General features: G+C 71.2%; 55 protein-coding genes and 1 tRNA gene (2 of these 56 running past the window's edge). 28 read left to right on the top strand and 28 right to left on the bottom strand.

The window, feature by feature from the left end:
* Positions 1–366 carry the 3' end of a helix-hairpin-helix domain-containing protein gene (locus IE325_RS31430; protein WP_229912136.1) on the top strand. It extends 1764 nt beyond the left edge of the window, so 366 of the gene's 2130 nt are visible here — the last part of the coding sequence; its start codon lies beyond the left edge, outside the window; it ends in the stop codon at positions 364–366.
* 76 nt (positions 367–442) lie between these two features.
* On the opposite strand, the gene IE325_RS31425 is transcribed toward IE325_RS31430, so the two are convergent.
* A complete protein-coding gene (locus tag IE325_RS31425; RefSeq protein ID WP_190073505.1) occupies positions 443–1117 on the bottom strand; it encodes a hypothetical protein in 675 nt (224 codons plus the stop codon).
* 47 nt (positions 1118–1164) lie between these two features.
* Between IE325_RS31425 and IE325_RS31420 the strand changes: the two genes are divergently transcribed.
* The gene (locus IE325_RS31420) at positions 1165–1353 is read left to right on the top strand and encodes a DUF5703 family protein (RefSeq protein WP_007380901.1); all 189 of its coding nucleotides are present in this window, start codon (positions 1165–1167) and stop codon (positions 1351–1353) included.
* 81 nt (positions 1354–1434) lie between these two features.
* On the opposite strand, the gene IE325_RS46880 is transcribed toward IE325_RS31420, so the two are convergent.
* The 3 genes from IE325_RS46880 to IE325_RS31405 all read right to left on the bottom strand — a co-directional run bounded on the left by IE325_RS46880 (position 1435) and on the right by IE325_RS31405 (position 4077).
* Entirely contained in the window at positions 1435–2226 is a 792-nt protein-coding gene (locus tag IE325_RS46880) for a chaplin (RefSeq protein ID WP_190073504.1), read from the bottom strand.
* A 155-nt stretch (positions 2227–2381) separates the two neighbouring features.
* Positions 2382–2615: a chaplin ChpH gene (gene chpH / locus IE325_RS31410; protein ID WP_190073503.1), complete on the bottom strand. Its 234-nt coding sequence runs from the start codon at positions 2613–2615 to the stop codon at positions 2382–2384.
* A gap of 136 nt (positions 2616–2751) precedes the next feature.
* On the bottom strand, positions 2752–4077 hold the full coding sequence (locus IE325_RS31405; RefSeq protein WP_190073502.1) for a M20/M25/M40 family metallo-hydrolase: 1326 nt from the start codon (positions 4075–4077) through the stop codon (positions 2752–2754).
* 187 nt (positions 4078–4264) lie between these two features.
* On the opposite strand from IE325_RS31405, the gene IE325_RS31400 reads away from it, so the two are divergent.
* A tRNA-Leu gene (locus IE325_RS31400) sits at positions 4265–4352 on the top strand.
* A gap of 13 nt (positions 4353–4365) precedes the next feature.
* Here the strand turns inward: IE325_RS31400 and IE325_RS31395 are convergent.
* Positions 4366–5631 (bottom strand): hypothetical protein, encoded by a 1266-nt coding sequence (locus tag IE325_RS31395; RefSeq protein ID WP_190073501.1) that lies wholly within the window; start codon positions 5629–5631, stop codon positions 4366–4368.
* Between the two features lie 355 nt (positions 5632–5986).
* Between IE325_RS31395 and IE325_RS31390 the strand changes: the two genes are divergently transcribed.
* The 4 genes from IE325_RS31390 to IE325_RS31375 all read left to right on the top strand — a co-directional run bounded on the left by IE325_RS31390 (position 5987) and on the right by IE325_RS31375 (position 12703).
* A complete protein-coding gene (locus IE325_RS31390; RefSeq protein ID WP_190073500.1) occupies positions 5987–9841 on the top strand; it encodes a Pls/PosA family non-ribosomal peptide synthetase in 3855 nt (1284 codons plus the stop codon).
* A gap of 77 nt (positions 9842–9918) precedes the next feature.
* Entirely contained in the window at positions 9919–11262 is a 1344-nt protein-coding gene (locus IE325_RS31385) for a M1 family metallopeptidase (RefSeq protein ID WP_190073499.1), read from the top strand.
* Between the two features lie 4 nt (positions 11263–11266).
* Positions 11267–11638 carry a YchJ family protein gene (locus tag IE325_RS31380; RefSeq protein ID WP_190073498.1) on the top strand — a complete coding sequence of 124 codons (372 nt, stop codon included), beginning with the start codon at positions 11267–11269 and terminating at the stop codon, positions 11636–11638.
* Positions 11639–11746: 108 nt separating this feature from the next.
* On the top strand, positions 11747–12703 hold the full coding sequence (locus tag IE325_RS31375) for an IS481 family transposase (RefSeq protein ID WP_190073497.1): 957 nt from the start codon (positions 11747–11749) through the stop codon (positions 12701–12703).
* On the opposite strand, the gene IE325_RS31370 is transcribed toward IE325_RS31375, so the two are convergent.
* The gene (locus IE325_RS31370) at positions 12700–13401 is read right to left on the bottom strand and encodes a FadR/GntR family transcriptional regulator (protein ID WP_190073496.1); all 702 of its coding nucleotides are present in this window, start codon (positions 13399–13401) and stop codon (positions 12700–12702) included. The two genes, IE325_RS31375 and IE325_RS31370, sit on opposite strands and share 4 nt — an antisense overlap.
* A 136-nt stretch (positions 13402–13537) precedes the next feature.
* Between IE325_RS31370 and IE325_RS31365 the strand changes: the two genes are divergently transcribed.
* From IE325_RS31365 to IE325_RS31345, 5 genes are all read left to right on the top strand, one after another.
* Positions 13538–14056, top strand: a complete 519-nt coding sequence (locus IE325_RS31365) for a gluconokinase (RefSeq protein ID WP_190073495.1) — start codon at positions 13538–13540, stop codon at positions 14054–14056.
* A 46-nt stretch (positions 14057–14102) separates the two neighbouring features.
* Entirely contained in the window at positions 14103–15500 is a 1398-nt protein-coding gene (locus tag IE325_RS31360) for a GntP family permease (protein ID WP_190073494.1), read from the top strand.
* Between the two features lie 10 nt (positions 15501–15510).
* The gene (locus IE325_RS31355) at positions 15511–16272 is read left to right on the top strand and encodes an SDR family oxidoreductase (protein WP_190073493.1); all 762 of its coding nucleotides are present in this window, start codon (positions 15511–15513) and stop codon (positions 16270–16272) included.
* 14 nt (positions 16273–16286) lie between these two features.
* Entirely contained in the window at positions 16287–17336 is a 1050-nt protein-coding gene (locus tag IE325_RS31350) for an L-idonate 5-dehydrogenase (RefSeq protein WP_190073492.1), read from the top strand.
* Positions 17337–17449: 113 nt separating this feature from the next.
* Positions 17450–18583, top strand: a complete 1134-nt coding sequence (locus IE325_RS31345; protein ID WP_190073491.1) for a hypothetical protein — start codon at positions 17450–17452, stop codon at positions 18581–18583.
* Here IE325_RS31345 and IE325_RS31340 read toward each other — a convergent pair.
* From IE325_RS31340 to IE325_RS31325, 4 genes are all read right to left on the bottom strand, one after another.
* Positions 18494–19117, bottom strand: a complete 624-nt coding sequence (locus IE325_RS31340; RefSeq protein ID WP_190073490.1) for a cytochrome b/b6 domain-containing protein — start codon at positions 19115–19117, stop codon at positions 18494–18496. The two genes, IE325_RS31345 and IE325_RS31340, sit on opposite strands and share 90 nt — an antisense overlap.
* Complete coding sequence (locus tag IE325_RS31335) at positions 19101–19829, bottom strand: molybdopterin-dependent oxidoreductase (RefSeq protein ID WP_190073489.1); 729 nt, start codon at positions 19827–19829, stop codon at positions 19101–19103. The genes IE325_RS31340 and IE325_RS31335 overlap by 17 nt, the downstream gene beginning before the upstream one ends.
* 79 nt (positions 19830–19908) lie before the next feature.
* Positions 19909–21459, bottom strand: coding sequence for an APC family permease (locus IE325_RS31330; RefSeq protein WP_190073488.1), 1551 nt, complete (start codon positions 21457–21459; stop codon positions 19909–19911).
* Positions 21460–21553: 94 nt separating this feature from the next.
* Positions 21554–22504 (bottom strand): hypothetical protein, encoded by a 951-nt coding sequence (locus IE325_RS31325; protein ID WP_190073487.1) that lies wholly within the window; start codon positions 22502–22504, stop codon positions 21554–21556.
* A gap of 315 nt (positions 22505–22819) precedes the next feature.
* Between IE325_RS31325 and IE325_RS31320 the strand changes: the two genes are divergently transcribed.
* The 4 genes from IE325_RS31320 (at position 22820) to IE325_RS31305 (ending at position 25054) form a co-directional block, all read left to right on the top strand.
* Positions 22820–23713, top strand: coding sequence for a DMT family transporter (locus tag IE325_RS31320; RefSeq protein WP_190073486.1), 894 nt, complete (start codon positions 22820–22822; stop codon positions 23711–23713).
* 33 nt (positions 23714–23746) lie between these two features.
* Positions 23747–24262: an NUDIX hydrolase gene (locus IE325_RS31315; protein ID WP_190073485.1), complete on the top strand. Its 516-nt coding sequence runs from the start codon at positions 23747–23749 to the stop codon at positions 24260–24262.
* 73 nt (positions 24263–24335) lie between these two features.
* A complete protein-coding gene (locus tag IE325_RS31310; protein ID WP_190073484.1) occupies positions 24336–24728 on the top strand; it encodes a YidH family protein in 393 nt (130 codons plus the stop codon).
* Positions 24725–25054, top strand: coding sequence for a DUF202 domain-containing protein (locus tag IE325_RS31305; RefSeq protein ID WP_190073483.1), 330 nt, complete (start codon positions 24725–24727; stop codon positions 25052–25054). The genes IE325_RS31310 and IE325_RS31305 overlap by 4 nt, the downstream gene beginning before the upstream one ends.
* A 17-nt stretch (positions 25055–25071) precedes the next feature.
* On the opposite strand, the gene IE325_RS31300 is transcribed toward IE325_RS31305, so the two are convergent.
* On the bottom strand, positions 25072–26016 hold the full coding sequence (locus tag IE325_RS31300; protein ID WP_190073482.1) for an NADP-dependent oxidoreductase: 945 nt from the start codon (positions 26014–26016) through the stop codon (positions 25072–25074).
* Positions 26017–26134: 118 nt separating this feature from the next.
* Here IE325_RS31300 and IE325_RS31295 point away from each other — a divergent pair, with 118 nt between their 5' ends.
* The 3 genes from IE325_RS31295 to IE325_RS31285 all read left to right on the top strand — a co-directional run bounded on the left by IE325_RS31295 (position 26135) and on the right by IE325_RS31285 (position 28862).
* Positions 26135–26431, top strand: coding sequence for a hypothetical protein (locus tag IE325_RS31295; RefSeq protein WP_190073481.1), 297 nt, complete (start codon positions 26135–26137; stop codon positions 26429–26431).
* A gap of 187 nt (positions 26432–26618) precedes the next feature.
* Complete coding sequence (locus IE325_RS31290; protein ID WP_190073480.1) at positions 26619–27641, top strand: phosphotransferase family protein; 1023 nt, start codon at positions 26619–26621, stop codon at positions 27639–27641.
* Between the two features lie 6 nt (positions 27642–27647).
* Positions 27648–28862 carry an acyl-CoA dehydrogenase gene (locus IE325_RS31285; protein ID WP_190073479.1) on the top strand — a complete coding sequence of 405 codons (1215 nt, stop codon included), beginning with the start codon at positions 27648–27650 and terminating at the stop codon, positions 28860–28862.
* 65 nt (positions 28863–28927) lie between these two features.
* Here IE325_RS31285 and IE325_RS31280 read toward each other — a convergent pair whose 3' ends face one another.
* The 3 genes from IE325_RS31280 to IE325_RS31270 are packed head-to-tail and all read right to left on the bottom strand — an operon-like array spanning position 28928 to position 31996.
* On the bottom strand, positions 28928–29521 hold the full coding sequence (locus IE325_RS31280; protein ID WP_190073478.1) for a TetR/AcrR family transcriptional regulator: 594 nt from the start codon (positions 29519–29521) through the stop codon (positions 28928–28930).
* Positions 29522–29561: 40 nt separating this feature from the next.
* The gene (locus IE325_RS31275; protein ID WP_190073477.1) at positions 29562–31226 is read right to left on the bottom strand and encodes a class I adenylate-forming enzyme family protein; all 1665 of its coding nucleotides are present in this window, start codon (positions 31224–31226) and stop codon (positions 29562–29564) included.
* Entirely contained in the window at positions 31223–31996 is a 774-nt protein-coding gene (locus IE325_RS31270) for an SDR family oxidoreductase (protein ID WP_190073476.1), read from the bottom strand. The genes IE325_RS31275 and IE325_RS31270 overlap by 4 nt, the downstream gene beginning before the upstream one ends.
* A gap of 189 nt (positions 31997–32185) precedes the next feature.
* Here IE325_RS31270 and IE325_RS31265 point away from each other — a divergent pair, with 189 nt between their 5' ends.
* Both IE325_RS31265 and IE325_RS31260 read left to right on the top strand, forming a co-directional pair.
* Entirely contained in the window at positions 32186–33418 is a 1233-nt protein-coding gene (locus IE325_RS31265; protein WP_190073475.1) for an exo-beta-N-acetylmuramidase NamZ family protein, read from the top strand.
* A gap of 107 nt (positions 33419–33525) precedes the next feature.
* Complete coding sequence (locus IE325_RS31260) at positions 33526–34854, top strand: serine-threonine protein kinase (RefSeq protein WP_190073474.1); 1329 nt, start codon at positions 33526–33528, stop codon at positions 34852–34854.
* Between the two features lie 18 nt (positions 34855–34872).
* On the opposite strand, the gene IE325_RS31255 is transcribed toward IE325_RS31260, so the two are convergent.
* Positions 34873–37671 carry a penicillin acylase family protein gene (locus IE325_RS31255; RefSeq protein WP_190073473.1) on the bottom strand — a complete coding sequence of 933 codons (2799 nt, stop codon included), beginning with the start codon at positions 37669–37671 and terminating at the stop codon, positions 34873–34875.
* Positions 37672–37946: 275 nt separating this feature from the next.
* Between IE325_RS31255 and IE325_RS31250 the strand changes: the two genes are divergently transcribed.
* The 3 genes from IE325_RS31250 to IE325_RS31240 all read left to right on the top strand — a co-directional run bounded on the left by IE325_RS31250 (position 37947) and on the right by IE325_RS31240 (position 40583).
* Entirely contained in the window at positions 37947–38552 is a 606-nt protein-coding gene (locus IE325_RS31250) for a hypothetical protein (RefSeq protein ID WP_190073472.1), read from the top strand.
* 102 nt (positions 38553–38654) lie between these two features.
* Positions 38655–39416: a 3-keto-5-aminohexanoate cleavage protein gene (locus IE325_RS31245; RefSeq protein WP_190073471.1), complete on the top strand. Its 762-nt coding sequence runs from the start codon at positions 38655–38657 to the stop codon at positions 39414–39416.
* A 99-nt stretch (positions 39417–39515) separates the two neighbouring features.
* Positions 39516–40583, top strand: a complete 1068-nt coding sequence (locus tag IE325_RS31240; RefSeq protein ID WP_190073470.1) for an RNA ligase (ATP) — start codon at positions 39516–39518, stop codon at positions 40581–40583.
* 121 nt (positions 40584–40704) lie between these two features.
* Here the strand turns inward: IE325_RS31240 and soxR are convergent, their stop codons facing one another.
* Positions 40705–41190, bottom strand: a complete 486-nt coding sequence (gene soxR / locus IE325_RS31235) for a redox-sensitive transcriptional activator SoxR (RefSeq protein WP_190073469.1) — start codon at positions 41188–41190, stop codon at positions 40705–40707.
* 112 nt (positions 41191–41302) lie between these two features.
* Here soxR and IE325_RS31230 point away from each other — a divergent pair, with 112 nt between their 5' ends.
* Positions 41303–41764 (top strand): MaoC family dehydratase, encoded by a 462-nt coding sequence (locus tag IE325_RS31230; protein ID WP_190073468.1) that lies wholly within the window; start codon positions 41303–41305, stop codon positions 41762–41764.
* A gap of 25 nt (positions 41765–41789) precedes the next feature.
* On the opposite strand, the gene IE325_RS31225 is transcribed toward IE325_RS31230, so the two are convergent.
* From IE325_RS31225 to IE325_RS31215, 3 genes are all read right to left on the bottom strand, one after another.
* Entirely contained in the window at positions 41790–42413 is a 624-nt protein-coding gene (locus tag IE325_RS31225) for a TetR/AcrR family transcriptional regulator (protein ID WP_190073467.1), read from the bottom strand.
* A 73-nt stretch (positions 42414–42486) separates the two neighbouring features.
* Complete coding sequence (locus IE325_RS31220) at positions 42487–42732, bottom strand: YiaA/YiaB family inner membrane protein (RefSeq protein ID WP_190073466.1); 246 nt, start codon at positions 42730–42732, stop codon at positions 42487–42489.
* Between the two features lie 93 nt (positions 42733–42825).
* Positions 42826–43977, bottom strand: coding sequence for an acyl-CoA dehydrogenase family protein (locus tag IE325_RS31215; protein WP_190073465.1), 1152 nt, complete (start codon positions 43975–43977; stop codon positions 42826–42828).
* A gap of 92 nt (positions 43978–44069) precedes the next feature.
* On the opposite strand from IE325_RS31215, the gene IE325_RS31210 reads away from it, so the two are divergent.
* The 3 genes from IE325_RS31210 (at position 44070) to IE325_RS31200 (ending at position 46492) form a co-directional block, all read left to right on the top strand.
* Positions 44070–44711 (top strand): TetR/AcrR family transcriptional regulator, encoded by a 642-nt coding sequence (locus IE325_RS31210; protein ID WP_190073464.1) that lies wholly within the window; start codon positions 44070–44072, stop codon positions 44709–44711.
* A 46-nt stretch (positions 44712–44757) separates the two neighbouring features.
* Positions 44758–45468, top strand: a complete 711-nt coding sequence (locus tag IE325_RS31205) for an ArsR/SmtB family transcription factor (protein WP_229912135.1) — start codon at positions 44758–44760, stop codon at positions 45466–45468.
* A gap of 85 nt (positions 45469–45553) precedes the next feature.
* Positions 45554–46492 (top strand): DMT family transporter, encoded by a 939-nt coding sequence (locus tag IE325_RS31200; protein WP_190073596.1) that lies wholly within the window; start codon positions 45554–45556, stop codon positions 46490–46492.
* On the opposite strand, the gene IE325_RS31195 is transcribed toward IE325_RS31200, so the two are convergent.
* From IE325_RS31195 to IE325_RS31155, 9 genes are all read right to left on the bottom strand, one after another.
* Positions 46484–47806: an MFS transporter gene (locus IE325_RS31195; RefSeq protein WP_190073462.1), complete on the bottom strand. Its 1323-nt coding sequence runs from the start codon at positions 47804–47806 to the stop codon at positions 46484–46486. The genes IE325_RS31200 and IE325_RS31195 overlap by 9 nt on opposite strands.
* Before the next feature lie 191 nt (positions 47807–47997).
* On the bottom strand, positions 47998–49077 hold the full coding sequence (locus IE325_RS31190; RefSeq protein ID WP_190073461.1) for a Zn-dependent alcohol dehydrogenase: 1080 nt from the start codon (positions 49075–49077) through the stop codon (positions 47998–48000).
* An 11-nt stretch (positions 49078–49088) separates the two neighbouring features.
* The gene (locus IE325_RS31185; RefSeq protein ID WP_190073460.1) at positions 49089–50477 is read right to left on the bottom strand and encodes an aldehyde dehydrogenase family protein; all 1389 of its coding nucleotides are present in this window, start codon (positions 50475–50477) and stop codon (positions 49089–49091) included.
* A gap of 84 nt (positions 50478–50561) precedes the next feature.
* Positions 50562–51014, bottom strand: coding sequence for a DUF3574 domain-containing protein (locus IE325_RS31180; RefSeq protein WP_190073459.1), 453 nt, complete (start codon positions 51012–51014; stop codon positions 50562–50564).
* A 30-nt stretch (positions 51015–51044) separates the two neighbouring features.
* Positions 51045–52382 carry an ABC transporter ATP-binding protein gene (locus IE325_RS31175; protein WP_190073458.1) on the bottom strand — a complete coding sequence of 446 codons (1338 nt, stop codon included), beginning with the start codon at positions 52380–52382 and terminating at the stop codon, positions 51045–51047.
* 169 nt (positions 52383–52551) lie between these two features.
* Positions 52552–53484 carry a class F sortase gene (locus tag IE325_RS31170; RefSeq protein WP_190073457.1) on the bottom strand — a complete coding sequence of 311 codons (933 nt, stop codon included), beginning with the start codon at positions 53482–53484 and terminating at the stop codon, positions 52552–52554.
* Complete coding sequence (locus IE325_RS31165; protein ID WP_190073456.1) at positions 53474–54085, bottom strand: hypothetical protein; 612 nt, start codon at positions 54083–54085, stop codon at positions 53474–53476. Before IE325_RS31165 ends, IE325_RS31170 begins: the two co-directional genes overlap by 11 nt.
* A gap of 100 nt (positions 54086–54185) precedes the next feature.
* A complete protein-coding gene (locus tag IE325_RS31160) occupies positions 54186–55415 on the bottom strand; it encodes an MFS transporter (protein ID WP_190073455.1) in 1230 nt (409 codons plus the stop codon).
* 52 nt (positions 55416–55467) lie between these two features.
* Positions 55468–56039, bottom strand: partial view of a CitMHS family transporter gene (locus IE325_RS31155; RefSeq protein ID WP_190073454.1) — the 3' end only. The gene runs 832 nt beyond the window's last position; 572 of the gene's 1404 nt are visible here — the last part of the coding sequence; its start codon lies off the right edge, out of view — the gene reads right to left on this strand; its stop codon occupies positions 55468–55470.

Here is a 56039-nt window from a genome sequence, read left to right as displayed (position 1 = left end):
GTCCTGGGCCAGGTCGTGAAGGCCGACGCCGAGGGACTGCACCTGTCCTGCGCGGGCGAGGCCGTCGTCGTACCGAAGGAGCGGGTGGAGCATGCCGTGCGGCACGGCTGGGCCCTGACCGCCCACCAGGCGGCCGGCGGGCGATGGGCGGCTGCGGTCGTGGTCCTGCCGGGCGACGCGGCGCAGGCCCTGAGCAGACCGTGGGTCTACACGGCGTTCGGCCGGGCGGAGCGCCACCTGTCCGTGGTCCACGGGGTGGAGCAGGCACTGCCCCGCGCGGTGGCCGAGGTCCCGGCGAAGCCACGCACGACCCGCCTGCCCATCCTGGTCGGACCACAGGTACCGTCCGGGGCCGACCAGCCGTAACGCCCCAGGGCCCCGCACACAACGACGGCGGCGGCCACGGAATGAATCCGTGGCCGCCGCCGTCGAAACCGCCGCGTCAGCGATCCGCGTCCAGCGGTTCGAGTTCGTCGTCCAGCTCTTCCTCGAGATCCTCGGCGTCCTCGAGGTCGTCGTCGAACACCGTGCTGACGTCGAACCGGCACACCACCCGCTGCGGGTCGACGCCCTCGAAGGGCGCCTCCAGCCATTCACCGGGTTCGGCCTGGTCGTCCGCGGCGGTCACCCAGAGCGTGGAGTCACCCTCCTCCAGTCCGAACTCCTTGTGCCGGGAGGCGATCTCGTCCGCCTCGAACTCGCCGAACAGGATGCCCAGCGCCCCGTGCACCGTGCCGGAGGCGTCCGCGTCCGAGCCGTCGTCGTAGTCCGCAGCCTCGACCCGCTGGGCCTGCGCCATCAGCCGCTGCGGCTCAGCGACGGCGTAGTCACGGCGGATCAGCACGCTCAGCGCGTTCGGTTCCTCGGGCCCTGTGTACGGCGGCAGCGCGTCCTCCGTACCGGGGATCTCGAAGGGTGTGACCTCGTCATAGCGGTCGTAGAGCAGCTCGTCGTAAACCTCGGCGGCTGCGGCCAGCTGGTTGAACGCCTCGTAGACAGCCGGGTCGTCCTCACCCGACCGGCGTTCGACCGCGGCCAGGTGGCGGTCGAGCGCGGTCTTGACCGCCTCGGCGGCGGCGCGTACCTCGGCAGCGGTGGGCTGCACAGCATCAGACATAGTGCAGACGCTATCCGTACCGGGCCCCAGCCCGCACAATAGATGCGATGCCGGAATACGAATTTGTCGACGTGTACGTACCGCGGGGGGTCTCCCGCAAGGACGCCACACGCCTGCTGACGGACCATGCCGAGTACGGACACTGGGAGTTGGACCGCCTGAGCCTGATGCGGGACGGGAGCCGCAGGGTGCGGTTGCGCCGCCGGATCATCCGGCAGGTGCGGGCCACATGGTGAGCTGACGCGACGGACAGAACGAGACGGAGCGGGCCCTGCCGAGGCGGGGCCCGCTCCGTTCGTGCCGGAAGCCGACGCCGGCTACTGCGTGGGCCGTGCCTTGCGGTACAGCACCGCACCCGCGAGCAGCGCCCCCGCGCCGACCGGCAGGACGAGGCCCATCGGCAGGTCGCTGCCCGTCTGGGCGAGCTGGGCGTCGCCCTGGGGCTGGGTCACGAGGTGGGTGCCCGGGTGGTTCGCGTGCGAGGCGCCGCCGCCCGGTGTCACGCCGCCCGCGCTGGGCGGCGTGCTCGGGGAACCGGGGTGGGACGGCTCGACGGGGTTCTCCGGGCTGCCGGGGTTACCGGGGTTCCCAGGGTTGCCGGGATGACCCGGATTCCCCGGATTGCCCGGGTTCCCCGGCGGGTTCTCGTGGCCGCCGCCCGGCGGGGTGTGACCCCCGCCGTCGCCGCCGTTGGCACAGTCGTTGCCCGTGCTGGGGTTGCCGATGCCGATGACGTCGACGCTGTTCCCGCAGACGTTGACCGGCACATGGACGGGCGCCTCGACATGGTTGCCGGAGCCGATGCCCGGCGAGTCACTGGCGTGACCGTCGGCCGACGCGCCGCCCCCGCCGTGCGAGCCGCCGCCCCCATTGGAGCAGCTGTTGCCGATCGCCGGGTTGAGCACGCCGATGACGTCGACGGTGTTGCCGCAGACGTTGACCGGCACGTCCACCGGCGCCTGCACGGTGTTGCCCGACAGCACACCGGGCGAGTTCGAGCTGGAGCCGTGCGCCCCCGCGCCGGTCGCGTGGGCGGTGCCGCCCGCTGCGGCGATGACGCCGGTCGCGGCCGCCACGGTCATCAGACCCTTGCGGGTGATCTGTCGCATTGCTGATTACCTGCCTTCGACCTTGTTCCAAAAGGACGAAGTCGGAGGATCGACCGACCCTCCGACGTTCCGAAAAGGCCGGTCGGCCCCGGAGCGCATGGCACGCACTCCGGGGCCGACGGGCTCAGCCCCTGTTCACGGGGCGAGGCACAACGTCACTTGTTGATGCAGGTGTTGCCGAAGGCGGGGTTCAGCAGCCCGATCACGGAGACCGTGTTGCCGCAGACGTTCACGGGGACGTGAACCGGCGCCTGGACGACGTTGCCGGACAGGATGCCCGGGGAGTGCACCGCGGCACCCTGGGCACCGGAGTCGGCAACGGCCAGGCCCGCGCCCGCGAGAACCAGCCCACCGGTGGCAGCCGCAGCAGCGACGACCTTCTTGATCATTGTTCCTCCTTGTTGGCAATGCGATCACAAGTAGCTGATCGCATCACCTGTAACGAGGAGGAACTAATAGGGCTACGACCTTATGAGCGCGTTCACTCTCGCCAGTCACGCCCAGCACATCTGGACGATTACGGTCTCAGGACGCGTCGATGAAGCGGTCCAGTACGCGGACGCCGAACTGCAGCCCTTCCACCGGTACCCGCTCGTCGACGCCGTGGAACATCCCGGCGAAGTCCAGCTCCGGCGGCAGCTTCAGCGGTGCGAAGCCGAAGCCCCGGATGCCCAGGTCGTCGAAGGACTTGGCGTCCGTGCCGCCGGAGAGCATGTAGGGGATGGCCTTCGCGGCCGGGTCCTCGGCGACCAGCGCGGACTGCATGGCGTCCACCAGAGCCCCGTCGAAGCTGGTCTCGACGGCCTTGTCGGCGTGTACGTCCTCGCGCCTGACCTTGGGTCCGAGGATCTTGTCGAGGTCGGCGAGGAACTCCTCCTCGAAGCCGGGCAGGAAGCGGCCGTCGACATGGGCGGTGGCCTCGCCGGGGATGACGTTGACCTTGTAGCCGGCGCCGAGCTGGGTGGGGTTGGCGGTGTTGCTGAGGGTCGCGCCGATGAGCTTGGCGATGCCGCCGAGCCTGGCGAGGGTGCCCTCCATGTCCTCCGGGTCGAGTTCGGTGCCGAGGGCGTCGCCGAGTTCGTCGAGGAAGGCCCGGGTGGTCTTGGTGACCCGCACCGGGAACTTGTGCCGGCCGAGGCGCGCGACCGCCTCGGACAGTTCGGTGATGGCGTTGTCCCGGTGGATCATCGAGCCGTGCCCGGCGGTGCCGGCCACGGTCAGCTTCATCCAGTGCATGCCCTTCTCGGCGGTCTGGATCAGATAGAGCCGCCGCTGCTCGTTCACCGTGAACGAGAAGCCGCCCACCTCGCTGATCGCCTCGGTGACGCCCTCGAAGAGGTCCGGGTGCTTGTCGACGAGGAAGCGGGCGCCGAACTTGCCGCCGGCCTCCTCGTCGGCGAGGAACGCGAGCACGATGTCCCGCGGGGGCCTGCGGCCGCTGCGCAGCCGGTCACGGACGACCGCGAGGGTCATCGCGTCCATATCCTTCATGTCGACGGCGCCACGCCCCCACACACATCCATCGGCGACCTCGCCGGAGAAGGGGTGGTGGGTCCAGTCGTCGGCGTTGGCCGGTACGACGTCGGTGTGGCCGTGGATGAGCAGCGCGGGGCGGGACGGGTCCTCGCCCTCGATCCGCGCCACGGTGGAGGCGCGCCCCGGGTGCGACTCGAAGATCTTCGGTTCGAGGCCCACCTCGGCGAGCTTCTCGGCGACGTACTCGGCCGCCGCCCGCTCACCGGGTCCGGAGTGGTCGCCGTAGTTGCTGGTGTCGATCCGGATCAGCTCGCGGCAGAGGTCCACGACCTCGTCCTCGCCGGTGACGCCCCTGGTCGTGTCCGTGTCGCTCACGCTGCTTCCCTCCGCGGTCGCTGCTGCTGTTCCCCCTCATCCTCCCTCCGACCACGGCCCCGCCCAAGAGCGGCCACGACCCGTCACACGCCGTTCACGTCGCGACGGGGGGTGATCGGGGGCCCTTCGAAAGCCTGGTAATGTTTCCTCTGTCGCCGCGGGGGAAACCCCGCACGACAGACACCTTGTCCGGGTGGCGGAATGGCAGACGCGCTAGCTTGAGGTGCTAGTGCCCTTTATCGGGCGTGGGGGTTCAAGTCCCCCCTCGGACACCAGCTGAAACCCCTGTCAAGCAGGGGTTTCTTGCTTTTCCGGGCCCGTCGGGGGCCTTCTGCGGCCGTCGGCGGCGAGCAGGGCGATCACTGTGAGTGCCGCGAGCAGGATGATCACCAGGACCACGACCGTCCAGACCGTGGGGTTGTTCCACAGCGCGAACACCAGGGTGATCAGCAGCAGTGCGCCGATGGTGAGCCACTTGCGGTTGGCCTCGGTCCAGGTCCCGGCGCGGCCCGTGGTGAGGCCGTGCGAGTCCGCCCAGCGGGCCGTCGTGTCGGCGCCCTGCTCGGCCCAGCCGCGTAGGGCGCGGGGCAGTCGCCCGGGGCCGACGAGGTAGGCGCCGAGGGCGATGAGCACGCCGAGGACGATCACGGTCCGCAGGGTGACCTTCAGGAAGCGCAGCAGCGTGTCGAACACGGAGGCCGCGGCCGGCTCGGACAGGACGGTCGGCGGCAGATGGTCCAGGTAGTAGCGGCGGGCGATGACCAGGGCGATGGCCACGACGAGACAGCCGAAGGCAGCCCCGAGCGACGCTTTGGCCAGGGCTCGGCGGCGACGGTGGGCCAGCAGGATTCCCGCGGCCCCCAGCAGCACGGTGATGATCGGCATCCAGTAGCCGGCCAGGTCCAGCGCGTGTGCCGCGTCCTGGAACTGGTCGAGCTGGTCGGACTTGAACAGGACGACCTGTTTCTCGACGTCCGGGATCTTGGAAGCGGGCTGTACACCGGCGTCGACCAGTTCCTTCTTGACCTGTTCCACCGCGGTTCCGACGTCGAGGGTCACGGTGCCCTCCTCGACGCCGATCGCCCCGCGTCCCTTGCCCGTGAGGGCGTGCACCACGGCCGAATGGGCGGTGCGGTTCGCCGTGACCCAGAGGTTCTCGAACCGGTCGCTCTCGACGAAGCGCTTCGCGATCCGGTCGGCGGCGGCGTTCGCGGCCTCGTCCACCTGGGGGGCCAGCGCCTTGACGGCATCGGCCGCGCGGGGCGGCAGGCCCTGCGATTTGAGCCAGTTCGCGATGTCGGTGGTGACCTGTTTGCCGTTCACGCGGACGTCCACCGCGTCGACGAGCCGGTGGCGTACGGCGTCCTCGATGTCGCGGTCGGTGGCGAGCGGCTTCATCGTCTTGACGTAGCGGTCGGTGTCGAGGGCGATGTCGTGCACCCACACCGTGATCACGGTGACGGGGACCAGGACGCAGGCGAGGACGATCAGGACCGCCGAGGCCGTGCCGCGCAGGATCCTGCCCGTACGACTGCCCTGTGGTGGGTTCGACATCCGTCCTCCGGCAAGGGCAGGGAAGCACCGTCCGCGGCGCCCGCGGTCTGTGTCCATTGCCGCCGCTGGCAGGGGCCTCGGCATCCCGGAATGGGCCATCCGGACGCTGTGTCCACCGCCCTGTCACGCACTGTGTGGGGGATGTCTCGTTCGGTCGAAGATCACCAGGTCAGCGCAGGTCGCCGGAGTCTGGAGCAGCCTCGAACACGTCCCCCGAGTGGCCGTTCCCCGGCCCCGAACCTAGCGTCGTACTAAAATTTCCGGCTTGTTACGGAGCTGGAGCCGGACAACCCCAGGCAAACCTGCGGGCCCGCCAGCGCCCCGGAGGCATCCGGGTTCGAGACGCGAGGACCGGATGGCAGCGATTCACGAGAGTGATGCTCTCGGCCTGCTCCACGAAGAACTCCGCGAGAAGTTCGGCGACACCGCCCGTTTCTCCGGAGGCCCCGCGGCCTCCCCGCGCACCCTCGTCGACGTCTTCGACGCGTCGGTGCGGTCGTTCCCGGACGAGCCGGCGCTGGACGACGGCACCACCAGCCTGACCTACCGGGCGCTCGCCATCGAGGTGGAGCGGGTGCGGCGGGCGCTCGCCGAGGCCGGTGTCGGGCTCGGGGACCGGGTGGGCGTGCGGGTGCCGTCCGGCACCAACGACCTGTACGTGGCGATCCTGGCCGTGCTCGCGGCCGGTGCCGCCTATGTCCCCGTGGACGCCGAGGACCCGGACGAGCGGGCGGAGCTGGTGTTCGGGGAAGCCGATGTACGGGCCGTCGTCGGGGCCGGGCACGAGCTGACCGTGCACTCGCGCAGTGACGTTCCCGCCGCGCGCCCCGGTGTCGAGCACGACGCGTGGATCATCTTCACCTCCGGCTCGACCGGTAAGCCCAAGGGCGTCGCGGTCTCCCACCGCAGTGCCGCCGCGTTCGTGGACGCCGAGGCCGCGCTGTTCCTCACCGAGGAGCCGATCGGGCCCGGCGACCGGGTCATGGCGGGACTCTCGGTCGCGTTCGACGCGTCCTGCGAGGAGATGTGGCTGGCGTGGCGGTACGGCGCCTGTCTGGTGCCGGTACCGCGTTCGCAGGTCAGGAGCGGGGCCGATCTCGGGCCGTGGCTGGTGGAGCAGGAGATCACGGTCGTGTCGACCGTGCCGACGCTCGCCGCGCTCTGGGAGCCGGAGACCCTCAACGACGTACGGCTGCTGATCTTCGGCGGTGAGGCCTGCCCGCCGGAGCTGACGCAGCGGCTGGTGACCGAGGGCCGCGAGGTGTGGAACACCTACGGGCCCACCGAGGCGACCGTGGTGGCCTGTGCGGCGCTGATGAGCGGCGAGGAGCCGATCCGGATCGGGCTGCCGCTGGACGGCTATGAGCTGGCCGTCGTGGACGAGGCCGGTGAGCCGGTGCCGATGGGCGCCAGCGGGCAGCTGGTGATCGGCGGGGGCGGGCTCGCCCGGTATCTCGACGCCGAGAAGGACGCGGAGAAGTACGCGCCGCTGGAGTCGCTCGGCTGGGAGCGGGCGTACCGCAGTGGTGACCTCGTCAAGGCGGAGCCGGAGGGGCTGGTCTTCCTCGGGCGGGCCGACGAGCAGATCAAGCTCGGCGGGCGGCGGATCGAGCTCGGTGAGGTGGATGCCGCGCTGCAGGCGCTGCCGGGTGTGGCCGGTGCGGCGGCCGCCGTGCGGACCGCGCGCAGTGGGAATCAGTTGCTCGTCGGGTACGTCGTCACGCAGGACGGCTGGGACCAGGCGACGGCGGTGGAGAAGCTGCGGGCCGAGCTGCCGGCCGCGCTGGTGCCGCTGCTGGCGCCCGTGGACGACCTGCCGACCCGGACCAGCGGCAAGGTGGACCGCAACGCCTTGCCGTGGCCCCTGGAGGGCCTGGAGACGGGTGGCCGTTCCGAGCAGTTGTACGGCACCGAGGCGTGGCTGGCGGAGCAGTGGACCGAGGTGCTCGGGATCCCCGTCGGCAGGGCCTCCGACGACTTCTTCGCGATCGGCGGCGGCAGCCTGGCCGCCGCGCAGCTGACGACGCGACTGCGGACCCGCTACCCGAGCGCGGCCGTCCTGGACATCTACCAGCAGCCGGTGCTGCGCAAGCTGGCCCGGCACCTGGAGGAGTCGGCGCACGACGACGGGGCGGAGCGGCTCATCGCTCCGGTGCCCCGGAGCGCCCAGCTGATCCAGGTGCTGCTGCTCGTTCCGCTGTTCACGCTGCTCGGTCTGCGCTGGACGGTCGTGCTGGCCGCGCTCGGCAATGTGCTGCCCGCCTATGGGTGGCTGCCGACGGCGCCCTGGTGGCTGCTCGCGGCCGGGGCCGCGGCGCTGTTCAGCCCGCCCGGGCGGCTCGCGCTGGCGGCCGGCGGGGCGCGGCTGCTGCTCAAGGGTGTGAAGCCGGGCCGGTATCCGCGCGGTGGCAGTGTGCATCTGCGGCTGTGGACGGCCGAGCGGCTGGCCGAGTTCAGCGGGGCGACCTCGCTGACCGGTGCCTGGCTGGAGCGCTACGCGCGGGCGCTGGGCGCCAAGGTCGGGCCCGAGGCGGACCTGCACTCGCTGCCGCCGGTGACCGGGCTGCTGAAGCTGGGGCGCGGTGCCGCCGTCGAGTCCGAGGTGGACCTGTCCGGGTACTGGCTGGACGGGGACCGGCTGGAGATCGGCTCGGTCAAGGTCGGCGCGCACGCCGTCGTCGGCACGCGCAGCATGCTGTTCCCGGGCGCCCGCGTCGGCAAGCGGGCCGAGGTGGCGCCGGGTTCGGCGGTCACCGGGCAGGTGCCGACCGGGCAGCGCTGGGCGGGCGCGCCCGCGGTCAAGCTCGGCAAGGCCAAGCGGAACTGGCCCATGGAGCGGCCGCGGCGCGGCACGTACTGGCGGGTGATGTACGGCCTGACCGGCCTCGCGCTCAGCGCGCTGCCGCTGCTGGCCGGTGTGGCCGCGTTCCTCGTGGCCCGGGTGTTCTTCACGCCGGACGCGCCGCTGACGGGCGCCGCGCTGGCCCTGGTCCCGGCGACGCTGGCCTTCGGGGCGGCGTACGCGCTGCTGATCCTGATCTCCGTGCGGCTGCTGAGCCTCGGTCTGCGGGAGGGCACGCATCCCACGCACAGCCGGGTCGGCTGGCAGGCCTGGACCGTGACGCAGCTGATGGACCGCTCGCGCGAGACGCTGTTCCCGCTGTACGCCGGGCTGGTCACGCCGGTGTGGCTGCGGCTGCTCGGGATGCGCATCGGGCGGGGCGCCGAGGTGTCCACGGTCCTGGCGCTGCCTAGCCTGACGACGGTCGGTGAGGGCGCGTTCCTGGCCGACGACACGCTGACCGCGCCGTACGAGCTCGGTGGCGGCTGGATGCGGATCGGGCGGGCGGAGATCGGGCGGCGGGCGTTCCTCGGGAACTCGGGGATGACCGCGCCGGGACGCTCCGTGCCGGACGGCGGCCTGGTCGGTGTGCTGTCGGCGACGCCGAAGAAGGCGAAGAAGGGCACGTCGTATCTGGGGCTGCCGCCGGTGAAGCTGCCGCGGGCCGCGTCCGACGGCGACCAGAGCCGGACGTACGACCCGCCTTCGCACCTGCTGTGGGCGCGCGGTCTGGTGGAGCTGTGCCGGATCGTGCCGGTGTTCTGCTCGGCCGGGGTCGCGGTGCTGACGATCGCCGCGCTGTGTGCGCTGGGCCCCTGGGCGCCGCTGCTGTCCGGGCTTGTGCTGCTCGCGGCGGGTGCCGCCGCCGGGCTGGTGTCGATCGCCGCGAAGTGGCTGCTGGTGGGGCGGCATCACAGCGGGGAGCATCCGCTGTGGTCGTCCTTCGTGTGGCGCAACGAACTCGCCGACACGTTCGTCGAGGTGCTGGCCGTGCCGTGGTTGGCGGGCTCGGTACCGGGTACGCCGGTGATGACAGCGTGGCTTCGGGGGCTCGGTGCGCGCATCGGCAAGGGCGTGTGGGTGGACAGCTACTGGCTGCCGGAGACGGATCTGGTGACGCTGGAGGACGCGGCAACCGTCAACCGGGGCTGTGTGCTCCAGACACACCTCTTCCACGACCGGATCTTGCGGACGGATACTGTGGTCCTCCGTGAGGGCGCGACGCTGGGTCCTGGCGGGATCGTCCTGCCCGGCAGCGCGATCGGAGCCCGCACGACACTGGGTCCCGCGTCGCTGGTGATGGCGGCGGAGTCGGTCCCCGACGACACCCGGTGGCTCGGCAATCCGATCGAAGCATGGCGTTCCTGAGCGCGGCCCACTCAGGGCCGGAGAGCAACGGGCCGGCACGGAGTGGCAGCGGTACAGCGCAGGGAGCACAGACAGCAGTGGCAGTTCAGCAGACGGCGGGCGTGGACCCGTACTTCCCGGAGCACGGCGATCCCCGCTACCGGGTGCACCGGTACGAGCTGGCGCTGGACTACCGCCCGGGCCCGAACCGGTTGTCGGGGACGGCCCGGATCAACGCCATCGCGGGACGGGCGCCGCTGACCGAGTTCGTGCTGAACCTGGCCGACTTCAAGATCGGGCGGGTCCGGCTCGACGGACGGCAGCCGCACTACACCCACCGCGGCGGCAGACTGCGGGTGCGCCCCGCGAAGCCGATCCGCGCGGGGGCGGCCTTCACGGTCGAGGTGCACTGGTCGGGTAACCCCAAGCCGGTCAACAGCCCCTGGGGCGGGCTCGGTTGGGAGGAGCTGGAGGACGGGGCGCTGGTGGCGAGCCAGCCGATCGGGGCACCGTCGTGGTACCCGTGCAACGACCGGCCGGCCGACAAGGCGTCGTACCAGATCTCGATCACCACACCGTCGGCGTACGCGGTGGTCGCGGGCGGGCGGCTGCTGACCCGGACGACGAAGGCGTCGACCACGACCTGGGTGTACGAGCAGTCGGCGCCGACCTCCAGCTATCTCGTCGGTCTGTCGGTCGGCAAGTACCAGACGGTCCTCCTCGGCGACCCGGGGCTCGGCGGCATACCGCAGCACGGGCACATCCCGGCGCATCTCCTGGCCGACTTCTCGCGGGACTTCGCGCGTCAGCCGCAGATGATGGAGGTCTTCCAGGAGTTGTTCGGGCCGTACCCGTTCGACGAGTACGCGGTCGTGGTGACCGAGGAGGAGCTCGATGTGCCCGTCGAGGCACAGGGGTTGTCGCTGTTCGGCGCCAACCATGTGGACGGGGCGCGGGGTTCGGAGCGGCTCGTGGCGCACGAGCTGGCGCACCAGTGGTTCGGCAACAGCGTGTCCATCGCGGACTGGCGGCACATCTGGCTGAACGAGGGCTTCGCCAAGTACGCGGAGTGGCTGTGGTCGGAGCGCTCGGGCGGACGTACCGCACAGCAACTCGCGGCCATCGCCCACCGGTTGCTGGCGTCTCAGCCGCAGGATCTGCGGCTGTCGGACCCGGGGCGCAAGTCGATGTTCGACGACCGGCTCTACGAACGCGGCGGGCTCGTCCTGCACGCGGTGCGCTGCGCCCTGGGCGACATCGCCTTCTTCCGCATGGTGCGCAGTTGGGCGCAGCTGCACCGCAACGGCACGGTCACCACGGCCGCCTTCGCCGCGCACGTGGCCCGCTTCGCGACCGAGCCGGTGGACGAGCTGGTGCAGGCGTGGGTGTACGGGGCGACGCTGCCTCCGCTGCCCGGGGCCCGGACGCGGGCGGCGGGCTAGCGGGATGGCGACCACCTGCCCTTGCGGGCTGTCCAAGTCCTACGGCGAGTGCTGCGGCCGTTTCCATGCCGGTACGGCCGCCGCGCCGACCGCCGAGGCGCTGATGCGGTCGCGGTACAGCGCGTTCGTGAAGGGCGATGTGGCGTATCTGCTGCGCACCTGGCATCCGCGGACGCGGCCGGCGCTGCTGGAGCTGGATCCGGGGATGCGGTGGACGGGGCTGGAGATCCTCGACACGGGCGACGGATCCGCCTTCCACGCCACGGGGACGGTGACCTTCCGGGCCTCGTACCGGGGCGGGTCGCTGCATGAGCGGAGCCGGTTCGAGCGGGTGGACGGGGCGTGGGTGTACCTCGACGGGGAGTTCCTGGATTAGGGCCTAGGTGTATTGATCACGAGCGTTGTTAACGCTTGCCGGGCTTGATCATGGCGAAGACCTCCGGTGTGGTGGAGCTGTCTAGGACTGCACCGCACGGAGGTCTTCGTGTCCCACCGTAATGCCCGGCTGACCGTTCATGGCAGGCGGCTGCTGGTCGAACGTGTCAGCAGTGGCCGACCCGTCGCGCACGTCGCCGCGGAAATGGGCATCTCGCGCGTCACAGCCCACAAATGGATGCGCCGCTGGCGGGCGGAGGGCGAGCAAGGCCTGCACGACCGCTCCAGCCGCCCCCGCACGACACCCCATCGCACGGCGACAGCGGTGGAGGCCCGGGTGTGCCGGCTGCGCCAGGACCGCAAGCTCGGCCCCGCACGCCTCGGCCCGGTCCTGGGCCTGCCCGCCTCGACCGTGCACCGCATCCTGGTCCGGCACGGCCTGAACCGGCTCGCGTTCATGGACCGGCCCACCGGCCAGCTCATCCGCCGCTACGAACGCGACCGCCCCGGCGAACTGATTCACATCGACGTCAAGAAACTCGGACGCATCCCGGACGGCGGCGGACACAAGACGCTGGGACGCCAGGCCGGCCGGGCCACCCGCGGCCAGATGGGCTTCGACTTCGTCCACTCAGCCGTCGACGACCGCTCCCGCCTCGCCTACAGCGAGATCCACCGCGATGAGAAAGTCGCCACCTGCGCCGGCTTCCTCACCCGCGCAGCCGCCTTCTTCCACGCCCACGGCATCACCCGCATCGAACGCGTGCTGACCGACAACGCCTGGGCCTACCGCAAGGGCCTGGCCTGGAAGCAAGCACTCGCCGAGATCGGCGCCACCGGCAAACTGACCCGCATCTACCGCCCCCAGACCAACGGCAAGGTCGAACGCTTCAACCGCACCCTGCTCGACGAATGGGCCTACCTGCGGCCCTTCGCCAGCAACCACGAGCGCACCGAAGCCCTGACCGACTTCCTCCACGCCTACAACTACCATCGCTGCCACACCGCACTCGGAGGCCAGCCACCCATCACCCGAGTCAACAACCCTGCGGGTCAATACACCTAGGGCGCCAGGATGTCCAGCTCCTGAAGCGCGCCGACCGTGATCTCGCGGGTCAGGTGTTCCGCCCGTACGGCGTCGCCCGCGCGGACCGCCTCCGCGACCTGGACGTGCAGGGTGACCGCGGCCGGGTCGGGGTCCTCGAACATGACCTCGTGGTGGGTGCGGCCGGTGAGGACCTCGGCGACGACGTCGCCCAGGCGCGCGAACATCTCGTTGCCGGAGGCGTTGAGGATGACGCGGTGGAAGGCGACGTCGTGGATGAGGTAGCCCTCCAGCTGGTGGCCGCGTGAGTGGGCGACCATGCCGAGGGCGCACTCGGTGAGTTCGGCGCACTGGTCGGCGGTGGCGTGCTTGGCGGCGAGGCCGGCGGCGACCGGTTCGATCGCCGAGCGCAGGACGGTGAGTGAACGCAGTTGCCCGGGGCGGTCGGCGCCGGCCAGGCGCCAGCGGATGACCTGCGGGTCGTAGACGTTCCACTCGGACTTCTGACGGACCGTGACGCCCACGCGGCGGCGGGACTCGACCAGGTGCATGGACTCCAGGACGCGGACCGCCTCGCGCATCACGGAGCGGGACACCTCGAAGCGCTGCGCCAGTTCGTCGGTGCGCAGCACGCTGCCCGGCGGGTATTCGCCCGCGGTGATGGCGGGGCCGAGGGTTTCGAGTACTTGGCCGTGCAGACCCCGGCCCGGAGTGGTCATGCACTCAGCGTACGCGGTGGATCACGATCCTAAAAAGTCAGACTTATACATCACACACTCTTGAATTCGTCGTACCTATGGGTTTCAGTTGCGTCGACATCACGTGTCGACGAGGACAGCAGACAGTGAGGCAGCGATGAGTACCCCCCATGTCGTCGTGGTCATGGGCGTCGCGGGCACAGGCAAGACCACCATCGGTCCCCTGCTCGCGGCCCGGCTCGGCGTCCCCTACGCCGAGGGCGACGACTTCCACCCGCAGGCCAACATCGACAAGATGTCGGCCGGCACCCCGCTCGACGACGGCGACAGGTGGCCGTGGCTCGATGCCATCGGCGCCTGGGCGCACGGGCGGGCCGGGCTCGGTGGGGTGGTCAGCTGCTCGGCGCTGAAGCGGTCGTACCGTGACCGGCTGCGGGCCGCCGCACCGGGCCTGGTGTTCGTGCACCTCGCGGGTGACCGCGCGGTCATCGAGGACCGGATGTCGCACCGGCAGGGGCACTTCATGCCGACCGCGCTCCTCGACTCCCAGTTCGCCACGCTCCAGCCCCTCCAGGCGGACGAGGCCGGGGTCGTCGTGGATGTGTCCGGCAGCCCCGAGGAGATCACCGGACGGGCCATGTCGGCCCTGACGGCGCTCCCCGAGCCGACCGCCTAGCCACCCCCCGCCCCTCCCCCTCCCCCGTCTCTGCAAGGGAACTCCCGTGACCAGACTCAGCGTCGAGATGCTGGCAGCGGACACCGTCGAGCCCATCACCTCGGCCGGCCACGCTCAGCTGGGCGTCGCCGTTCTGGTGGGCATCGCCGTCATCGTGCTGCTCATCACCCAGTTCAAACTTCACGCCTTCCTGTCACTGACCCTCGGCTCGCTCGCGCTCGGCGCGCTCGCCGGGGCGCCGCTCGACAAGGTCATCGCCAGTTTCACCACCGGGCTCGGCACCACGGTCGCCGGTGTGGGCGTGCTGATCGCGCTCGGTGCGATCCTCGGCAAGATGCTCGCCGACTCCGGTGGCGCCGACCAGATCGTCGACACCATCCTCGCCAAGGCGGGCGGCCGTTCGATGCCGTGGGCGATGGTGCTGATCGCCTCGGTGATCGGTCTGCCGCTGTTCTTCGAGGTCGGCGTCGTACTGCTGATCCCGGTCGTGCTGATGGTCGCCAAGCGCGGCAACTACTCGCTGATGCGGATCGGCATCCCCGCCCTGGCCGGCCTGTCCGTGATGCACGGCCTGGTCCCGCCGCACCCCGGCCCGCTGGTCGCGATCGACGCGGTCGACGCCAACCTGGGCATCACGCTGGCGCTCGGCGTCCTCGTCGCCATACCGACGGTGATCATCGCGGGGCCGGTGTTCTCGCGGTACGCGGCGCGCTGGGTGGACGTACAGGCTCCCGAGCGCATGATCCCGGAGCGCCCCTCGCAGGATCTGGACAAGCGCCCCGGCTTCGGCGCCACCCTGGCCACGATCCTCCTCCCCGTCGTCCTGATGCTCTCCAAGGCGCTGGTCGACATCGTGATCGACGACCCCGAGAACACCGTCCAGCGGGTCTTCGACGTCATCGGCTCGCCGCTGATCGCCCTGCTCGCCTCGGTGCTGGTCGGCATCTTCACCCTGCTCAGGCCCGCGGGCTTCGGCAAGGAGCGCGTCTCGCCGCTGGTCGAGAAGAGCCTCGCGCCCATCGCGGGCATCCTGCTGATCGTCGGTGCGGGCGGTGGCTTCAAGCAGACGCTGATCGACACCGGCGTGGGCCAGATGATCCTGGAGATCTCCGAGGACTGGTCGATTCCCGCGCTGCTGCTGGCCTGGCTGATCGCGGTGGCGATCCGCCTCGCGACGGGCTCGGCGACGGTGGCCACGGTCTCCGCGGCCGGTCTGGTCGCCCCGCTCGCGGCCGACATGTCGACGACCCACACAGCCCTGCTGGTCCTCGCCATCGGCGCCGGCTCGCTGTTCTTCAGCCATGTCAACGACGCCGGTTTCTGGCTGGTCAAGGAGTACTTCGGGCTGAACGTCGGCCAGACCCTCAAGACCTGGTCGGTGATGGAGACGATCATCTCGGTGGTCGCCGGTGGTGTGGTCCTGCTGCTCTCGCTGATCATCTAGGAGTACGGGCATGAGTCACCCTCTCTTCGACATCAGCGGCCGCACGGCCCTGGTCACCGGCTCCAGCCGCGGCATCGGCCTCGCCCTCGCCCGTGGCCTGGCCGAGGCCGGCTGCACGGTCGTCCTCAACGGGCGGGACGGCGAACGCCTCACCGAGGCCGCCGCCGGACTGCCCGGCGACCGGGTCCACACGGCCGTGTTCGATGTGACCGACGGCCCGTCGGTGGCAGCCGGGATCGCGGACGTCGAGGAGCGGGTGGGCCCGCTCGACATCCTGGTCAACAACGCGGGGATGCAACTGCGGGCACCGCTCCTGGAGTTCACCGACTCCGACTGGCACCGCATCCTGAACACCAACCTCACCAGCGCGTTCCTGGTCGGCCGTGAGGCGGCCCGCCGGATGACGGAACGCGGCCACGGAAAGATCGTCAACATCTGCTCGCTGCAGAGCGAGGTGGTCCGCCCGGGCATCGCGCCCTACGCCGCCACCAAGGGCGCGCTGAAGATGCTCACCAAGGGCATGTGCGCCGACTGGGGCCCGTACGGCGTCCAGGTCAACGGCCTCGGCCCCGGCTACATCGAGACCGAACTGACCGAGCCTCTCGTCCGGGACGAGGAGTTCAGCGCCTGGGTGCGCCGCCGCACCCCGGCCGGCCGCTGGGGCCGTACCGAGGACCTGGTGGGCGGGGTGCTGTTCCTCGCCTCCCCGGCCGCGGACTTCATCAGCGGGCAGGTGCTGTACGTCGACGGCGGCATGACCAGCGTGCTGTGAAGGAGGCCCGAGGGATGCTCGGTTGTGTGATCCACGGTCAGGGCGATCTGCGGGTCGAGGAACTGCCGGTACCGGAGCCGGGCCCCGGGCAGGCGCTGGTGGCCGTGCGCTACGGCGGGGTCTGCGGCTCCGACCTGCACTACTGGCGGCACGGCGGGGTCGGCGACTTCCGCCTGCGGGAGCCGATGCTGCTCGGGCACGAGGTGGTCGGGACGGTCGTGGCGTACGGACCCGACGCGTCGGGTCCTTCGCTCGGTACGGCCGTCGCCGTGCACCCCGCCACTCCCTGCGACGTCTGCCCGGAGTGCGCGGACGGGCGCCGGAACATCTGCCGGGACACCCGCTATCTCGGCAGCGCGGCCCGCTTCCCCCATGTACAGGGCGGGTTCGCGGCCCAAGTGGCGGTGCCGGCCGGCCAGTTGCGGCCGGTCCCGGACGGGCTCGATCTGCGGCGGGCGGCGCTCGCCGAGCCGCTGTCGGTGGCGCTGCACGCGGTGCGGCGCGCCGGGGCGGTGGCGGGCAGGCATGTCCTGGTCACCGGCGCCGGGCCGATCGGCTGCCTCGTCGTGGCGGCGGCGAAGGCGGCTGGTGCCGGGTGGGTGACGGTGACGGATCTCCTCCCGGAGGCCCTCGGGTACGCGCGGATCGCCGGCGCCGACACCGTCGTACGGGCGGATGATCCGGAGGATGCCGGGTGGCCCGCCGAGGTGGACGTGGCGATCGAGGCGTCGGGGGTGGCCGCCGGGCTCGACACCTGTCTGCGGCTGGTGCGGCGCGGTGGTGTCGTGGTGCAGCTGGGGATGCTGCCGCCGGGGCGGAGTCAGTTCGCGGGCAACCTCGTGGTGAGCCGGGAGATCGAGCTGCGCGGGGCGTTCCGCTTCGACGCCGAGTTCGACGCGGCGCTGGAACTGCTCGCCGCCGAGCCGTCGTTCGACGGCCTGGTCAGCGCCGTGGTGCCGGTGGGCGAGGCCGAGTCGGCGTTCGCGCTGGCGGCCGACCGGGGCCGGTCCTGCAAGGTGCTGCTGGACTTCGGAGGCCCGGCTTCCATGGTGCCGGGTGTCTGAACTCGCACTGACGATCACCTGAAGCGGCTTCCCCGGGGGCGTGTTCGGCCCGATGATGAGGTGACTCCCGGAGGCTGTCTCAGCCGTCGGGGGCGTGAACTTCGGGGGGCGTCATGGCGGTTTCCCTCGGGATGCGTATCTCGGGGCTGCTCTTCGTGGGGGCGGTGGCGGTGGCCGCCGCGGCCTTCACCGGTGACGTGCGTGGTCGGGCGGACGGCAGGGGTGGCGGGGACACGACCGTGACCGCCGCCCCCACGACCGGCCCCCGCGCCTTCCCCTCGTCGGGCCTGCCGAGCAGCTTCTCCCCTCTGGTACGGCCACGGCCGGAAGGGCACGTCGGGGCGCCCGCGTCCACGGGCACACCGAGCGCGTCCGAGGGCGGCGCCGAGACGAGCGCGCCCGCGAGCCCCTCCCCCAGCCCTTCCGTGACCCGCCAACTCCTCGAAGTTCCCGACTGGCTCCCGCCCGGCCCCGATTCACCGAACGCCGACGGCACGGACGACGCGGCGAGCGTGTACGACCTGTTGCGCGATCCCGGCGAGTGCCGGGCCGCTCTGGCCGTGGTCCCCGGGCTCACAGCGGACGCCGACCGGGCGCTGCTGCGCGGTCTGGCCACCGCGTGTCTGGCCGTGCAGGGCGAGGGCGGCGACTGGGAGCAGGCGGCCCGTGACCATGCCGCCCTGGCGGACGGCGCCGGCTCCTGCAAGGGACGGGCCGCGTACGCCGTACTGGGCGGGCTGCTCGACTTCCATCGGCGCCACCCCGAAGGCACGGTGCGGCTGAAGCCCACGTCGGGCGGCACGCCCGCCTGCGGCTATCGGATCGCCGGGGTGGACACGGGCGGCGACGGTACGGCGAAGCCCGGTGAGGTGATCGGGATCGAGCTGGCGGACGAGTACTTCGACCCTGCCGAGTTGCTGCGGGACGGGATCGTGAGCGTCGGCGGACTGCCGGTTCCCGTGTTGCAGTTGGGGACGGGCGACCGCGCGTCGCTGTCCGTCGTCGTACCGGTGCTGGAGCCCGGCCCCGTGGCGGTGACCGTGCGGTACGGGGGAACCGAGGTCCGGCTGCCGGATGCCTTCGAGGTCGCGGCCTCCGACGTGGTGCCGGACCCGGACACCGGTACACCGGCTGTTCCGGCGACACCGCTGAGCGCCTCAGGGCCGCCAGAGCTTGTGCTCCCGCTCGGCCCAGTCCTGGCTCACCGTCCCGGTGCGCATGCCCCGGCGGGCCTCCGGATCCCCTAGCGCCATGCCGATGTGGCCGGCGAGGACGATGCCGATCGTGAGCGCCAGCCAGTCGTGCACGAAGGTCGCGCTGGTGCGCCACTGCAGGGGCGTGAGATGTGTGAACCACATGATGAGGCCGGTGCCCAGCATCACCAGCGTCGCGCCCGCGATCCAGGCGGCGTAGATCTTCTGCCCGGCGTTGAACTTCCCCGCAGGCCGCGAGGAACGCCGCTTGTCACGCCGTACGGCAGCCCGGAGCCAGACCCTGTCGTGCGGGCCGAAGCGGTTGAGGAAGCCCAGGTCGGCCCGGAACAGCCGGGAGGCGAGGCCGGCCAGCACGGGCACCGGCAGGGCGAGGCCGGCCCACTCGTGGATACGGACCACCAGCTCACGGCGGCCGACGAGTTCGGCGAACTGCGGGATGTAGAGAAAGGCCGCCGTCACCACGCACACGCCCATCAGCCCGGCCGTCGTACGGTGCACCCAGCGGGTGGCCTGGCCGAAGCGCCGGACCTCGGTGGACCGGGCGGGCGCGTCAAGTCGTAGGTGCATCGTCGCGTCCGTTCGAGCGGCCGACCCAGGCGTCTACGTCGTAGCCCCGTTCCTCCCAGTAGCCCGGCTTCACGTCCTTGGTGACGGTGATGCCGGAGAGCCACTTGGCGGACTTGTAGAAGTACATGGGGGCGACATAGAGGCGGACGGGGCCGCCGTGGGCATGGCCGAGGTCCTTGTCCTGCATGCGCAGGGCGACCAGGACGTCCGAGCGGCGGGCCTGGTCGAGGGTGAGGCTCTCGCTGTAGGCGCCGTCGAAGCAGGTGAAGCGGACGGCACCGGCCCCCTCGCGCACACCCGCGGCGTCCAGGAGCCGCGAGAGCCGTACGCCCTCGAAGGGTGTGCCGGGGACGCGCCAGCCGGTGACGCACTGGACGTCGCGCACCATCCGGGTCTGCGGCAGGGCGCGCAGATCGGCCAGGGTGTAGCTGCCGGGGCGGTCGACCATGCCGTCGACGGTGAGGCGGTAGGTGGTGGCGTTCTTGCGCGGTACGGACGAGGTCACCGAGTAGTAGCGGAAGCCGCCGCCGTTGGGCAGCAGACCGGTCAGGCCGGTGGGGTCCTTGTCGGAGGCGCCGGCGAGGAAGGACTCCAGGCCGCGCTGGAGGGTGGGCGCGGTGACCACGCCGAGGGCGCCCAGGCCGAGGGTGCCGAGCAGCACTCGGCGGCCGATCGGTTTACCCCGCGGCTCTTCGGGCTGTTCGTCGTTCACCCATTCATCGAACACCCGCGTCCCCCGTCCGGGCCAGGGAACGCGGATGCCCGTCAGATTTCCGTAACCACTTCTCACGCTACGGCGTGTCAGCCGCCGCCTTCTCCAGCTGGAACGCCTCGTTGCCGAGCCCGATGCGGGCGTGCCGCTCGGGGGCGCGGGAGCGCAGCAGCAGCCCCTGGACCACGCCGACGACCAGGGCCAGGGCGATGACGGCGGGCAGCGCCCAGCTCAGGGAGGAGCCGGGGCCCGCGCCGATCAGGACGTCGAAGTCCTTGACGGTGTAGACGACGATGAAGAGCAGCGCGACGACCGAGAGCGCGGAGGCGGCCAGCCGCCAGAACTGGGCCGCGGCGGCACCCCGCCGCAGGAAGAACACGATCACCGAGACCGAGGCGGCCGCCATCAGCGCGGTGACGCCCAGCGCGCCGAGGCTGCCCATCCAGGTGAACAGATGCAGGACCGGTGCGGTGGGGTCGCCGGTCGGCTTGTCGTCGGCGAACGCGAAGGCGGCGACGACCACGAGCGAGATCCCGGTCTGCAGCAGGGAGCCCGTGCCGGGGGCGCCGCTCGCGCCGCTGGTGCGGCCGAAGGCGGACGGCAGCAGTCCCTCGCGGCCCATGGCGAACGCGTAGCGCGCGACGACGTTGTGGAAGCTGAGCATCGCCGCGAACATGCCGGTCACGAACAGCACGTGCAGGACGTCGGTGAAGGTCTCGCCCAGCAGGTCGGTGGTGAGGAAGAACAGCAGCCCGGCGCTCTGCTTCTCGGCGGTGCCGACGATCGCCGAGGGCCCGGCGGCGACGGTGTACGCCCAGCAGCTGATCGTGTAGAAGACCGCGATGCCGCCGATGGCCAGGTACATCACGCGGGGCACGAGGACGTGCGGGCGGCTGGTCTCCTCGGCGTAGACGGGGGCCTGCTCGAAGCCGAGGAAGGCGGCGACGCAGAAGCAGAGCGCTGTGCCGATGCCCGCGCCGGTGAGGGTGTCGGGGTTGAAGGCGTGCAGCGACAGGCCCTCCTTGCCCGGGTCGGCGATCGCGGCGACGTCGAAGATGACCACGAGGGCGACCTCGATGATCAGCAGGACGCCCAGCACACGCGCGTTGAGGTCGATCTTCAGCCAGCCGAGCGCGCCGACCAGCAGGACGGCGAGGAGGGCCGGTATCCACCAGGCGACCTCCATGTCGAGGTAGGTGGCGAACAGCCCGGAGACCTCGAAGCCGAAGATGCCGTAGATGCCGACCTGGAGGGAGTTGTAGGCGACGAGCGCGACCATCGCGGCACCGGCGCCGGCCGTGCCGCCGAGCCCTCGGGAGATATAGGCGTAGAAGGCGCCGGCGTTGTGGACGTGCCGGCTCATCTCGGCGTACCCGACGCTGAACAGGGCGAGGACGAGGCCGAGGATCACGAAGAGCAGGGGCTGGCCGAGGATCCCCATCACCCCGAAGGTCGTGGGCATGACACCCGCGACGACCATGAGAGGGGCGGTGGCCGCGAGCACGGAGAGCAGCAGCCCCGTGGTGCCGAGCCGGTCGGCGCGCAGGGCGCGGTCCTGCCCCTTGAACGTGCTGATGCCGCCACCGTCCGCGGTGGCCGCTCTGCTTGCGCTGGAACTGCCGGTCGTCATCGGGGACCGTCCTTCTCGGGTCGGAAGTGCTCGGCGGGGTGGGAGGTGCTCTTCACTGGGGGTGCTCATCACTGGGGTGTGCTCTTCAGGAACGTCACGCCGTGCCCAGCGCCGTGTCGCGGGCCGCGCGGAACGTGGCGTACGGATCGAGGTCGGGGTAGGACCACGGTGAGGGGGTGGCGTGTTCGCCGATGCGGTGGAAGAGGGCGGCGGCCTCGGCGCCCCGGCCCTCGCAGACCTTGGCGTGGGCGAGGAAGTTCAGGTCGATCAGCCGGCGCGGATGGCCTTCGTGCTCCCACTCCAGCCACCAGTCGAAGGCGGCCCGCATCACCTGCCGGGCCCGGCGGCCGCTCCAGTGGCCGGAGGCGGCCGCGTCGCGCGGCTCCTGGCCGGACGCCGCGAGGACGCGGTAGCGCTCGGCGTGGGCGACGACCGGGAGGATGGCGAGCGGCGAGTCGGCCGGGGCCCGCTCGGCGGCGGCGTTGGCGAAGTCGTAGACCTCGTGCAGCGGGTCGACGCCGGTCCCGGACCGGTGCTCGGCGAGCCGGGCCGCCATCAGATGGTGGGCGTGGTGATGGTCGGCGTACCGGGCGCGGACCTCGGCGAAGAGGCGGCGCACCTCGGGCTCGGCGCCGAGGGCGCTCTCCAGCATGAGAAGGGCGAGCCAGGGGGTGGGGTCGGCGGGCGCGAGCGCGGCGGCGGTGTGGCAGGACTCGCGGGCGCGGACCGGTTTCTCCTTGCCGCGCAGGGCGCGCCGGACCTGGGCGTGGGCGAGCAGGACGGCGGCGTCGGCGGAGTCGGGTTCGGCGAGCAGCCAGTCGCGGGTCCAGGGGGCGCAGTACGGCTCCTCGGCGAGCACGGTGACGCGGTGCCCCCTGCGGTCCCAGTCGTCGCCGGTCCGGGCGAGCAGCGAGCGGGCCGTCTGCCATCTGCCCTGGGCGAGGGCGGCGCGGGCGGCGGCGAGCTCGGCGTCGTCGAGGGCAGCGTCGAAGGCATGGGCGGCGCGCTTGCGGCCACGGCCGAGGGGTGGCGGAGGTGGGGACACCGTTTCGGGACCTGTTGTGTGCAAAATGTGGACAGTCATCGAGCGATCACTCGCAGCAAACCCCCCGCCAAGGGTTCAAGTCAAGGGCCGCAGAGCCGTTACACGCGTCAACTCCTGTTACAGATGGGGCAGTTGTGGTGCACACCGACCATGTAAATTGCCCGAAATGCTCGATTTATTGAGACTGTGTGGCGTAGGTCATGGCGCCCACGTCATCCGCACCGGAGTATTGGGGAACGCGCACGCCGGGCCAGGGGCCGCTACAGTCGGCCCTTACGCACCCCGTCCAGCCCGGCAGGATTCGAGGTACGCAGCGTGTCGCTCCAGATCCTGATACTCGCCGTGACTGCCGCGTGCTGTCTGGGCTTCGGCTTCGTCCTCCAGCAGAACGCGGCCCAGAAGGCTCCGCTCAGCGACTTCCTCTCGCCGCGGATCCTCCTGGACCTGATGAAGGTGCCGCGCTGGCTCGGCGGCATCGGTCTGATGGTGGTCGGCATGGCACTCGGGGCGATGGCGCTGGGCCAGGGCGAGATCTCCCTGGTGGAGCCCTTGCTCGCGACGAACCTGCTGTTCGCGCTGATGCTCTCCCGCCGCCAGACCAAGCAGTCCCTGGGCCGCCAGGGCTGGACCGGCCTGGCCCTGCTCGCGGGCGGTGTGACGGCCTTCATCATGGCCGGCCAGCCGACCGGCGGCACGGCCACCAGCGACCCCATCCGCCACTGGCTGATCATCGGCGTCATGATCGGAACGGCCCTGCTGCTCACGGCGTACGCCAAACGCTCCCGCCTCAGCTCGGGCCCCGCCCTGCTGGCCACGGCGGCGGGCCTCCTCTACGGCGTGCAGGACGCCCTGACGCGGGTGACCGGGGAGCGGTTCGCCGAGGGCGGCATGATGGAGGTGCTGACCGGCTGGCAGCCGTACGCGGTCGTGGCCCTCGGCCTCACGGGCCTGATCCTGGTCCAGAGCGCCTTCGAGACGGCGTCCCTGCGGATGTCCCTGCCCGCCCTGACCGCCGCCCAGCCGCTGGCCGGAATCCTCTGCGGCGTCGGCTTCCTCGGCGACCGGCTGCGCACCGACGCGGGCGCGCTGGCCTGGGAGGCCGCCGGGCTCGCCGGGATCGTGGTCGGCATCATCCTCCTCGGCACGCACTCGGCGATGCCGTCCGGGGCGATCCACCCCAAGCGCACGCCCGCCCTCCAGACGCCCTGACCGCGTCCGGGCCGCCCCTGCTTGGATGGCCCCATGAGCTCTGCTGACGAAATCCTCGACATCGTCGACGAGAACGACCAGGTCATCGGACAGTCCCCGCGCGGCGAGGCCTATGCCAGGCGCCTGCGCCACCGCTGCGTCTTCATCGAGGCGCGCGACGCCCAGGGCCGACTCTTCGTCCACCGCCGCACACCCACCAAGCTGGTGTTTCCCTCCCAGTACGACATGTTCGTCGGCGGGGTGGTCGGCGCGGGCGAGTCGTACGACGACGCCGCCCTGCGCGAGGCCGAGGAGGAGCTCGGGGTGAGCGGGCTGCCGCGGCCGACATATCTCTTCAAGTTCCTGCACGACGACGGGGCCGGGCACGCCTGGTGGTCGGCGGTGTACGAGGTGCGCTGCGAGCTGCCGGTGAGCCCGCAGGCGGAGGAGGTCGCCTGGTACGACTTCCTGACGGACGCCGAGCTGGAGCGCCGCCTGCCGGAGTGGACCTGGGTGCCGGACGGCATGGCCGCGTACGAGCGGCTGAAGGCCCTGCGCGCCGCACACTGATACGACCCGTCCCTCCCCCCGGCGGACAGGTCCGACGCGGCCCTCGCCCGAGCCCCCGGATAGGGTCGAGCATGTGAGCGAGTTCGTGCGCAACGTCCGGCTGTGGTTCGCCCCCCAGGAGATCCGCCAGGAGGGCGGCACCCCCGACTACCGCTTCTCGCTGGCCAACGAGCGCACCTTCCTGGCCTGGCTGCGCACCGCCCTCGCCCTGATCGGCGGCGGCTTCGCGGTCGACCAGTTCCTGCCGGACCTGCGCTGGGGCTGGCGGGTCGGCCTGGCGCTCGCACTGCTCGCGGCGGGCGTGCTGTGCTCGCTGCGCGCGGTCAATCACTGGGTGCGCTGCGAGCGGGCGATGCGCCGGGGCGAGGACCTGCCGGTGTCGCGTTTCCCGGCGGTGCTGAGCCTCGTGGTCGCCGTCGTGGCCCTCGCCATGGTCTTCGTCGTGCTGGTGGGGTGGGAGGGGTGAGCACCCCGGCCGCCGCGGAGCCCGTACGGGACCCCGGGCTCCAGCCCGAGCGAACCCGCCTGGCATGGCGCCGTACGACGCTCTCCGGCACCGTGGCCGCGGTGCTGGCCATCAAGACCGCGCTGCACGGCGGCATCTCGGTGACCGGGGCCCTGGTAGGCGCCCTGTGCTGTGTCCTGTGGCTGGGCTTCCTGGCCCTCGCACACCGCCGCATCCGCGCCCTGGCCGCCTCCCCCGAGCCCGCGGCACTGGCCCCCCGCCAGGCCACGGTGACGATCCTGCTGACCGTGGCCCTGGCGATGTGCGGGGCGGCCCTGCTGTTCTAGCCCCGGGGACCAGCCCTCTACTCCCCCTCGCCCTCCCACTCCACCCTCACCACGACCTTCCCCCGGCTACGCCCCTCCTGGCTGACCCGATGCGCGTCCGCCGCCCGCTCCAGCGGAAACGTCTCCGACACATGCACCGTCACCACCCCCTCCTCCGCCAGCTCGGCCAGCCGCAGCAGGTCCTCGGCGTCGGGGCGGACGAAGTAGTAGCGGCCGCCGTAGTCGAAGACGTCCGGATCGGCGATCGACACCAGCCGCCCTTCGACGGCCAGCAACTCGGCCGAGGCCTTCAACGCGTCCCCGCCGACCGTGTCGAAGGCCGCGTCCACACCGTCGGGGGCCAGCCCACGCACCCGCTCGGTCAGCCCGTCCCCATACTCGACAGGCTCACCGCCCAGCTCCCGCACGAAGTCGTGGTTCCGCTCACTCGCCGTACCGATCACCCGCGCCCCCAGATGACGAGCGAGCTGGACCGCGATCGACCCGACCCCGCCCGCCGCGGCATGCACCAGCACGGTCTCACCCCGCTCGACCCGCAGCACCCGGGTGAGCACCTGATACGCGGTCAGCCCCACCAGCGGCAGCCCCGCCGCCTGTTCCCACGTCAGATTGCGGGGCTTGCGCGCAAGCGTGCGCACGGGAGCGGCGACGTACTCGGCGAAGGTCCCCCGGGACAGGAAGTCCTCGCGCACATACCCGATGACCTCGTCACCGACGCCGAACTCCGCCACAGAGACGCCCACCTGGACGACGACACCGGAGACGTCCCACCCCGGTACCACCGGGAAGACCGGTTCGAGCATCCGGTCCATGTACCCCTCGCGGCACTTCCAGTCGACCGGGTTGACCGCCGCCGCCCGCACCTTGACCAGCACGGAGTCGGGGCCGACCCGTGGGTCGCGGACGTCTCCGTATGCGAGCGTCTCGGGCCCGCCGTAGCGTGAGTAGCTGATGCCCTTCATGGGTTCGACCCTCCGGGGCGCCAGGACGCCACGCAAGCCGAATAACCCGATATGCGGCGTTCGCGTGGCAGCCTGTGCGACGTCACGAACCACCACCGCTCCTCCGAAGGCGAGCACCATGACCACCCTTCACACGGAACACCCCGCCCACTCGCACACCCACGGCGCCTCCTGCGGGCACACCGCGGTGCCGCACGGCGACCACACCGACTACGCGCACGACGGGCACCTGCACCGCGAGCACGCCGGCCACTGGGACGAGTGCGAGGCGGACGGGCACGTCGCACACGAGGGCCACTCCCATCAGCACGGCGCCGACTGCGGGCACGAGAGTGTTCTGCACGGCGACCATGTCGACTACGTCCACGACGGTCACCGGCACGCGGCGCACGCCGGCCACTGGGACGACCATTAGGCCCGACAGGCTTGGCGCACCGGCCGAGAAGGCGCCCCTGACAGCATCCCGACAGCTCCCCGACGCATCGCGCGGGGAGCTGTCGGCCTATCGTGGCCCTGATCACGTTCCGCTCCCCCACTGGACGACATACCGACTGGTCGGCATCATGAGTCAGGTCCCGTTCATCTGCCTTTAGGAGCGATGTATGAGCCCCGACCATCCGCCAGGTCTCGACCTCGACCGGCTGCACGGCCTGCTCGAGCGCGAGCGGCCCGGTCTGGCGCACGGTCCGCTGACCGGCCGGCTGATCGAGGGCGGACGGTCGAACCTCACCTACGCGGTCTCCGACGGCACCTCGAAGTGGGTCGTACGGCGTCCCCCGCTCGGCCATGTCCTCGCCACGGCGCACGACATGAAGCGCGAGCACCGAGTGATCAGCGCGCTGTACCCGACGGATGTGCCGGTGCCGCGGCCGGTGCTGCTGTGCGAGGACGAGGAGGTGCTCGGGGCGTCGTTCTATGTCATGGAGTTCGTCGAGGGCACCCCGTACCGCACCGCCGACCAGCTGGCCCCGCTCGGCCCGGAGCGCACGCGGGACGCGGTGCTGTCGCTGGTGGACACCCTCGTGGAGCTGCACGCGGTGGACCCGGCGGAGGTGGGACTCGCCGACTTCGGGCGCCCCGAGGGCTTCCTGGACCGGCAACTGCGGCGCTGGGGCAAGCAGTTGGACGCCTCCCGCAACCGTGAGCTGGCCGGCATCGACGAGCTGCACGCGACGCTCGGCCGGCGGCTGCCCGTCTCCCCCACCGCGACGGTCGTGCACGGCGACTACCGTCTCGACAACGTCCTCATCGGCGACGACGACCGCATCAAGGCGATCCTCGACTGGGAGATGTCCACGCTCGGCGACCCGCTGACCGACCTGGGCCTGCTGGTGATGTACAGCATGCCGCTGGGCATGGCGGACTCCCCGGTCTCCACGACCGCCGAGGCCCCCGGGCATCCGTCGCCCGCCGAACTGATCGAGCGTTACGCCGCTCGCTCGGGGCGCGATGTCTCGTCCGTCTCCTGGTACACGGCGTTCGCCTGGTTCAAGCTCGCCGTGATTCTGGAGGGCATCCACTACCGCTACACGCTGGGCCAGACGGTCGGCCGCGGCTTCGACCGCATCGGTGACCTGGTCCCCGTCTTCATCGAGCACGGCCTCACCACCCTTCAGGAAGGCTGATCCGCCATGGACTTCGCGTTCGACGCGCGCACCGAGGAACTGCGCGCCAAGCTGCTCGCCTTCATGGACGAGTACGTCTATCCGGCGGAGGCGGTGGCGGAGGAGCAGCGGGCCGCGCTGGCGTCCCCGTGGGACACGCCGGCCGTGGTGGAGGAGCTCAAGGCGGAGGCCCGCAGGCAGGGCCTGTGGAACCTCTTCCTGCCGGACGCCGAGTACGGCGCCGGTCTCACCAACCTCCAGTACGCCCCGCTCGCCGAGATCACCGGCCGCAGCCCGCAGCTGGCGCCGACGGCGCTGAACTGCGCGGCGCCGGACACCGGGAACATGGAGGTGCTGTCCCAGTTCGGCGACGAGCGGCAGCGGAAGCAGTGGCTGGAGCCGCTGCTGGCCGGTGAGATCCGCTCCGCGTTCGCGATGACCGAGCCGGAGGTGGCCTCCTCGGACGCCACCAACATCACCACGTACATCGAGCGGGACGGCGACGACTACGTCATCACGGGCCGCAAGTGGTACATCTCCGGGGCGATGAACCCGGACTGCAAGATCTTCATCGTGATGGGCAAGACGGACCCGGACGGCGAGGACGTCCGCCGCCAGCAGTCCATGGTCCTGGTCCCCCGGGACACCCCGGGCGTCACGGTCAAGCGCGCGATGCAGGTCTTCGGCTACGAGGACCACTACCACGGCGGTCACGCCGAGGTGGTCTTCGACCACGCGCGTGTGCCTGCGGCCAACCTCATCGGCGAGGAGGGCGGCGGCTTCGCCATCGCCCAGGCCCGGCTCGGCCCCGGCCGGATCCACCACTGCATGCGGCTGATCGGCATGGCCGAGCGGGCCATCGAGCTGATGTGCCGCCGGGCGGTGTCCCGTACGGCGTTCGGCAAGGCGCTGGCCCAGCAGGGCGTGGTGCACAACTGGATCGCCGACGCGCGTGTGACGGTCGAGCAGCTGCGCCTGCTGGTCCTCAAGACCGCCTGGCTGATGGACACCGTCGGCAACAAGGGCGCCCACACCGAGATCCAGTCCATCAAGATCGCCACCCCGCGCGCGGTGGTCGACATCATCGACCGGGCGATCCAGCTGCATGGCGCGGGGGGTGTCAGCCAGGACTTCCCGCTGGCCGAGCTGTACGCCGGGGCGCGGACGCTGATGATCGCGGACGGGCCGGACGAGGTGCATCAGCGGTCGCTGGCGCGGCGGGAGTTGAAGAAGTACCTGTAACACAACGTATGTAAGGGGCGGCCGCTATTGCGGCCGCCCCTTACATGTGACGTCGTATACGCGACTTAGGGACGCAGTGCCCGCAGCAGCAGGTCCGCCAGATGGTCCGCGACCTCCTGCGCGCCCATCGGACCGTCCGGCCGGTACCAGGTCGACAGATGGTGGACCGACCCGAAGTGGTAGTCCACCACCAGGTCGGCCGGGGTCGCGGTGGAGAAGACGCCCGCGGCCTGGCCCTCCTCGATGAGCGCGCGGAAGCGTTCGTGGTAGCGCCGGCGCTCGGCGCGCACCTGTTTGTTCTTCTCCGGGCTCAGGTGGTGCATCGAGCGGAAGAAGATCATCGCGTCGTCGAGGTTCTCGATGGTCGTCACCACGACGTCCGCCGCCGCGCCCCGCAGCCGCTTCTCGATCGGCTCGTCGGCGTCCGCGAAGGCGTCGAGCCGCTCCTGCTGGACGCGCAGCACGCGCGCGTACACCTCGTGCAGCAGGTCGTCCTTGGAGCCGAAGTAGTGGTAGAGCGCTCCCTTGGTGACGCCGGCCGCCTCGACGATCTCCTGCACCGAGGTGCGGTCGTAGCCCTGCTCGGCGAAGAGCCGGGTGGCGGCGGCGAGCAGCCGCTGCGGGACGGGCGTACCGTCTCCGTCCGTCGTCCTGGCCACTGTGCCGCCACCTGCCCTTCCGAGGGGTTCTGCTTGCTGTCTAGCCGTCGTTCGCGTGGGAACGGAGTTCCCGCCGGAGGATCTTCCCACTTGCCGTCTTGGGCAAGTCGGGCAGGATCTCCACCTGACGCGGATATTTGTAAGCGGCCAGTCTCTCCCGGCAGTACGCGGCGAGTGCGTCGGGGTCGGTTTCGGCACCCGGACGGAGGCTGATGTACGCCTTGACGGTCTCGCCGCGATACCCGTCGGGCACCCCGACGACGGCCGCCTCGCGCACCGCCGGGTGGGTGTAGAGCACGTCCTCGACCTCGCGCGGCCACACCTTGAAGCCGGACGCGTTGATCATGTCCTTCTTGCGGTCGACGACGTACAGCCACCCCTCGGCGTCCATGAAGCCGATGTCACCGGTGCGGAGCTCCCCGTCGGGGAAGGTCTCGGCGGTGGCTTCGGGGCGCCGCCAGTAGCCGGGCACGACCTGCGGCCCCCGTACGAGGATCTCGCCCTGCTCACCGAAGGGGACCTCCTGCCCCTGGTCGTCGACGATCCGTACGACGGTCTCGGGTCCCGGCACCCCCACGGCGAGCGTCCAGGAGACGGGGTCGACGGGGGCCTCCAGGCCGGGCGGCACGGAGGCGCAGGGGGCGGTGCACTCGGTCAGGCCGTAGCCGTTGCGGATGTACGGCCCGAAGCCGGCCCGGAACTTCTCCACCAGCGCGGGCGGCAGCGGGGCGCCGCCGGAGGAGATGTTGACGAAGGACGCGAAGTGCTCGCGGCTGACGTCGGGGTGGGCGGCCAGTGCCATGAAGGCGGTCGAGGGGCCGACGGTGTAGTGCGGGGCGTGCTCGGCGAACGCCTCCAGCACGACGCCCGCCTCGAAGCGGTACGCCAGCACGAGCCGGCCCGCGCTGTTGAGGCAGGCGGCGAACTGGGCGACCATCCCGGTGATGTGGAACAGCGGCGCCAGCGCGAAGTACACGGGCGACTCGGGCAGCCCGAGCCCCGTCCGCTGCCGCTCGGCGTTGTACATGATGTTGCCGTGCGTGTTGGTGGCGCCCTTGGGCGTGCCGCTGGTGCCCGAGGTGTAGCTGATCAGCGCGATGTCGGCCGGGCCGGCGTCGCGGCCGTCCGGCGCCTTGTGGCCCGCGCGGGCGACGGCGGCGAGGTCGTCGGCGTCGTCGGCCTGCGGGAGCCGCTCAAAGCTCAGGACCCGCGCGTCGTCCCGGCTCTGGAAGTCCAGCTCGCACCCGGTGAGCACGATCCGCACCGGCGACTCGGCGGCCGTATCGCGCAGATACGTCTCCCAGGCCCGGTCGGAGCAGATCAGCGCGGCCACCTCGCCGTCCCGCAGGACATGGGCGACCTCCCCCGACTTGTACATCGGGTTGACGGGCACGACGACCGCCCCCGCCTTCCAGGCGCCGAGCACGGCGAGCACGAAGTGCGGGGAGTTCTGCAGCAGGACCGCCACCCGGTCACCGCGCTCCAGACCGCGCGCGGCGAGGTGCCCGGCGACGGAGTCGCTGAGCTCGTCGGTCTCGCGGTAGGTCAGACGGCCGTCGAAGTAGGCGAGGAAGTCCCGTTCGGGGGTCTCGGCGGCGGCCCGGCGCAGGGCGTGCACCAGGGAGTCGGCGGGGGTTATCCGGGCGCGCTGGGCGTCGCTGAGCCGGGCCAGCCAGGGCTTGGCCGCGTACCGGGATCCGGTCACCGGGCCTCCTCCCACTTCTGCTGGATGTGGTTCATACCGCTCAGCCAGCGGTCGGGCCCGGCGGCCCGCGCCTCGTAGAAACCGGCGACCTCGGGGTGCGGCAGGATCAGGAAACGGTCCTCCTCCATCCCCTTGAACAGGGCGTCCGCCACGTCCTCCGGCGCGATGGCGGTCGGCTTGAGCACCAGGTCACCGGCGCTGCCGGTGGCGTCCAGCATGTCGGTGCGCACGCCCTGCGGGCAGATGGCGTGCACCTTGATCCCACGATGGCGGTAGGTCAGCGACAGATACTCGGCGAAGGCATAAGCCCCGTGCTTGGTTACGGCGTAGGGCGCGGCCCCGATCATGGTGAGCAGCCCGGCGGCGGAGACGGTGGAGACGAAGCGTCCGCTGCCGCGCTCCAGCCAGGCGGGAAAGAGGGCGTGCGCGGCCCGCACATGAGCCATGACATTGACGTCCCAGGACAGCGACCATGCCTTCTCGTCGCCGAGGTCCTCGAGATCCGGCCCGCCGAAGGCGACCCCGGCGTTGGCGCAGTAGACATCGACGACACCGCCGAGCGCGTCCCGTGCGTCGCCGACGATGGCGGAGGCGTCACCGGGGACGGCGATGCCGCCGATCTCACGGGCGACGGTCTCGGCCTTGCCCGCATCCAGGTCATTGACGACGACGCGAGCGCCCTCGGCCGCGAAGCGCCGGGCAAGAGCCGCCCCGATGCCACCCCCAGCCCCGGTAACGACGACTCCGGCACCTTGAACGGCTTCCACCATCGATCTCCTTCGACTGCGGCTCCCTTGCGAGGCCCAGACTAACCGGTCGGTATGTAGCAGGGAAGGGTAACTGCAACCCCCTCAGGGGCGCGGGGCTGTATCGATATGCGGCTCCGCCGCGTGGGCGCGACAAGCCACGAAGCACCGCCACCTTCCCCCCAAACCTGCGGCAGCAATACCGTGCACCCCATGCGCCTATCCAGACGAGCCCTCCTCGCAGCGACAACGGCAGCAGCATCCCTACCTTCGGCAGCGGCGGCAGCCGAGCGCACCGGAAACCTACGGACCGGCTTCGAGCGGCTCTCCGCCGACGGCTACTCCGTCCTCGACGGCCAAAAAGTCGGCGTCGTCACCAACCCCACCGGCGTGACCAGGAACGTCCGCCACATCGTAGACGTCATGCACGCCGACGAAAGGGTGAACCTGAGGGCCGTCTTCGGCCCCGAACACGGCTTCCGCGGCACCGCCCAGGCAGGCGGCTCCGAAGGGCGCTACGACGACCCCGCGACCGGCCTCCCCGTCTACGACACGTACCTCAAGAGCGGTCAGCCCCTCGCCGACATCTTCACCGCCTCCGGCGTGGACACGATCGTCTTCGACATCCAGGACGTGGGCGCCCGCTTCTACACGTACATCTGGACCCTGTACGACTGCATGGAGGCGGCCCAGCTCGCCGGTAAGCGCTTCGTCGTACTGGACCGGCCGAACCCGGTGACCGGCCGGGCGGCCCAAGGCCCGGTTCTGCACAAGGAATTCGCCACTTTCGTCGGCCGGCAGCCCATCTCGCAGGCGCACGGTATGACGGTCGCTGAGCTGGCGCGGCTGTTCAACGGGGAGTTCCTCAAGGCCCCCGTCCCCTTGGAGACCGTACGGATGACGGGTTGGAAGCGGTCCGCGTTCTACGACGCCTGGGGTCTGCCCTGGGTGCCGCCGAGCCCGAACATGCCGACGCCGGACACCGCACTCGTCTACTCCGGCACCTGTCTCTTCGAGGGCACCAACCTCTCGGAGGGCCGCGGCACCACCCGTCCCTTCGAACTGCTCGGCGCGGAGGGCATCGACGGACGCTGGGCGGCGGCGGTCAATGAACTCGCCCTTCCCGGCGTGCACTTCAGGGAGGCGTACTTCGCGCCGACGTTCTCCAAGTTCCAGGGCAAGACCATCGGCGGCGTACAGCTCCATGTGCACGACCGGGCGGCGTACGACCCCGTCCGCACCGGGATCGCCCTGCTCGTGACCGCCAAGAAGGTCTGGAGCGGCTTCGCCTGGCGCCCCGACAACTGGATCGACAAGCTCACCGGTGACACCCGGGTCCGCACCCTGATCGACGCGGGTGCGGACGCCGACGAGGTGGTGGCGGACTGGCGGCAGGAGCTGTCGGCGTTCCGGCGGATGCGCAAGGAGTACCTGCTGTACAAATGAGCGCCCCCGTCGGGTGCCTCTGATGGGTGAAGACGTATGGCCATTCCCGCCCGGTAGCAGGACGATGCGCCCGTATCGCACCACTTCGGGGGCCGAGGGGGCCTGTCATGGCGGATCCGGCAATGAGCGTGACTCCCTACTGGGAGCTGACCTTCGACGCGGACGGGGACCCGGACGCCGGGAAACGGGACCGGCTGCTGGCCGGGGTGGCCGAGCGGCACGTCCGTGATCTGATCGTCTTCGCGCACGGCTGGAACAACGACCGCTCCGGCGCGACCCGGCTCTACGACGGCTTCTTCGCGTCGATCCCGCGGCTCGCGCCGAAGGCGAGGATCGGGTACGCCGGTGTGGTGTGGCCCTCGATGCGGTTCTCGGACGAGCCGATCCCCGACTTTCCGCGGGCGGTGGCGGCCGAGCAGCCGCGGCGGCCGGTGCTCGACAAGGACACGCGGCACGCGCTGCTGGAGACGTTCCCGGGGCGGGCGACCGTGATCGACCAGATCGCGCGGCTGCTGGACCAGCAGCCGCGCGAGGAGGCCGAGTTGGAGGAGTTCGGGCGGCTGGTGCGGATGCTGGTGGATGTCGTGCCGCCGGGGCCGCAGGCGCTGTTCGCGGCGGACACGCTGTGCGAGGGGATGCCGCAGGACGCGCCGGACATCTTCTCGGGCCCGACCGCGGCCGTGTGCGAGGAGTTCGCGCAGGCGCTGACGCTTCTCGAAGCGCCGGACGAGGCGTCCGGCGGTGTGGCGTCGTTCTCGCTGCCGAATCCGTGGGAGGGCGCGCACGAGTTGCTGCGGCAGGCGACGTACTACGCCATGAAACGGCGCGCGGGGACCGTGGGTGAGCGCGGGCTCGGCCGGGTGGTCGGGCAGCTGGCCGCGCGCTCGCCCGAGGTGCGGGTGCATCTGGTGGGGCACAGTTTCGGGGCGCGGCTGGTGTCGTTCGCGCTGCGGGGGCTGCCGAAGGGGGTGCGGACGGTGAAGTCGGTGACCCTGCTCCAGGGCGCCTTCTCGCACTACGCGTTCGCGTCCCGGCTGCCGCACGACTCCCGCGCGGGCGGTGTCCTGGAGGGCCAGCACAACCGGATCGACGGGCCGCTGGTGTGCTGCTACTCACGGCACGACTCGGCGCTCTCCACGATGTATCCGCTGGCCTCCCGGATGGCGGGGGACGCGCGTGGGGTCGCGGCCCTGGACATCGGGCGGATGCTGGGGGCCAAGTGGGGTGCGATGGGGCACGACGGGGTGCAGGCGGTGCCCGGGACGACGTCGTACAAGCTGGCCGACGCGCTGAAGGCGAAGCTGCCGGCCACGGGGTGTGTCAACGTCGACGCGGCGGGGGTCGTCAAGCGGGGCGGGCCGCCGGCCGGAGCCCACAGCGACGTCGTGCACCGTGAGCTGGCGCAGTTGGTGCTGGCGGCGGGCCGCATCAAGTGACCCGCCGCCACTGACTCGTCACCGGTGTGAGGTGAACTCCACGACCTGCTGGTACGTAGGCCGGTTCTGCCAGCTGATCTTGCCGTGCTTGATGCCGCCCAGGGTGCGCTGGACGATCGAGTCGGCGCACCACTGGTCGCCCGCCGAGCACTGGTCGTCGCCCGGGTACACCTGGGCCGCGGTCTTTCCGGCCGCCTCCTTCAGGGTGCTGATGAGGATGTCCCGGCAGGCGCCGAGGCTGCCGCCGCCGCAGTACTTCCGCGCCAGCGGGCCCTGCACGGACTCGCCCAGGACGGCCCGGATGTCCTTGTCGACGTAGCTCCACCAGCCGTACTGGAAGGAGCTTCCGGCGTGCGAGCCGGTCGGGCCGTGCGCGGCCGACGGGGACTCGTCGATGGGCAGACTCGCGGTCATCGCGGTGTACAGCTCACTGCCGAGGCCGGGTTCGAACTCGGCCTTGACCAGCAGCGGCCACCACGCGTCCAGGATGCGGACGGCATCGGCGTTGGCGTACGTCTTCGAGCCGGCCGATGTCTCGGTGCGCTTGCCGCCCGCCGACAGCCACGTCTGGAGCTTGGTCACCGCCGCGGCGGCTGTGGGGTCGGTCACGGTCGAGCTGTTGACGACCTTGAGCAGGTCCGGCACCACGTCCTCGGCCCGCAGATCGGCGAGGCCCGCCTCGGCCATCGCCTTGACCAGCGAGGCGCGGGTCACACCGCCCGCGGCGACCAGCTTCTTCACCCGGCTCTCCAGCAGGTTGCCGCGGTGCACCGAGCCGTCGCCCCAGGGCGCGGTCGTGTAGTCCTTGGCCTGCTTGTTGTTCCAGGAGATGTAGTAGTCCTGGTCGATGGAGTTGGGGTGGGCCGAGGGCGGGGTGTAGTCCGCCGTGTTCGTCGCCGGGTCCCAGCCCCGCCACTCGTACGCCGGCTGCGCCCACACCGGGAACTCCGCGTCGACGCCGGTCGCGCGGACCGGGTTGTTGCCGCTGTTGTAGTACGCGGTGTGCTCGGAGTCGGCGTAGAACCAGTTGAAGGTGTAGTTGATGTGCTGCGCCGCCTTCTGGAAGTCCTCGGGCCCCTTGACGTAGTCGGGGTCGTTCAGCATCTGGAAGCCGATGATCGAGTCGGCCTCGTGCATATAGGAGGAGCGCAGGGTGGTGTAGGCGACCTTCTTGCCGCCGACGGTGGCGCGGTGGGTGACGGGACCGTACTTGGTGCGCCAGACCCGCATCGTGTACGAGCCCGCGGGGGTGCTGTCGGCGGTCGTCGGTTTCCAGGCGTTCTTCTGCTCGACCTTGTCCATCGCCGTGCAGGTGCCGCGGTAGAGGTAGTGGTGGTCGTCCTGGCACAGCTCGACGGCGTAGGTGTCGATGATGTCCTGGCCGGAGGTCGTGGCGCTCCACGAGTAGTCCTGGCCGCGGCCCAGCTCGACGTACATGCTCAGGCCCGCGAAGGAGGCGCCGCGGGCGCTGATGCCCGGGCCCTGGATCTCCTGCAGCAGGAGCAGCTGGGGGGCGAAGTAGCCGGTCTGCGGGCCGAAGACGGCGACCGGGTGGCCGCTGGCGGTGTGCTTGCCGCCGACCACGAGGGCGTTGGACATGCCGCGCTTTGCCGAGGTCATGGCGGTGGCGGCGGCCGTGGTGGAGGCCGTCGTCGCGGTGGTGCCGCTGGCGCTGCCCGTACGGTCGTAGACGAGCTGTTCCTCGCTCACCGAGCCGGCGTCGGGCAGGGCCTCGCCCTGTGGATCGGCGGGCTTGGTGGCGTACGGGAAGCTCTTGTCGTGGACGGTGACGACGGCCTCGGGGTCGTTGCGCTCACGGAACGACTCCCAGACCTCGGTGCCCTCCGCGACGCCGTACTTCTCCTGGGCGGCCAGCAGGGAGAGCGCGTTGCTGACCTCGCCGCTGCCTCCGGAGCCGAACAGGGCGCCGATGACGGAGCCGAGTGCGACCAGGTCGGTCTGCTTGAAGTGCTCGATCGTGCCGGCGTTGGTGATGGAGTCCTTGTGGCCGGTCAGGACGTACTCGCCGGGGAAGTAGCGGCCGCTGTCGGAGGCGTCTATGTAGGCGTTGATGCCGTCGAGATAGGCCTTGGCGTCGTCGAGGGCCAGCTTGCCGCGCTCGCCGTTGGAGGCGACGGCGTTGTCGATCTGGGCCTGGAGATCGGCCTCGGTGTACGGCGCATTGCGCCAGAACTGCTGCTCAAGGCCCTGATTGGAGGGCGCGCCGCCCGCGAAGGCGGTCAGCTGGCCGCGTCCGACGTGGCGGAAAACGTCCATCAGCCACAGCCGGTCCTGGGCGGCGGCATAGCCCGCACCGAACTCCGTGCCGTATCTGGTGGTACCGGTGATGTGCGGCACACCCGTCTTCTTGTCACGGACGATCGTCACATCGCCGCGCCCGGCGGGTTTGACGGTGGAGGCGACTTGATCGGAGGGAACGCCGAACGAGGCGTCGTTGAAGAAGTTGTTGATCGTCGCATTGGTCAGGCCGGAGTATCCGGTGGCCAGGCCGGCGTAGGGCCCGAGCTGGTCCTCGGCGTGCTCGGGCTGGGTACCGAAGGCCTGGTTGAGCAGGATCTGGGCGAGGGTGGCATTGCCGTTCTGGCCCGGCGGCAGGATGTCGGAGCACTGGTTGCCGCAGTGGTCGTTCGCGGCTGCGGCCTCGGCCGCCGCCGCCTGCGGGGCCATGGCCGCCGTGGAAAGGGGCGACAAAAGTCCGGTAATCAGCGCGCATACGGATGCGGCCTTCAGGAACCCGGGGAATCTGCCGGGAGTTCTCAGTCTGTCCAGCGCGTTGCGTGGGGTTCGTCGTGGCATGGCAGCTCCTGCCGATGGGGGTGGGCCGAGAGTGTTACCGGCGGTATCCCCGGGATTGAAGGTGAACATGCGTCACTTTTTCAGCCACTGCAAGCCACTCGTAGCCCGCTGGAAACCACCAGGAGCCGCCACATGGAGGTCATCGGAAATCGGATGGAGTTCGGAGGGAGCCGAATCGCATGTCGATACGTCTATTCGTCAACGCCGCGCGAAGTCCGTGCGGTGACGCCGAAGTGACCGAAGTACAGGTGCAGATGTGACGGAGGTGCAGGGCGATGGCCGGTTTCCGGAGTCTGGCGAGACAGGTGCGAGACCAGAGGTGCGATCTGGCGCTACGGCGCTATTCGCTGCGCAAGTGCCTTGAGCGATTCGCTCCCTACGGGCACAGGGCGACCTGGGACCACTTGTGCTCCCGGGCGGGATTCGGTCCGGAGGACCGGTCCCCCGACCCGGCGCGGCTCGTGGCCGCGTTGGAGGAACTGGAAGAAGCGCGTTCGGTCTGGCTGGCCTACGAGGTCGAGTTCGCCGAGCGACGCAAGAAGGAGAAGCACGACGGACTGCGCAGGCCGGGCACCGTGGACGACTGGCACCGGCTGACCTGGGGCGGTTTCGGAGTCGCCTGGTGCGACGACCCCCGGGTGCACCCGCATGAACCCCTGGCCGAGGTGCTGCGCCGACTGATCTCCGCGCTGGAGCGCGAACCGGGCTCGGAGTGCCCGGTGTGCCGCGGGGGGCGGCTGATCTGGATGTACGACCTGGCCCATGAACCGTCGTCGGGCCCGGTCTGCACGGAGTGCGGGATCGTGGTTCCGCGTCCGGTTCTCACACCCGAGGCCCTGGCGGAGGCCAGGCGCGGACGGCGGATGCTGGTGTCCGCCTAGTACGGCGGGGGTGCGCCGGGGATGCCGCACCCCCTTTGCTGACCTCACTTTGCCGACTTTTCTCCCCCCGGCGTTGTCAGTGGTGACTGGCACCATCGAGACATGATCCAGGTGTGTCTGAACGGGCCCCGAGGGGCGGGCGACGGTGCGGTGGTGCCGCTCTCGCCACAGGCGCTGGCCGACGCCGCGGCCGAGGCCGTCGCGGCCGGGGCCACGGACATCCATGTCCACCCCAAGACCCCCTGCGGCCAGGACAGCCTGTCGCCGCGCGTGCTCGCGCCGACGCTGGAGGCGATACGGGCCCGGGTGTCGGTGCCGGTCGGTGTGACGACGGGCGCGTGGGCGGAGCCGGATCCGCGGGCGCGACTGATGGGGGTGCCCCCGCGCGAGTCTGTTCGAGCGTGGGGGAGCGTCAGGAGCTGGACCGTTCTGCCGGACCACGCCTCGGTCAACTGGCATGAGCCGGGTGCCGAGGACCTGGCGGCGGCGCTGCTGGAGCGGGGCGTGGGCGTGGAGGCGGGCATCTGGTCCGGGACGGAGGGGGCGGCGCGGTTCGCCGTGTCACCGCTGGGGCCGAGGGTGCTGCGTGTGCTCGCGGAGGTGACGGACACCGCGGCGGAGACGGCCGAGGCGACCGCGCGCGCACTGCTCACCGCCCTGGGCCCGGCGTTCGGCCGCCCGGTGCTGCTGCACGGGGAGGACGGGGGCGCGTGGCCGGTGCTGAGGCTGGCGGGGCGGCTGGGGCTGGCGACGCGGATCGGCCTGGAGGACACACTGCTCCTGCCGGATGGTGAACAGGCCCTGTCCAACGCCCAGTTGGTGACGGAGGCGCTGGCTGGCTACGGCCGGGCGTCGCGCCCGTAGCAGGCCCATAGCAGGGGGAAATGCACTCGCTCCATCCCTTTCTCGTACGGACAGTTGGGGGCGATGAAACGAGAACCGAGGACCTGAAGGAGCGCCCTCATGTCGACGCTGCGCGTCACCGCCGAAGTGCTGACCGTTCATGAACATCCGAACGCCGACGCGCTGGAACTGGCCCAGGTGGGGCTGTACCGCGCCGTCGTCGCCAAGGGCATGTACCGCACCGGCGAGGCCGCCGTGTACATCCCCGAGCAGGCCGTCCTCCCGGTCGGGCTGATCGAGGAGCTGGGGCTGACCGGGCGACTGGCGGGCAGCGGCGCCGACCGGGTCAAGGCGGTGCGTCTGCGCGGTGAGCTGTCGCAGGGCATCGTGTGCCGGCCGAGGGCGCTGGCCGACGTGGATCTGACGCGGGCGGCCGCGGACGCGACCGACTTCGCCGAACTGCTCGGGATCACCAAGTGGGTGCCGCCGATCCCGCCGACGATGTCCGGTGAGGTGGAGTCGGCGCCGGATCTGCTGCCGTGGGTCGACATCGAGAACATCCAGCGGTATCCGGACATCTTCACGCCGGGCGAGCCGGTGGTGCTGACGGAGAAGCTGCACGGTTCGGCGTGCCTGCTGACGTATGTCGCCGACGAGGACCGGGTGTTCGTGTCCTCCAAGGGCTTCGGTTCGAAGTCGCTGGCCCTGCGGGAGGAGTCGCGGAACCTGTACTGGCGCGCGGTGCGGGGGCACGGCGTGGCCGAGATTGCGGCCCGGCTGGCCGAGCGGCTCGGGGCGCGACGGGTCGGGATCTTCGGTGAGGTGTTCGGCGCGGGGGTGCAGGACCTGACGTACGGCGCCGACGGGCGGCGGGAGACTCTGGGGTACGCCGCGTTCGACGTGTCCGCGGAGATCGACGGCCGGGTGCGATGGCTGGACGCGGCGGAGGTGCTGGAGGGTGAACTGCCCTTGGCGCCAAGGCTGTTCGAGGGCCCCTTCGACATCGAGCGGGTGCTGGAGGTCGCGAGCGGCCGGGAGACGGTGTCCGGGCGGGAACTGCATCTGCGGGAGGGCGTGGTGATACGGCCGGCCGCGGAGCGGTACAGCGCGGTGACCGGGGGACGGGCGATCGCGAAGGCGGTGAGCCCGGCTTATCTGACGCGGAGGGGTGGGACGGAGTACGAGTGAGGCGGGGGCACCGCAAGCTGGGGGTGGGCCGCACTGCAACGTCCCTAGGGGCGCGGGGAACTGCGCGACCAGCCCCCGCCCGCCCGCAGCCGCCGTCCGGCCCCAAGCCCCGAGCCCGCCCCTAGGCCCCCCGCCCCCGACTCCCGCCGCCCCCTCGCTCCACCATCAGCCGCGACCCCGTGAGCCGGTCGCCGAACACATCGTCCGGGTTGGACAGCACGCAGGTGTCCAACGACAGGCACCCGCAACCGATGCAGTCGGTCAAGTGGTCGCGGAGCCGGTTCAGTTGCTTGATGCGTTCGTCGAGTTCGGAGCGCCAGGCCTCGGACAGGCGGGCCCAGTCCTCATGGGTGGGGGTCCGCTCCTCGGGGAGTTCGGCGAGGGCGTCACGGATGGTGGCCAGGGGGATGCCGACGCGCTGGGCGGCCCGGACGAAGGCGACCCGGCGCAGGGTGTCACGGGAGTAGCGGCGCTGGTTGCCGGCGGTGCGGCGGCTGGTGATCAGGCCCTTGGACTCGTAGAAGTGCAGGGCGGACACGGCGGCGCCGCTCCGGGCGGAGAGCTGGCCGACCGTGAGCTCGTGGATCTTCTCGGGGATCTGGGGCACCCCCCAAACCTACCTACCTCGTCACGGCCCGGGTCCGTTGACAGAGACCCCGGCACCTAGCATGCTAAGCAGTTGCTTAGACATTGGCATACGTGACGCGGGAGGCCGGGACATGGCAGAGCCGAGGATCTTCACCTCCGTCGACGACCTGAAGTCGGCGGTGGGCGAGCAGCTGGGGTACACCGACTGGCTGGAGGTCGACCAGAAGCGGATCGATCTGTTCGCGGACGCGACCGGTGATCACCAGTGGATCCATGTCGACCCCGAGAAGGCCGCCGCCGGACCCTTCGGCACCACCATCGCCCACGGGTATCTCACGCTCTCCCTGCTGCCGCTCTTCGGCCCCCAGCTCATCACGGTCGAGGGCGTGAAGATGGGCGTCAACTACGGGACGAACAAGGTGCGTTTCCCCGCCCCGGTGCCCGTCGGCTCCCGACTGCGCGCCACCGCCGCCATCACCGGCGTCGAGGATGTGGCGGGCGGCGTGCAGGTGTCCGTCGCCTTCACGGTGGAGCGCGAGGGCGGGGACAAGCCGGTCTGCGTCGCCGAGTCCGTCTCGCGCTACTACCTGTAGCAGAGGGGACCGATCAGGCGGAGCCCTACTTCGCTCCCACCATCCGCAGCACGAGGTCGGCGTCCAGCGCGCCGACCTCGTCCGGCGTCCAGGGGCCGTCGACGTTGAACCAGCGGGCCACGTCGATGCACAGCGACATGACGGCGAGGGTCGTGCCCTTCACGTCCAGCACGTCGAAGTCACCGGCGGCCACCCCGTCCTGGATGATCGCGCGCACCTCGGCGTCGCACTGCCGCCGCAGCGCGAGGATCTCGGCGCGGGCGTCCGGGCCGAGCGAGTCCAGCTCGTACTGCACGACCCGCGCGGTGGTGCGCCCCCCGGCGTGCCAGCGCACGAAGGAGCTCACGGCGTCGGCGAGCCGCTCGGCCGGGGTGCCCTCGCGGTGGGCCGCCGTGCGCAGGATGTCGAGGGCCTTCTCGTGGCCGATCCTGCTGATGCGGTGGAGCAGCTCTTCCTTGGTCTTGTAGTGGATGTAGAGCGCGGCCGGGCTCATGCCCGCGCGGCCCGCGATGTCACGGGTCGTCGTGGCGTGGTAGCCGCGCTCGGCGAAGGCCTCCACGGCGGCGATCAGCAGCCGCCGGGCCGCGTCGGGGGTGACCTCGGCCCAGGCCGACGTCTCGCCGCCGGCCGTCTCCTCCGCCGTACTCATCGCTCACTCGCCCCTCTCGAAGACAGAGGAACCACCATACCGCCCAAGGTGAGCGGTCGCTTAGCGTGGCCCGTCAGAGCTTTTCGAAGGGGTGGTACGCGCGCTCCGTCGCCTCCTGCCGGTCCCGGATCACCTTGGCGAGGGTGAAGGCGGAGGTGACGAGGTACAGAACGGCGATGCCGAGGAAGGCACGCACCCAGGCGTCGGCGTTCAGCTTGAAGATGCCGATGGCGGTCGCGGCCATGGCGACCGCGAAGGAGGCCACGGCCTGGCCGTAGAAGGCGGCGGTGTTCTGCTGCTTGCCCGATGCGTCACTCATGGGGAACAGGGTCGGCGATTGTGGCACCCGCCACATCCGCCGAAGTACTCAGACAGGTACTCAGGTCTCGTCTATGGCGGACGACAATACGGCTCAGAACGCCGAAACCCCCGTCAGCGCCCGCCCGATGAGCAGTTTCTGGATCTGGCTCGTGCCCTCGTAGAGGGTCATCACCCGGGCGTCGCGCAGCAGCTTGCCCGCCGGGAACTCGTCGATGTAGCCGTAACCGCCGAAGACCTGGAGGGCGTTGTTGGCGGCGCGTACGGCGGCCTCCGAGGCGAAGAGCTTGGCCTTGGAGGACTCGACGGCGAAGGGCTGCCCGCGGTCGATCAGGTCGGCGACCCGCCAGGTCAGCAGCCGTGCCGCGTCCACGTCGACGGCGATGTCGCTGATGAGTTCCTGGACCAGTTGGTGGCGGGCGATCGGCTTGCCGAACTGCTCGCGCTCGCCCGCGTGACGGACCGCCGCGTCCAGTGCGGCCTGGGCTATGCCGACGCAGCCCGCGGCGACCGACATCCGTCCCTTGGCCAGGGCCGACATGGCGACGGAGAAGCCCTTGCCCTCCTCCCCCAGCATGGCCGACGCGGGCACGCGCACGTCCTGGAGGACCAGCTCGGCGGTGGCCTGGCCGCGCAGGCCGAGCTTGCCGTGGATGGTGCGGCGGGTCAGGCCGGGGGTGTCGGTCGGGACGAGGAAGGCGGTCACACCCTTGTGGCCGGGCGCGTCGGTGGAGCGGGCGAAGAGCAGGACGACGTCCGCCCACGTGCCGTTCGTGATGAACATCTTGGTGCCGTTGAGGACGTAGTCGCCGCCGTCCCGGACCGCGCGCGTGGTGAGGTTGCCGGCGTCGGAGCCGGTGCCCGGTTCGGTGAGGCCGAAGCAGCCGACCAGCTCGCCCGAGGTGAGCCCCGGCAGCCAGCGGCGCCGCTGCTCCTCGCTCCCCCACGCCGCGATGGTCTTGGCGACCAGGCCCAGGGAGACCGACACGATCCCGCGCACCGAGGAGTCACCGCGCCCCAGCTCCTCCGTGACCAGGCAGTACGCGAGGTGGTCGCCGCCGGAGCCGCCGTACTCCTCGTCGATCGTCAGCCCCAGGAAGCCGACCTCGCCGAGCTTCTTGACGATGGACCGGTCCACTTCCTCCTCCCGGTCCCAGGTGACGACGTGCGGGGCGATCTCGCGGTCCACGAAGTCCCGGGCGAGCCGGCGGACGGCGGTCTGCTCCTCGCTGAGCTCCAGGTTCATGCAAAGTCACCCCATTGAAAGCCGCACACTTGAAAGCCGTACATTTAAATTAGCACTGCTAGTTTCCGTTGGGCAGCCCTACTATGTGCGCCATGGCCCGACCGCGCAAGCCCCTGCTCAGCTACGACCGGATCGTCGAGACGGCCCGCGAACTCGTGGACGCGGAGGGCCTGTCGGCCGTCTCCACGCGCCGGCTCGCCGCCGAGCTGGGCGTGAGCGGACCGTCGCTGTACAACCACTTCCGCACCAAGGACGAGATCCTGGAGGCCGTCGCCGACTCGGTGAGCGCCCAGGTCGATCTGTCGATGTTCGAGGACGGCCGGGAGTGGCGGACCGCGCTGCACGACTGGGCCGTCTCCTACCGTGCGGCCCTGCGCGACCACCCCAACATCGTCCCGGTCCTCGCCCGCGGCCCTGGCCGCCGTCCGGCCGCGCTGCGGCTCGCCGACGCCGTCTACGGGGCGATGGTGGCGGCGGGCTGGCCACCGGCGCAGGCCACCTCCATCGGCGCGCTGATGCGGTACTTCATCATGGGCTCGGCGCTCGGCTCGTTCGCCGGGGGTTTCGTGGACGACGCGAGCGCGTACGACCCCGCCGACTACCCGCACCTCGGCCAGGCCCACCTTCTCGCCGAGCAACAGGAGAAGATCGACGAGCGGGCCTTCGAGACGGGGCTGACGGCGCTGCTGGACGGGCTGGCCCGGCAGTACGAGCAGGTCGGGCGCACCCCGTAGCACGCTTCGGCGTCCACCGAAGTGTCCGTGCTCCATGCTGGGAGGCATGACCACCAGGGACCCCCAGGCACCCCAGCTGGCCCGGCTCGCCTCGCTCATCGCCGACGAGACCCGGGCGGCCTGTCTGCTGGCGCTGCTCGACGGGCGGGCGTGGACCGCCGGTGAGCTGGCGCGGCATGCCGGGGTCGCCGCGTCCACGCTGAGCGAGCATCTGAGCAAGCTCGTCGCGGGCGGACTGCTCACCGAGGAGCGGCAGGGACGGCACCGGTACGTCCGGCTGGCCGACGCCCGGGTCGCGCAACTGGTCGAGGAACTGGCCGCCCAGGTGTCGCCGAGCGCCACCGTACGGCCGCGGAACCTGCGGGAGTCCAGCGCCGGGTCCGCCATGGCGCGGGGCCGCACCTGCTACGACCATCTCGCCGGGCGGCTCGGCATCGCGGTCACCGACGCGTTGACCTCGCGCGGGCTGCTGCGCCAGGACACGGGGTTCGCCCTGACGGACGACGGCATCGGCTGGTTCGACAGCACCGGGATCCACCTCGACCGCACCGGCCGCCGCCCACTGGCCCGCGCCTGCCTCGACTGGACGGAACGCCGCCCCCACCTGGCCGGCGTCGCGGGCGCGGCCCTGTGCCGGCATGCGCTGGAGGCGGAGTGGTGCGTGCGGATCGGGTCGGAGCGGGCCGTGAAGGTGACGGCGGCGGGTGAGCGGGCCCTGGCCGAGCTGCTGGGCATCGAGTCGGCGACGTTGCGCTGAGCGCCCCGCACACCCGCGGACGCCGAACGAGCCGTCCGAAATCCGCGAGCTTCCGAATCTCCCTCTCCCTAACCTCTGGAGCATGATGAACGCCTCGCCCGCCCGCCGTCCCGACCTGCTCGCCGCCGGCGCCGCCGCCTTCACCGTCGTGATGTGGGCCTCCGCCTTCGTCTCCATCCGCAGCGCGGGTGCGGAGTACTCGCCGGGCGCGCTGGCGCTGGGGCGGCTGCTCGTCGGTGCCCTGGTGCTGGGGCTCATCTGCGTCGTACGGCGGGAGGGGCTGCCGTCCCGCGCGGCCTGGCCCGGGATCGCCATATCCGGGCTGCTGTGGTTCGGGTTCTACAGCGTCGTGCTGAACTGGGGCGAGCAGCAGGTGGACGCCGGTACGGCGGCTCTCGTGGTGAACATCGGGCCGATCCTCATCGCGCTGCTGGGCGCCCGGCTGCTCGGCGATCCGATGCCGCCGCGGCTGCTGGCGGGCATGGCGGTGTCGTTCGCGGGGGCGGTGGCCGTGGGGCTTTCGATGTCGGGCGAGGGCGGATCCTCGGTGCTCGGCGTGGTGCTGTGCCTGCTCGCCGCGGTCGGCTACGCGGGCGGTGTGGTGGCGCAGAAGCCGGCGCTGGGTCATGCGAGCCCGCTCCAGGTGACGACGTACGGCTGTCTGGTCGGCGCGGTGCTCTGTCTGCCCTTCGCCGGGCAGCTCATCGACGACGCGGCCCACGCCTCGCTGTCCGCGACCCTCAACCTGGTCTATCTGGGCGTCTTCTCGCTGGCGCTCGCCTTCACGACCTGGGCCTACGCCCTCGCCCGCACGACCGCGAGCCGCATGGGCGCGACCACGTACGCGGTGCCCGCGCTGGTCGTGCTGATGTCATGGCTGGCGCTCGGCGAGGTGCCGGGGCTGCTCACGCTGGCGGGTGGCGCGTTGTGCCTGGCCGGTGTCGCCGTGTCGCGGTCCCGGGCGCGGTCCGCCCGGGTCGTGGCGAGCGTGCCGCGACCCGAGCAGACCCGTGAGTCAGCGTGAACGCGCCCTGTCCGCAAGGACCTTGATGGACGCCAGCGCGATCACGGCGAGGCCGATGATGTACGCGGACACCGCCATGGAGGTGCCCGAGGCCTCCAGCAGCAGCACCATCATGAAGGGGGCGAGCCCGCCGCCGAGCACGGCCGCGATCTGGTAGCCGAGGGAGGCTCCGGTGTAGCGCATCTCGGGCGTGAACAGCTCGGCGAACAGGGCCGCCTGGGGGCCGTACATGATGCTGAGGAAGCAGCTGGCGACGAAGGAGCCGACCGCCAGCCACAGCAGTGATCCGGTGTCGATGAGCAGGAACAGCGGTACGGCCCACAGGGCTATGCCCGCCGCCCCGAGCGCGTAGACGCGGATGCGGCCGATCTTGTCGGAGAGCGCGGCGGCGGCCGGGATCAGCACCAGCTGGGTGAGGCTGACGCAGAGCGAGACGGTGAGGACCGCGCTCTTGTCCATGTCGAGTTCGCGGGTCGTGTAGTCGAGGACGCCGGTGATCAGGATGTAGAAGGTCGCGGTGTTGACGGCGAAGGAGCCGCCGGCGAGGAGGACCGTGCCGAGGTGGCCGCGCAGGATCGTGCGCAGTGGGCTGCTCTGCTCCGTCTTCTCCTTCTCCGCGAGCGCCCGCTCGGCCTCCTTGAATTCGGGGGTCTCCTCGACGCGGGTGTGGATGTACCAGGCGAGGGCGAGGACGAACAGGCCGATCAGGAACGGCACCCGCCACCCCCACGCCGCGAACTGCGCGTCGGTGGTGAAGGCCCCGGCGAGCAGGAAGACCGAGTTGGCGGTCACCACGCCTATGGGGACGCCGAGTTGGACGACGCTGCCGTAGACACCGCGCTTGCCCTTGGGGGCGTACTCGGTGGCCATCAACATGGCGCCGCCCCACTGGGCGCCGACGGCGACGCCCTGGGCGATGCGCAGGAGGACGAGCAGGATCGGGGCGGCGACGCCGATGGTCTCGTAGGTCGGGAGCAGGCCGATGCCGGTGGTGGCGATGCCCATGAGGGTGAGCGCGAGGACCAGCATGGGCTTGCGGCCGCGCTTGTCGCCGAGCTGGCCGGCGACGATGCCGCCGATGGGGCGGGCCAGGAAGCCGACGGCGAAGGTGGCGAAGGCGGCGAGCACTCCGGCGGTGGGGCTGCCCGCCGGGAAGTACAGATCGCCGAGCACGAGGGCGGCGGCGATGCCGAAGACGAAGTAGTCGTACCACTCGACGGCGGAGGCGAGCGCCGCCGCGGTGGCCACGCGGCGCCGGTTGGCGACGGCGGGAGCGGTAGGGGTGAGCGGCTGGGCGGAAGGTGCCGTGTCCATGCGTGCACACTCCGGGGGTGCGGGGACGGAACGGGGGGTGGCTCGGGTTCCCGGGAACGTACTGACCGGACGGTATGGACGTCAACGGGTCGCACAGCAGGAGTTTTACCTGTACATGGCACGAATGAGCGGTCGTGGGCACACCGAAGGCCCCGGTCTCGCGAGGAGGCCGGGGCGTGCGGCAGTGGGCGCTAGAAGACGACCAGCGCCCGTCCTCCCTTGCCCGCGAGCATGTTCTCGAAGGCCGCCGGGATCCCCTCCAGCGCGATCCGTTCCGTCACCAGCGCGCCCAGGTCCAGGCGGCCCGCCCGGACGTGCTCGGCGAGGACCGGCACGTCGCGCGCCGGGTCGGAGTTGCCGTAGACGCAGCCGGAGAGGGTGCGGCCCCAGTGGAAGATCTCCAGGGCGTTGAAGGTGACCTGCTGGTCCTTGCCGCCGATGCCGACGACCGTGGTGCGCCCGCCGCGCCGGGTGGAGTCCCAGGCAGTGCGGATCGTCGCCGCGCGGCCCACGCACTCGACGGCCACGTCCACGCCCTGCTTGCCGGTCAGGCCGCGGATCTCACGGGCGGTGTTCTCGGAGGCGACCACGTAGTCGGTGGCCCCGGCCACGCGTGCCAGCTCCTCCTTGGCCGGGGAGACGTCGACGGCGACGATCCTCGCCGCGCCCGCGATCCGGGCCGACTGCAGGGCGGCCAGGCCCACGCCGCCGACACCGAACACCGCGACCGTCTCCCCCGCGCGGACCCGCGCCGAGTGGTGCACGGCGCCATAGCCGGTGAGGACGGCGCAGCCCAGCAGGGCGGCGTCGGTGAGCGGGATGCCGTCCGGGAGGGGCAGCGCGCAGTCGGCCCTGACGACCGTCTCCTCGGCGAACGCGGCGACGTTCAGGCCGGGGTGCAGATCGGTGCCCGAGGCGGTGCGGGCGTAGACGTCGGCGGCGCCGTTCAGGGCGTTGGCGCACAGCCAGACCTCGCCGAGGCCGCAGGCATGGCAACTCCCGCACGACGGGGCCCAGTTGAGGACGACGCCGTCGCCGGGGGCGATGTGCGTGACCCCCTCCCCCACGGCCACGACCGTGCCCGCACCCTCGTGGCCCAGGACCGCGGGCACGGGGACGCGCATGGTGCCGTCGGACAGGGACAGGTCGGAGTGGCAGACGCCGGCCGCGGCGAGCCGGACGCGGACCTGGCCGGGGCCGGGGTCGGGAAGCTCGATGTCCGTGATCTCCAGCGGAGCGCCCACGGCCGGAAGAACAGCAGCGCGAACCATGTGAACGCTCCTCAGAACTGCAGGGACTTGGTCTGGAGGTACTCGGACAGGCCGTGCGAGCCGAGTTCGCGTCCGACGCCGGACTGCTTGTAGCCGCCGAAGGGCGCGAGCGGGTTGAAACGCCCGCCGTTGATGTCGACCTGCCCGGTGTCCATCCGGCGCGCGAAGGCCACCGCCTCCGCCTCCTCGCCCGCCCACACGGCGCCCGCGAGGCCGTAGACGGTGCCGTTGGCGATGCGCAGGGCGTCGTCCTCGTCCTCGTAGCGCAGGATCGACAGGACCGGGCCGAAGATCTCCTCCTGCGCGATCGTCATCTCGGGCGTCACCTCGGCGAAGACCGTCGGGCTGACGAAGTAGCCCTTCTCGTACGGCGCTTCGGTGTCGCCCGCGACCAGCCGCGCCCCCTCGGCGACGCCCTTCCCGACATAGCCGAGCACCCGCTCCTGCTGCTTGGCGCTCACCACCGGGCCGATGCGCTCGCCGTACTTCGCGGCGGCGGCCGCGGCCAGCTCCACGGCCTCGTCGTACTGGTCGCGGTGGACCAGCATCCGCGTCCAGGCGCTGCACGTCTGTCCCGAGTTGGACATGACGTTGGCGACGCCGACGTTGACCGCCTTGGCCAGGTCGGCACTGGGCAGGATGACGTTGGCGGACTTGCCGCCGAGTTCCAGGGCGACCTTCTTGACGGCCGCCCCCGCCACCGCGCCGATCTGCCGTCCCACCGCCGTGGAGCCGGTGAAGGAGACCAGGTCGACGCCCGGGTGCTCGGCGAGCGCCTGGCCGGCGACCGGGCCGAGGCCGGTGACCAGGTTGAAGACGCCCGCGGGCAGGCCCGCCTCGTGGACCGCCTCGGCGAACAGCTGGGCGACCAGCGGGGTGTCCTCGGCGGGCTTCAGTACGACCGTGCAGCCGGCCGCGAGCGCCGGGGCGGCCTTGGCGACGATCTGGTGGAGCGGGTAGTTCCAGGGCGTGATCGCGCCGACCACGCCGATGGGCTCCTGGTACACGGTCGAGTTGCCGACCTTCTCCTCGAAGGCGTACGTCGCCGCCAGCTCGGCGTAGGAGCCCGCGACCGCGATCGGCACGCCCGCGTGCACCCCCTGCGAGAACTTCAGCGGCGAGCCGAGTTCGGCGGTGACGGTCTCGGCGATCTCGTCCTTGCGGGCGTCGAGGACGTCACGCAGGGCGGTGAGCCGCGCGGCCCGCTCGGCCGGCGGTGTCGCGGCCCAGCCCGGGAGGGCGGCGCGGGCGGCGCGTACGGCGGTGTCGACGTCGGCGGCGGTACCGGCCGGGACCCGGCCGATGACCTGCTCGTCGACCGGATTGATCACCTCGATCACGTCCCGGCCCGCGGCGGGCCGCCAGGCACCGTCGATGTACATGCCGTCGTGTGCCTTCATCACGCGTCCTCCCGGGCGGGTCGTCAGGGTCGTCCGGCACACAAACTAGCGGTGATAGTTTTTATGCACCAGCACCCCATGACATCAGAAGTCGACGCGCGCCTCGTCGTCCACCCTCCCCACCGCCTCCTGCCCGAAGGCCTTCTCATAGGCGCGGCGGATCTCCTCGATCCGGCGGTCACTGCCCGGCGCCTGCGCCCGCGGGTAGAGCAGGATCAGTTCGTACGACCGCTCCTTCTCGATCGCCCCGCTCGCGTCCCGCCACTGCCCCCGCCCGGCCTGGATGGTGAGCCCGTCCGGGAAGTCCGGGGTGACCTCCTCGTCGACGAAGGCCATGAACTGCTCGTCGGTGACGGCGGGGCCGCCGTCGGGGCGTGCGGTGCCGAAGAACAACTGGGTCTCGATGTACGGCTCCCCCCGGGACGGAACCGCGACGGCGGTGTCGTCGAGGGTGGCGTACGCGGTCGGCGCCCCGATGGCCAGCAGCAGACCGGCCGCCGCCAGGGAAGCCCGGGTTCGGGTGAGTTGCACATTCATGCACCTATGACTACCGATGTCCTCCCTGCGTCATTCCTCCAGATCCGGCAGTCTCGCCGGAGCCGGGCAGATGCGTTCGCCGTGCTGGTCGAAGACGAACAGATGGGCGATGTCGACCAGGAGCGGGACCTGCATTCCGTGCCTGAGTTCGAGGTCGGGCGTGGTGCGGACGATGAGGTCGCCGGGCAGCCGTCCCTCGGGCGGTGCCGGGTCGGCGGCACCGTCGGCCGGGTGCTCCAGCGTCACGACCGGCCCGGCGCGCAGCGCGCCCGCGCGGCTGCGGAGCCGGTCGAGCACCCTGCCGTTGTCCCGGCGCCGGCGCCGCACCGGGGGCGCGGGGCGCGGGGCCTCCAGGTCGGGTACGACGGCGGGCCGGGAGCCGGTGTTGAAGTGGACGAGGACCTCATGGCCCTGGAACTCCACATGCTCGACCAGGCCGGTGATGTGCACCTCGCCGGGGCGAGCGGCGGCGCGCTCGGCGATGCGGACCGCCTCCGAGCGCAGGCCCACGATGACCTCGCGCCCCTGCTGCACGCGCAGCAACTGGTGGTCCAGGCACAGGGGTTCGGGCAGCCGGAGGTACTGCTTGCCCAGGCTGATGGTCATCGCGCCGTCGAGCGGGGCGCGCACGACGCCGCGCAGCAGATTGATGCGCGGGATGCCGATGAAGGCGGCGACGAAGACGTTGCGGGGCAGCGCGTAGACCGAGCGGGGGGTGCCGACCTGCTGCAGGACGCCGCCGCGCAGGACGGCCACCCGGTCGCCGAGCGACATCGCCTCGGCCTGGTCATGGGTGACGTACACCGTGGTGACGCCCAGCTTCCGGGTGAGGCCGGAGATCTCCGCGCGCAGATGGTTGCGGAGCTTGGCGTCGAGGTTGGACAGCGGCTCGTCCATCAGGAACGCGGTGGGGTGGCGGGCGATGGCCCGGCCCATGGCGACGCGCTGGCGTTCGCCGCCGGAGAGCTGGGCGGGGAAGCGGTCGAGGAGGTCCTCGATGCCCAGCATGCGGGCGGTGGCGTCGACCCGGGTGCTGGGGTCCTCGCCCGGTGACTCGATGCGCAGCGGGAAGCCGATGTTGTCGCGGGTGGTCATGCTCGGGTAGAGGGCGAAGTTCTGGAAGACCATCGCCATGCGCCGGTCGGCGGGCAGCAGGTCGTTGGCCCACTCGCCGTCCAGCAGGAGTTCGCCCTCGTCGATCTCCTCCAGCCCGGCGATCATTCTGAGCACGGTGGACTTGCCGCAGCCGGAGGGTCCGAGCAGCACGAGGAATTCCCCGGGCTCGATGTCCAGCGAGAGCCGGTCCACGACGCGGACCCCTCGCGTGTAGGCCTTGCTCACGTCGTGCAGGGAGATGGCGCGTGTCATGACGGATGCCCCCGGGGGGTCATTCAGGCGTGCTCCGCGGTCGAACGCCGCGCGCGGGTCGCACGGGGCGTGTGAGTCACGGAAGTTAACGGAATGTGTGCGGCCGAGGGAAGGGAACGGGCCGAATCGGGCGCGGCTGTTCGCCAGGCGGACAACCGGACGGCCGCGTTCAGCGCCGTCCCGCGCCCTTCTTCGCCTCACGGGTCGCGGTGAGATGGGCGTAGACGACGACGTTGCCGGTGTAGCCGGTCCTGCGGTTGTAGGTGCCGCCGCAGGTGATCAGCCGCAGCTCGGGGCGGGCCCGGGTGCCGTACACGGCGCGGTTGGGGAACTTGTCCTTCTCGTACGTCTTGATGGCGTCGACGGAGTAGACAGCGGTACGTCCGTCGGCACGCCGGATCTCGATGCGTTTGCCGCGCTTGAGTTCCCCGAGGCCGCCGAAGACGGCGGGGCCGGTGTTGGTGTCGAGGTGGCCCACGGCGACGGCCGTCCCCTGCTCGCCGGGCGAGGGCCCGTCCGCGTACCAGCCGACCAGGTTGGGCTCGTCCTCCGGGGGCGCGGGCAGCCGCCGCTGGTTGTCGAGATGCAGGTCCATCAGGGGGGCGTCGACGCTGATGTAGGGGATGACGAGGCGGGTGGCGCGGGAGCGGGGCAGGGTGCGGGGGCCGTGGGGGCGTTTTTTGGTGGCCTTGGGGGTGGGGGTGGCGGGGGGAGGTGACGGGGTGAGCGGGGGTGGGGGCGGGGGGCTGGCGAGAGTGGTGAGGGTGGTGGCCGGCGCGGTTGCCTGGCCGGTGGTCGATGTGACGCTGCTGGGTGTGGGTGCCGGCACCGTGGGGCCGGTGGGTGGTTCGGTGGGTGTGGGTGTGGGTGTGCCGCCCGTGCCGGGGCGGGCGTCGGTGCCCTCTCCGCCGGCACCGGATCGGGTGCCGGCGGCTCGGACCTCGGATGTCTCCGCGGCGCCCGGAGCGGCCGTACCGGCTCCGGGCGCCGCGTGGTTGCACCGGAAGCAGAACACCACCAGCGAGACGGTCAGTACGGCCGTCCTCGCCAGGCGGTAGGCCCGCCTCCGGTACCAGGGCCTGCGTCGCCTTCTACGCGCCATGCGAACGGCGACGGAGCCGGAACCACATCACCCCGCCCACCGCGACCAGGCCCACGGCACCCGCACCCGCGACCGTGGTGAAGGCCTCACCGCGGGCGATGCCACCGCCACCGGCGGGCGGGCCGCCCTGCGGGGCGGGCGAGGGCGTCGACATGGAGGCGCGGCAGTCGACCGTGAAGTTCTTCTCCCTCGGGCCGCCCGTCATGCCGGTGAACGTCCACGTCAGCTGGTACTGCCCGTCGGGCAGATTGAGGTCCTCGGTGTGGCCGATGCCGCCCGCGAGGTTCAGGGTCCCCTGCAGCGTGGCGCCCGCCGGAACCTGGGGCTGGGTCCTGATGTTCCAGGTGACGGCCGTGATGGTCTCGAAGTTGGCCGCGTCGAGGTAGAACCGGCAGACCCTCGGCTCGTCGATCGCGTCCCCGTACGACGTCCGCGCGACCCCGTCCCACGGTGCCGTGTGGATCTTGAGAGTGCCGTTGTCGCCGGGGGCCATCGGGGCGGCTCCCGCCGCCGGCATGCCGGTGATCGGAGTGAGCGCGGCGGTGAGCGCCGTGACGGCGACGATGCGCGCGACGCGGCGTGGAAGAGGCGTGGTGGGCATGCGAGTCCTCCGAGTCAGACGATTTTCGTACAAATCGCTCTTCGTCTGACTCTCTTTCACATGTGCACCGCGAATCGTGGAAGCAGCGCCTAATGGCCCATCAGATACCACTCTTTCGCCGCAAGATCGGCCTGCTCCGGCGTGGCTCACGGGGTTGCCGAGGATCGCCCGCGGGCGCCCGCAGCGCGATCCCCGCCGACAGCAGCAACAGCCCGCCCAGCATCACGAACGGCGCCGCCACCCCCGCGAGCCCTGCGATCAGGCCCGCCGACGCCGGTGCGGCGACCTGGCCGAGCCGGTTGCCGGTCAGGCGCAGGGCGAGGGCGGTGGAGCGGGCGCCGTCCGGGGCCGCCTGGACGACCGTCGTCATGGACAGCGGCTGGCCGACGCCGAGGCAGAAGCCGAGCACCGCCAGCATCACGGCGAGCGCCCACACCGGCACCGGCAGCGCGATGCCCGCGCACAGCAGGGCGGCCAGCAGACAGGTCACCGTCAGCAGCAGGGTGCGGCCGAGCAGCCGCAGCAGGGGCGTCAGGACCAGCCGGCACGCGATGGTGGCGGCGGCGCGCAGGCTGAGCAGGAGGCCGATCACGGACGGCGCGATGCCTCGGTGCTCGCCGACCACCGGCAGATAGGCGGTGAGGATGTCGGTCGCGGACAGCACGGCGAGGCTGATGAAGATGCCGGCGGGCACGCCCCGGGCGCGCAGGATGCGCTGGACGGGCACCCGCCCGCCCTGCTCCTCACGGGACTTGGCCGTCGTACGGCTCTCTATGCGCCACAGCGAGGTGAACGCGACCGCGGCGCCCGCGCCCGCCACCAGCAGGGCGAGCGCGCTGCTGCCGGCCATGTCCCGGCCGCCGATCAGGGCGCCCGCGGCGATCGGGCCGACGAGCTGGCCGAGGGAGGCGCCGATGGTGAAGTGGCCGAAGTTGCGGTCCTGTTCGTGCGGGGCGGACTGGCGGGCGACCAGGGACTGGGCGCCGATCACGAAGCACAGGTGGCCGAGGCCCATCACCCCGCTCCAGATGGCCATCGCCCACAGCGAGTCCGCGAGGCCGCTGAGGGCGCAGCCGCCGGAGATCAGGACCACGCCGACCGGCAGCAGCGGCGCACAGCGGCCGTGGTCGGTACGGCGGCCCAGCGGGACGGCGACGAACAGCGGGAGCAGGGCGTACACCCCCGCGATCACACCGATCGCCCGCTCGTCGGCGCCCAGCGCGAGGGCCCGGTAGGACACGGCGGGCCGGGCCATCGACACCGCCCCCTGCGCGAAGCTGAAGGCGATGACGAGGCGGAGCAGCCAGCCGCGGTTCCCACCGGGCCCCATGAACGAGTCCTCCCTGAACAGTGCTTACGGATCACATGGTTGAAAGGTGAACTCAGATGATTCCGAAGAGGATGCCCGCCGCCAGGATGACCACACAAGTGAGGGCCGCCCACTTCACGACGAACCTGGTGTGGTCGCCGAACTCGACCTTGGCCATGCCGACGAGGACGTACACGGCGGGGACGAGCGGGCTCGACATGTGCAGCGGCTGGCCGACCAGGGAGGCGCGGGCCATCTCCAGCGGGGTGACGCCGTGCGCGGCGCCGGCCTCGGCGAGCACCGGCAGGACGCCGAAGTAGAAGCCGTCGTTGGACATGAAGTAGGTGAGCGGGAGGCTCAGGATGCCGGTGACCAGGGCCATGTGCGGGCCCATGCCCTCGGGGATGACGTCCACCATCCACTTGGCCATGTGGTCGACCATGCCGGTGCCCTGGAGGACACCGGTGAAGACGGCGGCGGCGAAGACCATGCCGGAGACGTTCAGGACGTTGTCGGCGTGGGCGGCGAGGCGGGCCTTCTGGTCCGGGATGTGCGGGAAGTTCACGGTGAGCGCGAGCGCGGCGCCGAGCAGGAACAGCACCGGGATCGGCAGCCACTCCATGATCATGGCGGTCAGCAGGGTGA

The organism is Streptomyces lanatus, from assembly GCF_014655715.1.
Taxonomy (GTDB): Bacteria; Actinomycetota; Actinomycetes; order Streptomycetales; family Streptomycetaceae; genus Streptomyces; species Streptomyces lanatus.
Note: the sequence above shows the minus strand (reverse complement) of the source record. Positions and strands in the feature narration are given on the sequence as shown.

Bases quoted from the DNA above. Each gene is read 5' to 3' on its own strand.
- IE325_RS31300 (WP_190073482.1), bottom strand. From the start codon at position 26,016: ATGAAGGGCATCAGCTACTCACGCTACGGCGGGCCCGAGACGCTCGCA.
- IE325_RS31350 (WP_190073492.1), top strand. From the start codon at position 16,287: ATGCTCGGTTGTGTGATCCACGGTCAGGGCGATCTGCGGGTCGAGGAA.
- IE325_RS31210 (WP_190073464.1), top strand. From the start codon at position 44,070: ATGGCCCGACCGCGCAAGCCCCTGCTCAGCTACGACCGGATCGTCGAG.
- IE325_RS31315 (WP_190073485.1), top strand. From the start codon at position 23,747: ATGAGCTCTGCTGACGAAATCCTCGACATCGTCGACGAGAACGACCAG.
- IE325_RS31240 (WP_190073470.1), top strand. From the start codon at position 39,516: ATGTCGACGCTGCGCGTCACCGCCGAAGTGCTGACCGTTCATGAACAT.
- IE325_RS31420 (WP_007380901.1), top strand. From the start codon at position 1,165: ATGCCGGAATACGAATTTGTCGACGTGTACGTACCGCGGGGGGTCTCC.
- IE325_RS31365 (WP_190073495.1), top strand. From the start codon at position 13,538: ATGAGTACCCCCCATGTCGTCGTGGTCATGGGCGTCGCGGGCACAGGC.
- IE325_RS31230 (WP_190073468.1), top strand. From the start codon at position 41,303: ATGGCAGAGCCGAGGATCTTCACCTCCGTCGACGACCTGAAGTCGGCG.
- IE325_RS31225 (WP_190073467.1), bottom strand. From the start codon at position 42,413: ATGAGTACGGCGGAGGAGACGGCCGGCGGCGAGACGTCGGCCTGGGCC.
- IE325_RS31380 (WP_190073498.1), top strand. From the start codon at position 11,267: ATGGCGACCACCTGCCCTTGCGGGCTGTCCAAGTCCTACGGCGAGTGC.
- IE325_RS31190 (WP_190073461.1), bottom strand. From the start codon at position 49,077: ATGGTTCGCGCTGCTGTTCTTCCGGCCGTGGGCGCTCCGCTGGAGATC.
- IE325_RS31345 (WP_190073491.1), top strand. From the start codon at position 17,450: ATGGCGGTTTCCCTCGGGATGCGTATCTCGGGGCTGCTCTTCGTGGGG.
- IE325_RS31355 (WP_190073493.1), top strand. From the start codon at position 15,511: ATGAGTCACCCTCTCTTCGACATCAGCGGCCGCACGGCCCTGGTCACC.
- IE325_RS31205 (WP_229912135.1), top strand. From the start codon at position 44,758: ATGACCACCAGGGACCCCCAGGCACCCCAGCTGGCCCGGCTCGCCTCG.
- IE325_RS31185 (WP_190073460.1), bottom strand. From the start codon at position 50,477: ATGAAGGCACACGACGGCATGTACATCGACGGTGCCTGGCGGCCCGCC.
- IE325_RS31175 (WP_190073458.1), bottom strand. From the start codon at position 52,382: ATGACACGCGCCATCTCCCTGCACGACGTGAGCAAGGCCTACACGCGA.
- IE325_RS31160 (WP_190073455.1), bottom strand. From the start codon at position 55,415: ATGGGGCCCGGTGGGAACCGCGGCTGGCTGCTCCGCCTCGTCATCGCC.
- chpH (WP_190073503.1), bottom strand. From the start codon at position 2,615: ATGATCAAGAAGGTCGTCGCTGCTGCGGCTGCCACCGGTGGGCTGGTT.
- IE325_RS31195 (WP_190073462.1), bottom strand. From the start codon at position 47,806: ATGGACACGGCACCTTCCGCCCAGCCGCTCACCCCTACCGCTCCCGCC.
- IE325_RS31215 (WP_190073465.1), bottom strand. From the start codon at position 43,977: ATGAACCTGGAGCTCAGCGAGGAGCAGACCGCCGTCCGCCGGCTCGCC.
- IE325_RS31340 (WP_190073490.1), bottom strand. From the start codon at position 19,117: ATGCACCTACGACTTGACGCGCCCGCCCGGTCCACCGAGGTCCGGCGC.
- IE325_RS31180 (WP_190073459.1), bottom strand. From the start codon at position 51,014: ATGAATGTGCAACTCACCCGAACCCGGGCTTCCCTGGCGGCGGCCGGT.
- IE325_RS31370 (WP_190073496.1), bottom strand. From the start codon at position 13,401: ATGACCACTCCGGGCCGGGGTCTGCACGGCCAAGTACTCGAAACCCTC.
- IE325_RS31170 (WP_190073457.1), bottom strand. From the start codon at position 53,484: ATGGCGCGTAGAAGGCGACGCAGGCCCTGGTACCGGAGGCGGGCCTAC.
- IE325_RS31200 (WP_190073596.1), top strand. From the start codon at position 45,554: ATGAACGCCTCGCCCGCCCGCCGTCCCGACCTGCTCGCCGCCGGCGCC.
- IE325_RS31265 (WP_190073475.1), top strand. From the start codon at position 32,186: ATGCGCCTATCCAGACGAGCCCTCCTCGCAGCGACAACGGCAGCAGCA.
- IE325_RS31395 (WP_190073501.1), bottom strand. From the start codon at position 5,631: ATGTCGAACCCACCACAGGGCAGTCGTACGGGCAGGATCCTGCGCGGC.
- IE325_RS46880 (WP_190073504.1), bottom strand. From the start codon at position 2,226: ATGCGACAGATCACCCGCAAGGGTCTGATGACCGTGGCGGCCGCGACC.
- IE325_RS31220 (WP_190073466.1), bottom strand. From the start codon at position 42,732: ATGAGTGACGCATCGGGCAAGCAGCAGAACACCGCCGCCTTCTACGGC.
- IE325_RS31165 (WP_190073456.1), bottom strand. From the start codon at position 54,085: ATGCCCACCACGCCTCTTCCACGCCGCGTCGCGCGCATCGTCGCCGTC.
- IE325_RS31330 (WP_190073488.1), bottom strand. From the start codon at position 21,459: ATGACGACCGGCAGTTCCAGCGCAAGCAGAGCGGCCACCGCGGACGGT.
- IE325_RS31270 (WP_190073476.1), bottom strand. From the start codon at position 31,996: ATGGTGGAAGCCGTTCAAGGTGCCGGAGTCGTCGTTACCGGGGCTGGG.
- IE325_RS31290 (WP_190073480.1), top strand. From the start codon at position 26,619: ATGAGCCCCGACCATCCGCCAGGTCTCGACCTCGACCGGCTGCACGGC.
- IE325_RS31255 (WP_190073473.1), bottom strand. From the start codon at position 37,671: ATGCCACGACGAACCCCACGCAACGCGCTGGACAGACTGAGAACTCCC.
- IE325_RS31390 (WP_190073500.1), top strand. From the start codon at position 5,987: ATGGCAGCGATTCACGAGAGTGATGCTCTCGGCCTGCTCCACGAAGAA.
- IE325_RS31295 (WP_190073481.1), top strand. From the start codon at position 26,135: ATGACCACCCTTCACACGGAACACCCCGCCCACTCGCACACCCACGGC.
- IE325_RS31245 (WP_190073471.1), top strand. From the start codon at position 38,655: ATGATCCAGGTGTGTCTGAACGGGCCCCGAGGGGCGGGCGACGGTGCG.
- IE325_RS31425 (WP_190073505.1), bottom strand. From the start codon at position 1,117: ATGTCTGATGCTGTGCAGCCCACCGCTGCCGAGGTACGCGCCGCCGCC.
- IE325_RS31250 (WP_190073472.1), top strand. From the start codon at position 37,947: ATGGCCGGTTTCCGGAGTCTGGCGAGACAGGTGCGAGACCAGAGGTGC.
- IE325_RS31285 (WP_190073479.1), top strand. From the start codon at position 27,648: ATGGACTTCGCGTTCGACGCGCGCACCGAGGAACTGCGCGCCAAGCTG.
- IE325_RS31260 (WP_190073474.1), top strand. From the start codon at position 33,526: ATGGCGGATCCGGCAATGAGCGTGACTCCCTACTGGGAGCTGACCTTC.